The sequence below is a fragment of the Pseudomonas sp. CC11G genome, from assembly GCF_056174845.1.
In genome coordinates this window covers 57,672-114,185 of sequence record NZ_JBWBZC010000014.1, presented here as the reverse complement: position 1 = coordinate 114,185, position 56,514 = coordinate 57,672, and the positions used below count along the sequence as shown (strand labels likewise).

49 protein-coding genes and 7 pseudogenes (2 of these 56 running past the window's edge) are annotated in these 56,514 nt (G+C 60.9%); 24 read left to right on the top strand and 32 right to left on the bottom strand.

The features are described 5' to 3' along the window. A pseudogene (locus AC0V2S_RS17560) lies at positions 1-127 on the bottom strand (winged helix-turn-helix domain-containing protein); its annotated part reaches 83 nt to the left of the window's first position; the annotation flags it as partial. A gap of 200 nt (positions 128-327) precedes the next feature. On the opposite strand from AC0V2S_RS17560, the pseudogene AC0V2S_RS17555 reads away from it, so the two are divergent. Beyond that, positions 328-1,149, top strand: a pseudogene (locus AC0V2S_RS17555) (alpha/beta fold hydrolase). Between the two features lie 48 nt (positions 1,150-1,197). Further along, positions 1,198-1,767: a cysteine hydrolase family protein gene (locus AC0V2S_RS17550; protein ID WP_475510851.1), complete on the top strand. Its 570-nt coding sequence runs from the start codon at positions 1,198-1,200 to the stop codon at positions 1,765-1,767. Positions 1,768-2,083: 316 nt separating this feature from the next. On the opposite strand, the gene AC0V2S_RS17545 is transcribed toward AC0V2S_RS17550, so the two are convergent. Both AC0V2S_RS17545 and AC0V2S_RS17540 read right to left on the bottom strand, forming a co-directional pair. Beyond that, on the bottom strand, positions 2,084-2,785 hold the full coding sequence (locus AC0V2S_RS17545) for a class I SAM-dependent methyltransferase (protein WP_475510850.1): 702 nt from the start codon (positions 2,783-2,785) through the stop codon (positions 2,084-2,086). A 105-nt stretch (positions 2,786-2,890) separates the two neighbouring features. Continuing rightward, entirely contained in the window at positions 2,891-4,015 is a 1,125-nt protein-coding gene (locus tag AC0V2S_RS17540) for a carboxylate-amine ligase (protein ID WP_475510849.1), read from the bottom strand. Positions 4,016-4,197: 182 nt separating this feature from the next. Between AC0V2S_RS17540 and AC0V2S_RS17535 the strand changes: the two genes are divergently transcribed. Both AC0V2S_RS17535 and AC0V2S_RS17530 read left to right on the top strand, forming a co-directional pair. After that, positions 4,198-5,631 carry an iron-containing redox enzyme family protein gene (locus AC0V2S_RS17535; RefSeq protein WP_475510848.1) on the top strand — a complete coding sequence of 478 codons (1,434 nt, stop codon included), beginning with the start codon at positions 4,198-4,200 and terminating at the stop codon, positions 5,629-5,631. A gap of 9 nt (positions 5,632-5,640) precedes the next feature. Then, positions 5,641-6,597, top strand: coding sequence for a methyltransferase (locus AC0V2S_RS17530; protein WP_475510847.1), 957 nt, complete (start codon positions 5,641-5,643; stop codon positions 6,595-6,597). A gap of 61 nt (positions 6,598-6,658) precedes the next feature. Here AC0V2S_RS17530 and AC0V2S_RS17525 read toward each other — a convergent pair whose 3' ends face one another. The 4 genes from AC0V2S_RS17525 to AC0V2S_RS17510 form a co-directional block, all read right to left on the bottom strand. Then, positions 6,659-7,135 carry a hemerythrin domain-containing protein gene (locus AC0V2S_RS17525; RefSeq protein WP_475510846.1) on the bottom strand — a complete coding sequence of 159 codons (477 nt, stop codon included), beginning with the start codon at positions 7,133-7,135 and terminating at the stop codon, positions 6,659-6,661. Between the two features lie 484 nt (positions 7,136-7,619). Beyond that, positions 7,620-8,594: a lipid A deacylase LpxR family protein gene (locus AC0V2S_RS17520; RefSeq protein ID WP_475510845.1), complete on the bottom strand. Its 975-nt coding sequence runs from the start codon at positions 8,592-8,594 to the stop codon at positions 7,620-7,622. Between the two features lie 180 nt (positions 8,595-8,774). Beyond that, positions 8,775-9,233: a DNA methylase gene (locus tag AC0V2S_RS17515; RefSeq protein ID WP_475510844.1), complete on the bottom strand. Its 459-nt coding sequence runs from the start codon at positions 9,231-9,233 to the stop codon at positions 8,775-8,777. A 134-nt stretch (positions 9,234-9,367) separates the two neighbouring features. Further along, entirely contained in the window at positions 9,368-9,649 is a 282-nt protein-coding gene (locus AC0V2S_RS17510; protein WP_475510843.1) for a DUF3077 domain-containing protein, read from the bottom strand. A gap of 455 nt (positions 9,650-10,104) precedes the next feature. On the opposite strand from AC0V2S_RS17510, the gene AC0V2S_RS17505 reads away from it, so the two are divergent. The 3 genes from AC0V2S_RS17505 (at position 10,105) to AC0V2S_RS17495 (ending at position 12,726) form a co-directional block, all read left to right on the top strand. Further along, positions 10,105-11,106, top strand: coding sequence for an aliphatic sulfonate ABC transporter substrate-binding protein (locus AC0V2S_RS17505; protein WP_475510842.1), 1,002 nt, complete (start codon positions 10,105-10,107; stop codon positions 11,104-11,106). A gap of 64 nt (positions 11,107-11,170) precedes the next feature. Then, positions 11,171-12,007 (top strand): ABC transporter permease, encoded by an 837-nt coding sequence (locus AC0V2S_RS17500; RefSeq protein ID WP_475510841.1) that lies wholly within the window; start codon positions 11,171-11,173, stop codon positions 12,005-12,007. Continuing rightward, entirely contained in the window at positions 12,004-12,726 is a 723-nt protein-coding gene (locus AC0V2S_RS17495) for an ABC transporter ATP-binding protein (RefSeq protein ID WP_475510840.1), read from the top strand. Before AC0V2S_RS17500 ends, AC0V2S_RS17495 begins: the two co-directional genes overlap by 4 nt. Positions 12,727-12,825: 99 nt before the next feature. Here the strand turns inward: AC0V2S_RS17495 and AC0V2S_RS17490 are convergent, their stop codons facing one another. The 10 genes and pseudogenes from AC0V2S_RS17490 to AC0V2S_RS17445 form a co-directional block, all read right to left on the bottom strand. Further along, positions 12,826-13,926 (bottom strand): sigma-54 interaction domain-containing protein, encoded by a 1,101-nt coding sequence (locus AC0V2S_RS17490; protein ID WP_475510839.1) that lies wholly within the window; start codon positions 13,924-13,926, stop codon positions 12,826-12,828. Positions 13,927-13,934: 8 nt separating this feature from the next. Next, positions 13,935-15,122 carry an acyl-CoA dehydrogenase family protein gene (locus AC0V2S_RS17485; RefSeq protein ID WP_475510838.1) on the bottom strand — a complete coding sequence of 396 codons (1,188 nt, stop codon included), beginning with the start codon at positions 15,120-15,122 and terminating at the stop codon, positions 13,935-13,937. Between the two features lie 119 nt (positions 15,123-15,241). Continuing rightward, on the bottom strand, positions 15,242-16,396 hold the full coding sequence (gene ssuD / locus AC0V2S_RS17480) for an FMNH2-dependent alkanesulfonate monooxygenase (RefSeq protein ID WP_475510837.1): 1,155 nt from the start codon (positions 16,394-16,396) through the stop codon (positions 15,242-15,244). Positions 16,397-16,406: 10 nt separating this feature from the next. After that, positions 16,407-16,995: pseudogene (gene msuE / locus AC0V2S_RS17475) on the bottom strand (FMN reductase). A 319-nt stretch (positions 16,996-17,314) separates the two neighbouring features. Further along, positions 17,315-17,959 (bottom strand): methionine ABC transporter permease, encoded by a 645-nt coding sequence (locus AC0V2S_RS17470; protein ID WP_475510836.1) that lies wholly within the window; start codon positions 17,957-17,959, stop codon positions 17,315-17,317. After that, entirely contained in the window at positions 17,949-19,061 is a 1,113-nt protein-coding gene (locus AC0V2S_RS17465) for a methionine ABC transporter ATP-binding protein (protein ID WP_475510835.1), read from the bottom strand. Before AC0V2S_RS17465 ends, AC0V2S_RS17470 begins: the two co-directional genes overlap by 11 nt. Beyond that, complete coding sequence (locus AC0V2S_RS17460; RefSeq protein ID WP_475510834.1) at positions 19,061-19,858, bottom strand: MetQ/NlpA family ABC transporter substrate-binding protein; 798 nt, start codon at positions 19,856-19,858, stop codon at positions 19,061-19,063. Before AC0V2S_RS17460 ends, AC0V2S_RS17465 begins: the two co-directional genes overlap by 1 nt. A 16-nt stretch (positions 19,859-19,874) precedes the next feature. Next, the gene (locus AC0V2S_RS17455) at positions 19,875-21,236 is read right to left on the bottom strand and encodes an LLM class flavin-dependent oxidoreductase (protein ID WP_475510833.1); all 1,362 of its coding nucleotides are present in this window, start codon (positions 21,234-21,236) and stop codon (positions 19,875-19,877) included. Further along, a complete protein-coding gene (locus AC0V2S_RS17450) occupies positions 21,236-22,429 on the bottom strand; it encodes an SfnB family sulfur acquisition oxidoreductase (RefSeq protein WP_475510832.1) in 1,194 nt (397 codons plus the stop codon). Before AC0V2S_RS17450 ends, AC0V2S_RS17455 begins: the two co-directional genes overlap by 1 nt. A gap of 11 nt (positions 22,430-22,440) precedes the next feature. Beyond that, positions 22,441-23,680: pseudogene (locus AC0V2S_RS17445) on the bottom strand (SfnB family sulfur acquisition oxidoreductase). Between the two features lie 528 nt (positions 23,681-24,208). Here AC0V2S_RS17445 and AC0V2S_RS17440 point away from each other — a divergent pair. Beyond that, positions 24,209-24,718 (top strand): hypothetical protein, encoded by a 510-nt coding sequence (locus AC0V2S_RS17440; protein ID WP_475510831.1) that lies wholly within the window; start codon positions 24,209-24,211, stop codon positions 24,716-24,718. Between the two features lie 198 nt (positions 24,719-24,916). Here AC0V2S_RS17440 and AC0V2S_RS17435 read toward each other — a convergent pair whose 3' ends face one another. The 3 genes from AC0V2S_RS17435 to AC0V2S_RS17425 all read right to left on the bottom strand — a co-directional run bounded on the left by AC0V2S_RS17435 (position 24,917) and on the right by AC0V2S_RS17425 (position 26,177). Beyond that, a complete protein-coding gene (locus AC0V2S_RS17435; protein WP_475510925.1) occupies positions 24,917-25,513 on the bottom strand; it encodes a helix-turn-helix domain-containing protein in 597 nt (198 codons plus the stop codon). 47 nt (positions 25,514-25,560) lie between these two features. After that, positions 25,561-25,722, bottom strand: a complete 162-nt coding sequence (locus AC0V2S_RS17430; protein ID WP_475510830.1) for a hypothetical protein — start codon at positions 25,720-25,722, stop codon at positions 25,561-25,563. Between the two features lie 137 nt (positions 25,723-25,859). Further along, positions 25,860-26,177 carry a winged helix-turn-helix transcriptional regulator gene (locus tag AC0V2S_RS17425; RefSeq protein WP_475510829.1) on the bottom strand — a complete coding sequence of 106 codons (318 nt, stop codon included), beginning with the start codon at positions 26,175-26,177 and terminating at the stop codon, positions 25,860-25,862. Between the two features lie 114 nt (positions 26,178-26,291). Between AC0V2S_RS17425 and AC0V2S_RS17420 the strand changes: the two are divergent. Beyond that, positions 26,292-26,908: pseudogene (locus AC0V2S_RS17420) on the top strand (SDR family NAD(P)-dependent oxidoreductase); the annotation flags it as partial. A gap of 138 nt (positions 26,909-27,046) precedes the next feature. On the opposite strand, the gene AC0V2S_RS17415 reads toward AC0V2S_RS17420, so the two are convergent. The 7 genes from AC0V2S_RS17415 to AC0V2S_RS17385 form a co-directional block, all read right to left on the bottom strand. Further along, on the bottom strand, positions 27,047-27,778 hold the full coding sequence (locus AC0V2S_RS17415) for a UTRA domain-containing protein (protein ID WP_475510828.1): 732 nt from the start codon (positions 27,776-27,778) through the stop codon (positions 27,047-27,049). 12 nt (positions 27,779-27,790) lie between these two features. Continuing rightward, on the bottom strand, positions 27,791-28,384 hold the full coding sequence (gene pnuC / locus AC0V2S_RS17410) for a nicotinamide riboside transporter PnuC (RefSeq protein ID WP_475510827.1): 594 nt from the start codon (positions 28,382-28,384) through the stop codon (positions 27,791-27,793). An 87-nt stretch (positions 28,385-28,471) separates the two neighbouring features. Further along, the gene (locus AC0V2S_RS17405; protein ID WP_475510924.1) at positions 28,472-29,731 is read right to left on the bottom strand and encodes a TonB-dependent siderophore receptor; all 1,260 of its coding nucleotides are present in this window, start codon (positions 29,729-29,731) and stop codon (positions 28,472-28,474) included. Then, on the bottom strand, positions 29,694-30,650 hold the full coding sequence (locus tag AC0V2S_RS17400; protein ID WP_475510826.1) for a TonB-dependent siderophore receptor: 957 nt from the start codon (positions 30,648-30,650) through the stop codon (positions 29,694-29,696). Before AC0V2S_RS17400 ends, AC0V2S_RS17405 begins: the two co-directional genes overlap by 38 nt. A gap of 135 nt (positions 30,651-30,785) precedes the next feature. Next, a complete protein-coding gene (locus AC0V2S_RS17395) occupies positions 30,786-31,718 on the bottom strand; it encodes a sulfurtransferase (protein WP_475510825.1) in 933 nt (310 codons plus the stop codon). Continuing rightward, complete coding sequence (locus AC0V2S_RS17390; protein WP_475510824.1) at positions 31,715-32,860, bottom strand: phosphotransferase enzyme family protein; 1,146 nt, start codon at positions 32,858-32,860, stop codon at positions 31,715-31,717. Before AC0V2S_RS17390 ends, AC0V2S_RS17395 begins: the two co-directional genes overlap by 4 nt. Next, positions 32,857-33,780, bottom strand: coding sequence for an ABC transporter substrate-binding protein (locus AC0V2S_RS17385; protein ID WP_475510823.1), 924 nt, complete (start codon positions 33,778-33,780; stop codon positions 32,857-32,859). The genes AC0V2S_RS17390 and AC0V2S_RS17385 overlap by 4 nt, the downstream gene beginning before the upstream one ends. 250 nt (positions 33,781-34,030) lie before the next feature. On the opposite strand from AC0V2S_RS17385, the gene AC0V2S_RS17380 reads away from it, so the two are divergent. The 7 genes from AC0V2S_RS17380 to AC0V2S_RS17350 all read left to right on the top strand — a co-directional run bounded on the left by AC0V2S_RS17380 (position 34,031) and on the right by AC0V2S_RS17350 (position 43,148). After that, positions 34,031-35,572, top strand: coding sequence for a sugar ABC transporter ATP-binding protein (locus tag AC0V2S_RS17380; RefSeq protein WP_475510822.1), 1,542 nt, complete (start codon positions 34,031-34,033; stop codon positions 35,570-35,572). Beyond that, positions 35,565-36,575, top strand: coding sequence for an ABC transporter permease (locus AC0V2S_RS17375; protein WP_475510821.1), 1,011 nt, complete (start codon positions 35,565-35,567; stop codon positions 36,573-36,575). The genes AC0V2S_RS17380 and AC0V2S_RS17375 overlap by 8 nt, the downstream gene beginning before the upstream one ends. A gap of 28 nt (positions 36,576-36,603) precedes the next feature. Beyond that, positions 36,604-37,647: a substrate-binding domain-containing protein gene (locus AC0V2S_RS17370; RefSeq protein ID WP_475510820.1), complete on the top strand. Its 1,044-nt coding sequence runs from the start codon at positions 36,604-36,606 to the stop codon at positions 37,645-37,647. Position 37,648: 1 nt separating this feature from the next. Beyond that, complete coding sequence (locus AC0V2S_RS17365; RefSeq protein ID WP_475510819.1) at positions 37,649-38,323, top strand: molybdopterin-dependent oxidoreductase; 675 nt, start codon at positions 37,649-37,651, stop codon at positions 38,321-38,323. 504 nt (positions 38,324-38,827) lie between these two features. Beyond that, complete coding sequence (locus AC0V2S_RS17360) at positions 38,828-41,212, top strand: TonB-dependent receptor plug domain-containing protein (RefSeq protein ID WP_475510818.1); 2,385 nt, start codon at positions 38,828-38,830, stop codon at positions 41,210-41,212. A 125-nt stretch (positions 41,213-41,337) separates the two neighbouring features. Then, the gene (locus tag AC0V2S_RS17355; RefSeq protein WP_475510817.1) at positions 41,338-42,696 is read left to right on the top strand and encodes an APC family permease; all 1,359 of its coding nucleotides are present in this window, start codon (positions 41,338-41,340) and stop codon (positions 42,694-42,696) included. Continuing rightward, a complete protein-coding gene (locus tag AC0V2S_RS17350; RefSeq protein ID WP_475510816.1) occupies positions 42,693-43,148 on the top strand; it encodes a DUF3574 domain-containing protein in 456 nt (151 codons plus the stop codon). The genes AC0V2S_RS17355 and AC0V2S_RS17350 overlap by 4 nt, the downstream gene beginning before the upstream one ends. Before the next feature lie 116 nt (positions 43,149-43,264). Here AC0V2S_RS17350 and speE read toward each other — a convergent pair whose 3' ends face one another. Together speE and AC0V2S_RS17340 are read right to left on the bottom strand one after the other, a co-directional pair. Continuing rightward, on the bottom strand, positions 43,265-44,131 hold the full coding sequence (gene speE, locus AC0V2S_RS17345) for a polyamine aminopropyltransferase (RefSeq protein WP_475510815.1): 867 nt from the start codon (positions 44,129-44,131) through the stop codon (positions 43,265-43,267). After that, on the bottom strand, positions 44,131-44,592 hold the full coding sequence (locus tag AC0V2S_RS17340; protein ID WP_475510814.1) for a DUF3574 domain-containing protein: 462 nt from the start codon (positions 44,590-44,592) through the stop codon (positions 44,131-44,133). The genes speE and AC0V2S_RS17340 overlap by 1 nt, the downstream gene beginning before the upstream one ends. A gap of 425 nt (positions 44,593-45,017) precedes the next feature. On the opposite strand from AC0V2S_RS17340, the gene AC0V2S_RS17335 reads away from it, so the two are divergent. The 8 genes and pseudogenes from AC0V2S_RS17335 to AC0V2S_RS17300 form a co-directional block, all read left to right on the top strand. Continuing rightward, a complete protein-coding gene (locus AC0V2S_RS17335; RefSeq protein WP_475510813.1) occupies positions 45,018-45,371 on the top strand; it encodes a type II secretion system protein N in 354 nt (117 codons plus the stop codon). Next, positions 45,368-47,638 (top strand): annotated as a pseudogene (gspD, locus tag AC0V2S_RS17330) (type II secretion system secretin GspD). Before AC0V2S_RS17335 ends, gspD begins: the two are co-directional and overlap by 4 nt. 44 nt (positions 47,639-47,682) lie before the next feature. Beyond that, on the top strand, positions 47,683-50,421 hold the full coding sequence (locus AC0V2S_RS17325) for a M66 family metalloprotease (protein ID WP_475510812.1): 2,739 nt from the start codon (positions 47,683-47,685) through the stop codon (positions 50,419-50,421). Positions 50,422-50,433: 12 nt separating this feature from the next. Further along, on the top strand, positions 50,434-50,922 hold the full coding sequence (locus AC0V2S_RS17320) for a hypothetical protein (protein WP_475510811.1): 489 nt from the start codon (positions 50,434-50,436) through the stop codon (positions 50,920-50,922). Between the two features lie 537 nt (positions 50,923-51,459). Further along, positions 51,460-51,612, top strand: coding sequence for a hypothetical protein (locus AC0V2S_RS17315; RefSeq protein ID WP_475510810.1), 153 nt, complete (start codon positions 51,460-51,462; stop codon positions 51,610-51,612). Continuing rightward, positions 51,609-52,199 carry a carbonic anhydrase family protein gene (locus AC0V2S_RS17310; RefSeq protein ID WP_475510809.1) on the top strand — a complete coding sequence of 197 codons (591 nt, stop codon included), beginning with the start codon at positions 51,609-51,611 and terminating at the stop codon, positions 52,197-52,199. The genes AC0V2S_RS17315 and AC0V2S_RS17310 overlap by 4 nt, the downstream gene beginning before the upstream one ends. Positions 52,200-52,327: 128 nt before the next feature. After that, positions 52,328-52,966 carry a histidine phosphatase family protein gene (locus AC0V2S_RS17305; protein ID WP_475510808.1) on the top strand — a complete coding sequence of 213 codons (639 nt, stop codon included), beginning with the start codon at positions 52,328-52,330 and terminating at the stop codon, positions 52,964-52,966. Between the two features lie 137 nt (positions 52,967-53,103). After that, positions 53,104-53,462, top strand: a pseudogene (locus tag AC0V2S_RS17300) (metal ABC transporter solute-binding protein, Zn/Mn family); the annotation flags it as partial. A 22-nt stretch (positions 53,463-53,484) separates the two neighbouring features. On the opposite strand, the gene AC0V2S_RS17295 reads toward AC0V2S_RS17300, so the two are convergent. The 3 genes in view from AC0V2S_RS17295 to AC0V2S_RS17285 are tightly spaced (at most 10 nt apart) and all read right to left on the bottom strand, a layout consistent with a single transcriptional unit that may run on beyond the window. Further along, positions 53,485-55,224 carry a tannase/feruloyl esterase family alpha/beta hydrolase gene (locus tag AC0V2S_RS17295; RefSeq protein ID WP_475510807.1) on the bottom strand — a complete coding sequence of 580 codons (1,740 nt, stop codon included), beginning with the start codon at positions 55,222-55,224 and terminating at the stop codon, positions 53,485-53,487. Between the two features lie 10 nt (positions 55,225-55,234). Beyond that, positions 55,235-56,131: a DUF1932 domain-containing protein gene (locus tag AC0V2S_RS17290; protein WP_475510806.1), complete on the bottom strand. Its 897-nt coding sequence runs from the start codon at positions 56,129-56,131 to the stop codon at positions 55,235-55,237. Beyond that, positions 56,128-56,514, bottom strand: the end of a protein-coding gene (locus AC0V2S_RS17285; protein WP_475510805.1) for a 4-oxalomesaconate tautomerase. 711 nt of this gene lie beyond the right edge of the window; only the last 387 of its 1,098 coding nucleotides appear in the window; its start codon lies off the right edge, out of view; the stop codon is at positions 56,128-56,130. Before AC0V2S_RS17285 ends, AC0V2S_RS17290 begins: the two co-directional genes overlap by 4 nt.

Sequence of the window (56,514 nt, the reverse complement as noted above, 5' to 3'; positions counted from 1 at the left end):
CGAAGGCACGGCCATGCAACTCCACGGCGTGGCCATCCACACGCAGCAAGCGTTTACCGGGGATCACTTCACAGGGGCCAAAGCGCAAAGGCGCTGGCGAAGTAGGGCCAGAAGTAGGGTGAGCCATCGCGCATCCTCGCGCAGGTCTGACAGGGAAAAGGTAAAGGCGTAACACACGCACAACACTTAACAGCCAAGCCCAAGGCCCTACAAGCAGCGACTCTTAAGATAATCACAAAATTCAGGATTCTTCAGGTTTTCTACAGGACCCTTTTTCCTGCGCTGGTTAGCCTCAATACCCCGGATAACCGCAAAAGGAGAGCGCCCATGGCCACCATCACAACACGCGACGGCACACAGATTTATTACAAGGACTGGGGCAGCGGCCCGGTTGTGGTGCTCAGCCACGGCTGGCCACTGAACGCCGACAGCTGGGAAGCGCAGATGTTCTTCCTCGCCAACAACGGCTTCCGGGTGATTGCCCATGACCGCGTGGCCACGGACGCTCCAGCCAGCCTTGGGACGGCAACGAAATGAACACCTACGCCGACGATCTCGCCCAACTGCTGGACCACCTCGACGTACGCGGCGCCGCGCTCTTCGGCTTCTCTACCGGCGGTGGCGAAGTGGCGCGCTATATCGGCCGTCACGGTACGGCGCGGGTGGCCAAGGCCGGGCTGATTTCTGCAGTGCCGCCGTTAATGGTGAAAACCGACGCCAACCCCGGCGGCTTACCGATCGCTGTGTTCGACGGTATTCGGGCCGGCTCTGTGGCCGATCGTTCGCAGCTTTACAAAGACATCGCCAGCGGCCCGTTCTTTGGCTACAACCGCCCCGGCGCCACCCCCTCGCAAGGCGTGATAGACGCGTTCTGGATGCAAGGCATGCTCGCCGGGCACAAAAACGCTTACGACTGCATCAAGGCCTTCTCCGAAACCGACTTCACGGAAGACCTGAAAAAATTCGACGTGCCGACCCTGATTCTGCATGGCGACGACGACCAGATCGTGCCCGTCGACGCTGCTGCCCGGGCTTCGGCCGAACTGGTGCGCAACGCCAAGCTGGTGATCTACCCGGCGCACCCCACGGCATCACCGATACCACAAAGACAAACTCAACGCCGATCTGCTGGCCTTTCTGCGCAGCTAACCCCCATCGCCCGGCGCATGGCCGGGCAACCTCACAAGGAGCGTCGCTATGAGCGCTAAAAAAGCATTGATCGTGGTGGATATTCAGAACGACTACTTTCCCGGCGGCCTGTGGACGCTAAGCAAGGTCGAAACCGCAGCTGCCAAGGCGGCCCAGGTAATTGCAGCGTTTCGCGAAAGTGGCGAGCTTGTCGTTCATATCCGCCACGAATTCACCAGCCAGGACGCACCGTTCTTCCGGCCAGATAGTGAGGGCGCCAAGCTGCACCCCAGCGTGATCAACCAGCCGGAAGAGCCGGTGGTGCTCAAGCACTTCATCAACTCTTTCCGCGAAACCGAGCTCAAACCCATCCTCGACAAGCATGGCATCGAAGAGCTGGTTGTGGTCGGCAACATGAGCCATATGTGCGTCCACGGCATCACCCGCGCGGCAGTCGATTTCGGCTACCGCACCACCGTGCTGCACGACGCCTGCGCCACCCTGGATCTGGAGTTCGACGGCGTGAAAGTGCCAGCCGCCCATGTGCACGCCGCGTTTATGGCAGCGCTGAGTTTTGGCTACGCGCCGGTGATTTCCACCGCTGAATACCTGGGCCAGCACGAGCAAGTGGCCGCCTAACCATCAGCCAAATTGTGGCGACTCAGCCGCTTCCACAGGAAAACACATCCTCTGTAGGAGCGGCTTCAGCCGCGATTGGCCTGGCCTGAAAAAGCCCAACACGCGCGCCTTAAACCTCAGGAAAAAATACTCCGCTTTCCAGCCATAGTGGCGAATCCGGGTGATTTCGCGGCGGCCGTAGCGCGTTAAGAACAGGCGTTGTTTCCCCGCAGCGCCACTGTTGCAGCGGAGACGGATATCAACCTCAAACTGTTTTTCAACGAGGAGGCGCCGCAGGGTCTGCTCGATAGGTTCGGTCAGCGCCTGGGCGAATAACTCACCGGCGCTGCGTGACCCACGCGCCCCAGAACAAGCTGCTGAAAAACCGCAGGCCGTCGGCAAAGCCGGCGTCTTTCAGCAACTGTTGCACGGCGGCTTCGCCGTGGGGTGGGTCGGCGCCTTGCAGAATCTTGCCGAGCTTGGCTTGCACTTCATCCGCGCTGGCGCCTTGTTGCCGCCACCGCTCGCCCCAGGCTTTAAGCAACAGCGGCTGGCTGGTGTAGGCATGGTGATTGGCGGCCACAATCAGCGGCGCGCCCGGCTCAAGGTGCGCATGGATGGCTCGCAGCAACTGGCGTTTGGGTTCGTCCTCGGGCACATGGTGCAGCACGCCGATCAGGGTGGCGGCGTCAAAGGTGCTGCCGGGCGGAAGATCATCGACAGTGCCAAGCAGCAGCTCAGTGCGTGCCAACAGATCGTTGGCGTGCAGGTGCTCACGTGCGGTATCCAGCATGGGGGGCGACGGGTCTACCGCCGTAAACAGCCAACTGGGTTCCAGTGCGGCCGTGCAGATAATCTCCTGCGCTGTGCCTCCCACGCCTACCACCAGAATGCGTTTAGGTTTACCGCTGCCCAGGCTTGCAGCCAGTACACAGGCGGCCAGTTCATGGCAGGCCTCGTAGCCGGCGAGGGCGATGCGGCTTTGGCGGCCGTATTCGTTGGCACGGTTGGAATCAAATTTGGCGGCGCTGTCGGTCACGGTGGCGTCCTGGCGGTGAGGAGGGCAGTCGTGCTCACTCTAGGGCAGGTCCAGCGATAACTAAAATTCTGTCTTTTTATGCAACGCATTCCTGGCTGGAATGATTTAAACGGCCAGCGTTTGATTACGCAGTTGATCCACCACGCCACTCAACGCTTCCAGTGGCGAAGCGCCGCGTTGCACACCGGCTTGGTAGCGTTGTAGCTGCTGGGTCGCGCTGTTGCCGGCACTGAGAATATGCCGGGCACGGGCGTAAACCCCCTCGTCTCCGCCGGCACGCGCGTGGTCACCAATCAGCGCCCAGGTTTTATCCAGCCAGCTTTCCAGGCTGATGCTGTGCTGGGTGCCCGGCTCGATGTAGGCGCTGTGGATGCCAAAGCGCTTGGCCCGCCAGCGGTTTTCTTTCAGCAGTTGCCGTTGCTGTGGTGTTTCGCTGGGGCCAGCGGCAGGGTTTTGCACCGCCCAAGTGACCATCGCGCGAAACAGCCCGGCGATGCACAGCGCGTCTTCCAGGTGCGGGCACGCATCGGTGATGCGCAGCTCCAGGGTCGGAAACTGCAACGCCGGGCGAATGTTCCACCACACATCGCTGCGGCTGCGCACGCTGCTACTGGCCACCAGGGCATCCACGTACTGCTCGTAATCGGCCTGGCTGGCGAAATGCTCGGGCATGCCCATGCGCGGCCATTCATCACAGGCGGCCTGGCGATAACTGTGCAACCCGGAAACACGTCCACCCCAGAACGGCGAAGACGCGCTCAAGGCCAGCAACATCGGCAACCACTGCAGCACCCGATTCATCACCACAATCCGGTCGCCCGGCACTCCCACATGAATATGCAAACCGGACAGCACGCTGCGCTGGGCGACCATCTGCATATCGTCAAACAGATCAACGTAGTGGGGCAGGTCAGTGCCTTGCTGCAAGCGCCATTGCGCCAGCGGATGGGTGCCAGCCGCGACGATGCCCAAGCCATGCTCTTCGCCCAGCCATGACAACGTTGTGCGCGCCTTGGCCAGGCAATCGCGGGCTTCGCTTTGGCTGCTCAGAATGGGCGTGACCAGCTCGATTTGAGACACAAACATCTCAGCCGCCACCATGTCTGGCAGGGCTTCACGGCACGCCGGCAAAAATGTCGGCGACGGCTGCCGGGCGAGCTCACGACTGGTGAGGTCCGACAGGAAATACTCTTCTTCGATGCCAAAATTCAGCGGCTTGATGGCGGCCATGGAGAGGTCCTTGCGCGCGTGCAGCAGTAAGCAGAAGACGCTAATGCACGAGCAGCGGTTCCACCTTTCGCCGCAGCGTTCCACGCGCCGGCTTACCGTTCAGCGTATTGGTGGAATCTTTGCGTACCGCGCTGGCTCCCAGCTTCATGCCTCTGCTGTGAGGTAATTGCCAGGAGTGCGCAATGTCCATCTTGAGTCTGGTCGATACGGAACATCTCGACTTCGCCACGCTTACACCCCACCGCGGTCCTGCCCAGGATTTATACGTCAAACTGCTCAGCCAGCCACAGGAGCATCTGGAAGACGCACGCGCGTTTCTTGATGGCCATTTGCGCCAAGCGGTCAGCTTACCGTGCGATTTACCGGACACCCCGCAGCAGCTGATGCAATGGGTGCGCGGCGGCGCCAGTCGTGTCACCTCGCAATACAACGCCTACCTGCAGGGGCGCAAAGAAGGCGAACCACGGCGCTATTTCTCCGGGCGTGCCCACGCCTTGTACTTTCTGCGCGCCGTGGCACCGACCAAACTGGTGGACGGCGCCTGGCTCTACAGCACGCTGCGCCATTGGCGCGAGGTCCGCTTGCATACGCTGGTGCAAACCTACCTAGAAGAGCTAGGCGACGGCGTGCCGCAGATGAACCATGTGCTGATGTACCAGCAGTTGCTGAGCAGCAATGGCTGCGAAGAACTGGCCTCCCTGGCCGATGAGAACTACCTGCAAGGCGCGCTGCAGCTGGCCCTGGGTACATTGGGGGAGCATTACCTGCCGGAAGTGATCGGCTACAACCTGGGCTACGAACAACTGCCGCTGCATCTGCTGATCAGCGCCTATGAACTGGATGAGCTGGGCATCGATCCGTACTACTTCAAGCTGCACGTCACCATCGATAACGCTGTCGCCGGGCATGCCCGTAAAGCCGTGCAAACCGTGCTGGATAATTTGCCGCAGATTGGTGATGCCACCGAGTTTTACCAGCGTGTACGCGACGGCTATCAACTCAATGAACTGGGTCTTAGCTCCACGGCAGCGGTCCAGCGCTTCGACCTTGAGCACGAGTTGTTAGCGATGCTGGAAAGCAAGCGCTCACTGGCCGGGCATGTGCATTCGGACTACTGCCGCATCGAAGGCCGCACCGTCAACGAATGGCTGAGCGGGCCCGAACCGATTCGAGGTTTTCTCGCCGCGCTGCAGAACCGCGGTTGGATCGTGCGGCACCAGGCGCCGGACAACAGCCGCTTCTGGCATTTGGTGCAGGGGGAGGGGGCGGCCATGTTCGGCGTGTTCACGCCCTATGAGTTGCAGGTGCTGCACGACTGGATCGCTGGCGATTGGCTGCTCGACCATAAGCCAACCTACGTCGCCGCTGGCGTGCCGGCTCAAACCGATGCTACGCGGCGCATGCGTGCAGCCCATCGGCGCGTCGACCCGGCAGGCCTGGGCGAGCTCGCCCCGAACAGCGATATCGACTGCGAGCAATACGCCCTGGCAGAAGAGCTGGCGGCACTGACCACCGAGGCTCGGGAGCGTCGGCTTCTGGACCTGGCCGGCCCTGCGACGCATTGCACGCCTGCCGGTTTGATGGCCACGCGCATCCTCTCCACCTTGGTTCGCTAGGAGCGTGGTATGAGGCTAGAGGTGAAAACCAGCTGGGCCGGTGAACGTGCAGCGCTGCTCCAACTGGGGCAAGCGCTGGAGAAACTGGGTTACTCCTTCACCACCGTCACACCGCTGACCCACGCACGGGTCAACGCGCGACCCGGCAATGAATTCGCCGAGCACCTGCGTGATGTATTCGGCTGGAGCAGACCGTTCAGGAACGAGGTGCTGGACGACTCGATGCTGACCTCGTTGAAAGAGGCCAACAGTCTTCAAACACAGGGCGAGGCATGGGCCAGTGCGGTGCGCTGGTCGACGTTGCACGGGCAGCTATTCGTGCATTCACGTTTCCCGACCCAGGAGCAGGACGCGGTATTTTTCGGCCCCGACAGTTACCGTTTTATTCAGGCGCTATTGGCTCATCTGCACGACGAGCCGCGCGAGCACCTGCGCATTGCCGACATCGGCTGCGGCGCGGGTGTCGGTGCGATCGTGGCAGCAGTCGAACGACCGCACAGCGAGGTGTGGGCGCTGGATATCAACCCTCAGGCGCTGCTCTACACCGAGGTGAATGCGCAGCTCGCCGGCACGGCGAACGTGCACGTTTTGCACAGTGATCTGTTAAATGGGGTGGAGGGTGAATTCGACCTGATCATCGCCAACCCGCCCTATATGGCTGACGCCGAACAACGCGCTTATCGCGACGGCGGCGGCGAGCATGGTGCGGGCCTGTCCATTGCCATCGTCGAGGCAGCGCTGAATCGTCTGGCACCGGGCGGCACCCTTTTGCTGTACACAGGCGTGGCGATGTTCGAAGGCGTAGATCCGTTTCTCACGGCTGTAAGTGCGCAGTTGCGGGCCAGCCGTTTTGGATGGCAGTACTGGGAGATGGACCCGGATGTGTTTGGCGAGGAGTTGCTCGAACCCGAGTATCGCCGGGCGGAGCGTATTGCAGCAGTGGTGCTGCGCGTAACCAGACCTTGAAAGGCCGAGGCTGAAACCTCCTCAAACGTGGGGAGGTTTCAGCCTCGCTGTTTACCTGTCGTCAGGCAGCTTTACGCTGTTGCAGCAGTTCATTCTTAAGTGACGCTTTGCGCGCTTCCATCTGGGCACCCAGCTCTTTGAGTTGCGCAGCCGGCAGCAGCTTTTTCGCCTCTTTGAACATCGACTCTTCCTCCTCCTCGATATGGTGCTCAAGCAGCTCTTTGAGCACCTTCGCGCGTCCAGAGAATTCGACGCTATCGGGCTTGGTGGTTTTCAGATGCGGCAGCACCAGGGAGTCAACGGCGCGATGCTCTTCGATGGCTTCGAAGTACATTTTGGCCTGTTCTTTTTCGCCGGCTTTCTTGTAAGCCGGGTAGAAAATCTCTTCCTCGATATGCGTGTGCACGTACAGCTCGAGTTCGAGTTTATTGATCAGCTCCACGCGCTTTTTTACTGCACGTTCAGTGGTGGCGCTAAGTTGTTCCAACAGATCCAGCACGACTTTATGGTCGGCTTTAAGCAGGTCAATCGCATTCATGGGGTGCACCTCAAGACTAATCAGGTCGGGATGGTCGCGATCTTTGCCGCGCCTTAAAAGTTGACTGGCGCGTTGCTGAACTAGTTCGAGGTGTTTGCCCAACGGTAGGCTCGCCATCATTTCTCGGCAGGTGGGTGCTCGTCAGGCTCCTGCCGCTGCGGGTTCGGCGCATTGGGGTCCTTGCGTTCAGCACTTGCTGAATGGGCCACACGGAGCCGGGATCTTCGTTGCCGGGGTCGTTGATGGCGTCGTCAATCGGGTCGTTATCGGTCGGTTTGTTCACGGTGAACCTCAGGGTAAGGGGGCAGGGCAGTACCTACAGAGGACTGCGCTGACTGCGGGTTAGTGCAGTTTCTCGACGGACCGTCTGCGGGTTGTGACTGCCGCGCACCTTTCAGCTGACCACTATCGAAGTGGCGTACGCAAAAAAAAACCGTGCACCCGAAGGCACACGGTCTTTTGCAGCGAACCGCAGTAACGCGAGTTACAACGCGGTAGAGATCGTCAGCGAACCGAACTGGTCATGGCCGCTCTGCTCGTCGAATTCACGGGTACGCCACACGTTGGCGAAACTCACCTGCCAGCGATCCCACGTCAGTGCAAGGCCTACCTGGGCATCGCCTACGAGGTCTTCGCGGTCCACGGAGGGGCTGTCGTGCCAGGTGTTGCCGTCCAGCAGCATGTTTTGCGCCATATAGCGGCCTTCCAGGTTGGCAAACACAAACCAGCCAAAGCCACCGTCCGGCTTGAAGTACTGCACGCCGCCAGAACCCGGCGTTACCGAAGACTGGCTAAGGCTGCGGGATAGGCCCTGGCCGATGCGCACGCCGGCGCCGGTGGACAGGTAGGTGTAAAGATTGCCGACGGCACCGCCAACGCTTGGGCCGTATTCGGTCTCCAGGCCGCCGAGGCTGTCTTGCATCCACCAGCGTTTTTCATAGCCCAGGTTCAGGAACGGTTCGTTGGTCAACTGGTGATCCCAGCCTTCGGCCTTTTTACTGCCGGTGGCTTTGTGCACCCAGCGTTGCGATTTCTCGCCGCCGGCACCTTGGCCCACCAGGCCAACGTCGACGGTAGCGGTATCGGTCACGCGGTAACCTTGTTCCTGGGTCGCTTTAAACAGTGACACGCCGCCGAACAGCATGCCGGCATAAGGGCGATCATCGGTTTGCAGTTCTTCTACGTCGATGTCTTCGGGCGTGTACAGCTGCTGGCCAAAGCGGTAGGCGCTGTAGGTGAGGTCGCTCGACGTCCAGCCGGGAATCAGGTTGGCCAGGTCGCGGGTCCAGTGGTCTTGCTCCGGCTCGAAAGCCCAGTAGCCTTCCAGGCCGCTGGTGTAGTGGCCGTCGCGGCCGCCAGTGAAAATATCGTTATCAACTTTCAAGGTCAGCACTTCGGCATGGGCACTGGCGGTAAACAAAGCGGAAACCAGCAGTGCCTGAATGGCGTTTACTTTCATGCGAACTCCGTGCGCGCGTGGACTTTTTTATGGTCGGCCTTTTCAACCAAGGCTCACGGCATAGATAGCGAACCGGCACGACCGTTCAAGGAATATTTTCAAATTCGTTACAAGCTGCGGTTTAGAGCGGTTAAACCCACAGTGGCACGGGTGGGGGCGCATGAATTTCTGGGTGGAGCGTTACGTCAGCTCCGTACCCGGAAACAACGCGGGCGCTGCATCGCGCATAAAAATCTCCACGGCTTTGGGCCCCATGCCATGGAAGGCGAACAACCGTTTGGCAAAGTCTTCAGCGTCGACGCTACGGTCACGCATGGTCGTAACCTTGCCGTCGTAGTCCTCAAGAAGCGATTTGCCCAGCCTCACCAGGCGGTCGGCAGTGGAGTGGTCGTACCGCACGTAATGCGCTTGGCCGAGCAGGCCAACCAGTGCGGCTATGTTGGCGTTGGCGAGTTTGCGCGGCGTGTCGTAATGGTGCTCTTCCACGATGATCTGGTAAGCGCGCCAGGCAATGGTTTGCTGAATGGGTTTGGCAAATAGCAAACAGGCCACCAACCATTTGAACAGCGCCTTTTCATCGCTCTGGGCCATCTCGTTAGCCAGGCCCAACTGCCGCGCAACAATATGTACTTTTTCCATGATCGGGCTCCCTACACGAGTAGGTTGGTTGCTGGCGATTGAGTTGCTGTAGGGCTGCCATCTCAGCCTTCCTTCCATGCCCTGAACCCCAACGGAAGAGTCCGTCAGGGTTCATACGTTCCAGCAACAGCCGTTTATTGCAACGTACGCTCATACTCCGCCAGCCCTTCCGAGCTGGCGTTTATCAGCGCGCGGGTCATGTCGGTGAGGTATTGCAGGCAGTTGGTCTGGATATCAGCGCCGAGGTTTTCCCGGTTGAGTACTACGCGTTCGGTGCAGTCCAGCAGGATGCAGGCCTGTTCCAATGCGAGCTCCACCGGCACGCCTGGTCGCACCGTGAACAGGTGATGGCCGTCGGTCTTGAGGAAGTTTCGGGAAGTGGTGACGATTGCGGATTTAGCGGGTAGGTCTTGCATGGTGTACTCCAAAAAATATTTTGGTCCCGTCCTGATGAAGGACGCGGCAGGGCTCCAGAAGTGCATGCGGACGTCTAAATCCGTATCTAACGACGGCGCCTATCTTATGGAGGTATGCAGGGGCTTTCTGGCGGCTGGATACGAGGAGTTGTAGGCTGAGTAATCACGGGAGGGTTCCGATGTCATGCACGAGCTGCCCTTTACCAACAGCCGCTCGTGCAACCCGCGCTGTTGTTGCCCGAACAACTGTTGCTGCAGCAACACCTGATCAGCACGCTGTTGCCGCAGTGACAGCAGCCATTCCCTCCATTTCTCACCAAACCCGCGCCACAGCGAGCTTCTGCCGTTTGGCATGACTGCTGCATTATTCCTTGCGAATAGCGATAGAAGGCTTGGTCCTACATTTAAGGAATAAGCAAAGAACCATCGCGCCCGCCCAAGCAAGGAGTTTTGCCATGAGTTCCACCCCGTTCCGTCCTGGCCGTCTGGCTCGTTTCTTCACTGCAGCCAGCCTGGCGCTTGCGGCAACGTTGGCGCCTTCGGCCCAAGCGGCCGATGCCTTGCCTAAAGAGCTGCGCCTGGATTACGCCTACTACTCGCCGACCAGCCTGGTGCTGAAGCATTTCGGCTGGCTGGAGCAAAGCGTGGGCGAGGGCAGCAAGGTGACCTGGACCCTCAGCCAAGGCAGCAACCGCGCGCTGGAGTACCTCAATAGCAACAGCATCGACTTCGGCTCCACCGCAGGCCTGGCCGCCGTGCTGAGCCGCGCCAACGGCAGCCCGATCAAGACTGTGTATATCGCCAGCCGTCCGGAATGGACCGCGTTGGTGGTCGCCAAGGACTCGCCAATCAAGACCGTTGCCGACCTTAAGGGCCACAAGATTGCTGCCACCAAAGGCACCGACCCATACCTGTTTACCCTGCGCAGCCTGGAGCAAGCCGGCCTGAGCAAAGACGACGTGGAACTGGTGCACCTGCAACACGCCGATGGCCGTACAGCGCTGGAGAAAGGTGATGTCGACGCCTGGGCTGGCCTCGACCCGCTGCTGGCTGCCAGCCAACTGCAGGCCGGTTCGCGCATCCTGTATCACAACGTGAATTTCAACAGCTACGGCGTGATCAACGTCACCGAGAAGTTTGCCAAGCAATACCCGCAAGCCATCGACAAGGTGATCACCGCCTACGAAAAAGCGCGCAAGTGGGCGCAGGAAAACCCCGAAGAGTTGGCGCAGATTCTGTCGAAGGAATCGGGCCTGCCGCTCGACGTGGCCAAGCTGCAATTGCAGCGCACCGACTTCAGCAACTCGCAGCCCGGTGCTGAGCACATTGCTGCGCTGAAAGCCGCCGCACCGATTTTGGTGACCGAAGAGCTGGTGCGCAAAGGTGTGGACGTGAACGCCGTGGTGGATCAGTTGATCGATCCGACGTTCAGCAAGCAGGCCATTGCTGCCAAATAAGTACCCCGTTGTGAAGGCGTCCGCGGCTTGCCGCGGATTTGCCGTTTTAAAAAGGGACAACCCTATGACGAGCAAAAGCAAAACCCTGCCGGCGCCGGCCGAGCGCAGCTGGAAACCCGGCGTGGACGCGGCCGCCTGGAAGCGCCGCGGCAAAGGCCTGGTGCTGCCCGTGGTGGCCCTGCTGTTATTGGAAGTGGTGGTGCGCCTGGGCTGGGTGCCGCCGTACCAACTGCCAGCGCCCAGCGATATTTTCGTCACCTTGAGCGACCTGGCTGCCGGCCCGTTGTGGAAGCATATCGGCGCCAGCGTCGCGCGGGTGTTGTTGGGCTTCGCCATCGGTGCCGGGTTGGCTTTGCTGGCCGCTGCCTGGGTGGGCTTGAGCCGCGAAGCCGAAGCCTATCTGGAGCCAACCTTCGCCGGTTTGCGCGCTATTCCTAGCCTGGCCTGGGTGCCGTTGTTGCTGCTCTGGCTGGGTATCGATGAAACCTCCAAGGTGGTGCTGATCGCCATCGGTGCGTTCTTCCCTGTGTACCTCAATGGCGTGGCGGCGATCCGCAATATCGACCGCAAGCTGGTGGAAGTCGGGCAGATGTATGGCTTCAGTTCCACGCAACTGGCCAAGCGCATCCTGTTGCCGGCCGCGTTGCCCGGCTTGTTTACCGGTCTGCGCAGCGGCATGAGCCTGGCGTGGATGTTTCTGGTCGCGGCCGAACTAATCGCCGCCACCAAAGGCCTGGGTTATTTGCTCACAGACGGCCGTGAAACCTCGCGGCCCGATATCGTGCTGGCCGCCATCATCGTTCTGGCCCTGTTGGGCAAGCTGTGCGACGGCGTGCTGGCAAAACTGGAAAACCATTTTCTCGATTGGCGCGATGCCTTTACCGGCGAGGCAAAACCATGAGCGAGGCCCTCTTGAGCGTGCGCGTAGAGCGCAAAAACTTCGCCGCCGTGACGGTGCTGCGCAATATCGACCTGCAGCTGCAGGAGCGTGAAGTGGTGACGTTGCTGGGCCCCAGTGGCTGCGGCAAAAGCACCTTGCTGCGCATTGCCGCCGGGCTTGAGCGCGAGTTCAGCGGCACCGTGAGCCGCGGCGGGCAGGGCGGGGAAGTTGCCTTTGTGTTCCAGGAACCGCGGCTGATGCCTTGGCTGACGGTGGCGGAAAATATCGGTTTTAGCGCGGGCAATCAGTTCGACAAACACTGGGTGCAGCAGCTGATTCGTGAAGTCGGGCTGGACGGGTTCGCCGATGCCTTGCCCAAGCAATTGTCGGGCGGTATGGCGCAGCGAGTGGCGTTGGCGCGCGGGCTGTATTCACGGCCACGGGTGTTGCTGCTGGATGAGCCGTTCAGTGCGGTGGATGCGTTTACCCGCATGAAGCTGCAGGACTTGCTGTTGCAGTTGGCCGAGCACCATGGCATTGCGTTGTTGCTGGTGACACACGATGTGGATGAGGCGTTGTACCTCAGTGATCGGGTGTTGGTGATGGGGGGCTTGCAGCCGAGTAGTGTTCGGTTGGAGTTGCCGGTGGGGCTGGCGCGGCCGAGGGATCGGCGGGATGCGCGTTTGGCCAGCTTGAAGGTGGAGGCGCTCACCGAGCTCCAATTGGCCCATGTGATTTAACCGTAGGAGCGACCTTGGTCGCGAACCCTGGAAAAGGGATTCGCGACTGAGGTTTGCACGGTTCGCTAGCAAGCTAGCTCCTACAAGGCTGGCGGTGAGTCAAATCGACAAATGCAACACCCGATTCCCCGCCACCACCTCATCCCCACGCCGCTTGTTCACCACCAACTCCCCAATGGCAATCAACCGCGCCCGCGTCACGTTGCGGCTGAGCCCCAACAAGCTCGCGGTATGCACCTGGTTGTAATGGCAGAAGCGATACGCCGCGCGCAACAACGCGTCTTCAACCTTTTCATGCAGCCCGCCAGCCTGCTCCTCAAACAACCGATGAAACGCCCGCTGCAACAAGGCCGACGCCGACTCATCTTCCGCCGGCTGCTCCACCTGACGCTCGATGCGCAGGTTGGACAGGCGCAAGTCTTCCTCGCGAATCAGGTCATCCCGGCAAATCAGCAGCGTGTGGTGGATAACGTTTTCCAGCTCGCGAATATTCCCCGGCCAGCCGTAATTCACCAGCTTCTGTTCGGCCTGCGCGCTGATCTGCACGTCGCCGTAACCAAGGCGCCCGCTGTAGCTGCGCACGAAGTGGCGAGTGAGCGGCAAGATATCGCCCGGCCGCTCGCGCAGCGGGTGCAGTTGCAGGCTCACCACGTTCAGGCGGTAGTAGAGGTCTTCACGGAAATGCCCGGCGTTGATGGCTTTTTCCAACAGCACGTTGGTAGCCGCCAGCACCCGCACGTTGATGGGGATGCTTTTGCGCGAACCCAGGCGCACCACTTCGCGTTCTTGCAGCACTCGCAGCAGTTTCACTTGAATGGCCATCGGCAAATCGCCGATTTCATCGAGAAACAGCGTGCCGCCGTTGGCCTCTTCAAACCAGCCGGCCTTGGCCGCCAGGGCGCCAGTGAAGGCGCCTTTTTCGTGGCCGAACAGTTCGGCTTCCACCAGCGATTCGGAAAACGCCCCGCAGTTGACGGCTACAAACGGGCCGCTGCTGCGCCGGCTGAGGTTATGGATATGCCGGGCCACCAGCTCCTTACCGGTACCGGTCTCACCAATGATCAGGACGCTGGCCTCACTCGGGGCAACCTGTTGCAAATGGGCGAGAAGGGCCTGCGATTTGGGGTCTTCGAACACCTGTGCGGTGGCCCGGATCGAGGTTGCCAGTGCGGGAGAAGCGGGGAGCGTAAGCAGTTGCATGGGTATGCCTATGAGTAAAAAGTCGGGGTGGGCAATGTGTGGTTCAGTGCCCAGTCACCGAGTTCGTGGATTTTGTAGTCCACCGGGTCGTGCAGGGTTTGCGTGCGCAGGTTGCGCCAGTAGCGGTCCAGCCGCAGCGAGGCGTGGGTGGCGCGCGCGCCGGTTACTTCGAACAAACGGCTACACACATCGAGGCCCGTACGGGTGGCCGACACCTTCGCCGCCGCAATGGCCAGGGCCAGATGGCCGCGTTCTTCGCTGCTCAGGGCGTGCTCTTTTTGCCAGGCCTCATCCAGCAGATGGGCGGCGCGCTCCACCAGCAAACGCGTGCCTTCCAGCTCGGCCCAGAACTCGCCGTAGTGGCGCAGCACGTAGGGGTCTTCGCTGACGCTGGCGGCTTTGGATTTAAACCACGGGCGGCCTTCTTTCAGCGTGTAGTGGCGAGCTTCTTCCAGCGCGCCTTCGCTGATGCCGAGGAAGATATGGGCAAAATGCAGCTGGGCAATCAGCGGGCGCAGGCAGGCGAATGGCGTGCTGAGCGGGCCCGGATCAAGCAACAGCTCCGACTCTTCCACCCGCACCCGTTCAAAGGTGGCGCTGCCGCTGTCGGTCTGGCGCTGGCCCATGTTGTTCCAGTCGTCGTGCAGGGTGATGCCGGTGCGCGCGGTGGGCACGGCGGCGATCAGCAGCTTGCCGCCGGCGCTTTCATCGATGGCCGAGGCAATCAGCATTTCCGAATCGGTGGCGCCGGAGCAGAAGCTTTTCTTGCCGGAGAACTCGCGGTGGTCGGCGAATTTTTTCACCACGGTGCGGGTGTCCAGCGGATTGAGGGCGTTGCCCCAGAACCAGTTTTTCCGCGCGGTTTGCTCGAACCACGGCTGCCATTGTTCCGGGCGGGAAAACAGCCGCACGGTGGCCAGCATCAGGTGTTGAAAGCCGAAGACATGGGCGATGGAGCTGTCGACCTTGGCGAACTCGCGCACGATATTCAGGGTTTCGCTCCAGCTGGCGCCAATACCACCGAACTGGGTGGGAATGCTCAGGGCCAGCAGGCCGCTGGCACGTAGCGCGTCACGCTCGGCTTTCGGGGTGCCGCCGAGCTGGTCGCGCTCCACGGCGTTTTCGGCAAAGTCGGCGGCCAGCAGGCGAGCGGTTTGCAGAGGGTTGAGTACCGCCGGGTTGGGGTGGGTGCTCACTACGTTTTCCTCATTCAAGAATCTGGATCCCAGCCTTCGCTGGGATGACGGATGTTTTGTCCGGATCACCGTCATCCCAGCGAAGGCTGGGATCCAGAATTTCCGGGTTAACTCAGGGCTCAAGCTGACTGCGGCTTTTTGGTCACAGGCAACACATCATTGGCAATCATCTCGCCAAACGGCCCAGTCAGATTAGTCACGCCACGCCCGGCCAAACTGGCATACGGCTCGGGCAGCAGCGGGAACACCAGTTCGGCAAACCGATAGGCTTCTTCCAGGTGCGGGTAGCCGGAGAAAATAAAGCTCTCGATGCCGAGATCCGCGTATTCCTTGATACGCGCGGCCACTTGCTGCGGATCACCCACCAGCGCCGTTCCCGCACCGCCTCGTACCAGGCCGACACCGGCCCACAGGTTGGGAGCGATTTCCAGGTTGTCGCGGCGGCCGTTGTGCAGCGCGGCCATGCGTTTCTGGCCTTCGGAATCAAAGCGCGAGAAGGATTTCTGTGCGCTCTCGATGGTCTCGTCGCTGATGTGCTCGATCAGTTTGCTGGCGGCCTGCCAGGCTTCATCGGCGGTTTCGCGCACGATCACATGCAGACGAATACCGAACTTCACGGTACGGCCTTGCTTGGCAGCGCGGGCGCGCACGTCGGCAATTTTTTCGGCGACGGCGGCGGGTGGCTCGCCCCAGGTGAGGTACACGTCGACCTGCTCGGCGGCGAGGTCATGGGCGGCATCAGAAGAACCACCAAAGTACAGCGGCGGATAGGGCTGTTGAATCGGTGGATACAGGGCTTTGGCGTTCTGCACGTTGATGTGTTTGCCTTCGAAATCCACCGATTCGCCTTGCAGCACACGGCGCCAGACTGTGAGGAATTCGTCGGTCACTTCGTAGCGTTCGGCGTGGCTCAGGTGAATGCCGTCGCCACGGTTTTCATCCGGGTCGCCGCCGGTGACCACGTTAATCAGCAGGCGGCCGCCGGACAGGCGATCCAGGGTCGCCGCCATACGCGCCGACACGGTGGGCGAAATAATGCCGGGGCGAATTGCCACCAGATACCGCAAACGCTCGGTCAGCGGCGCCAGGGCCGAAGCCACCACCCAGGAGTCTTCGCAGGAGCGGCCGGTGGGAATCAGCACGCCGTAGTAGCCGAGGCTGTCAGCGGCCTGCGCCACTTGCTTGAGGTAGGGCAGGGTGACCGGACGGGCGCCTTGGCTGGTACCGAGAAAATGGCCGTCGCCGTGGGTGGGGAGAAACCAGAACACATTCATCAGCAGGGCCTCAGGCGATTTTCTTCAGGGTGGCGGTGCCGTTGGCGAACAACGGCGCGGCGCGTTCGACGGCAAGCTGGATACGGCTTTGAGCAGCTCGTTGCTGACTTGGTAATTCGTGCCCTCGTTTTTAAATCTGCTTCGCTGGCGTATACGCCGATCGGCAGGGTCAACGCCTGGAAGAAGCTGAACAGCGGGCGCAGTTGGTGGTCGATCACCAGCGCATGGCGCTCGCTACCACCGGTGGCGGCGAGCAGCACCGGAGTGTCGATCAGGGCGTTCATGTCCACCAGGTCGAACAGGTGCTTGAGCAGGCCCGGGTACGAGCCGCGGTATACCGGCGAGGCCACGATCAGCAGGTCGGCTTTTTCGATGGCTTGCACCTGCGCTTCAACCTCTGGCGGCAGTTCGCTGCGCGCCAACGCGCCGCCCACATCACGGGCAATGCTGCCCAGCTCGATGACCGTGCCGTTTACCTTGCGGCCGTCGGCGGCCAGTTGCCGGGTGAGTTGCGCCAACAGTTCCTCGGCCAGCACCAGGGTGCGGGACGGCCGGTACGAGCTACCGGCGATGGCGATTACATTCAGGGCTGTAGTCATGTCTGTTTCCTGTGGTGTTGCGCGAGCAACAGGTGAATTCGCGCAGGTGGACAGGGGATTGCAAGGGCTGGGCCAGCGTTGGAAGGCCCATAATACGGGGCTCTCGGCGGCGTTTCGCGCAGTGGCGGTGTTCGTCGGGCAGGCAATTGCTGATCTGGTGTTGCTAGCGCAACAGTTGCCAGGGCAACACTTGCGGGTAATTCATGACCTGCGCACCTGGATTCCCGCCTTCGCGGGAATGACGGGGGAATATGCAAAAACTCCGTCGTCCTCGCGAAGGCGGGGACCCAGGTGCGAAGGTTTACGCCCCATCTCAGCCTCACCGTTTGTTCAACACCCGCGCCAACCGATCCCCACCCAACTGAATCGCCGCCACCAAAATCACCAACAACGCAATTACGCTCACCATCACCTGGCTGTCGAACCGTTGATACCCGTAGCGGTAGGCGATGTCGCCAAGCCCGCCAGCTCCAATCGCGCCAGCCATGGCGGAGGAATTGATCATGGTTACCAAGGTGATGGTGAAGCCGCCGACGATGCCGGGCAGCGCCTCGGGCAACAGCACGTGCCAGACGATATGCCAGCGCCGGCAGCCCATGGCTTGCGCGGCCTCGATCAACCCATGGTCGACCTCGCGCAGGCTCACTTCGGCAATGCGCGCAAAGAACGGTGTGGCGGCGATGGTCAGCGGCACGACGGCTGCCCATACGCCGTAGGTGGTGCCGACGATCAACCGGGTAAAGGGGATCAGCGCCACCATCAGAATCAGAAACGGAATGGAGCGGAACAGATTGACGAAGGCGCCCAGCGCGCGGTTCAGCAGCGGCGCCTGGTAGATGCCGCCCTTGTCGCTGGTGACCAGAATCACCGCCAGTGGAATGCCGGCGAGCAGGGCGATCAGCGAGGACACGCCGACCATCAGCAAGGTGTCGAGCACCCCATGAAGCAAACGCTCAAACCACATAACCCAGCACCTCCACCTGTTGTGCCCATCGCCCGGCACGTTGGCGCAGACGTTCGGCATCCAGCACTGAGGCGCTGACGGCCAGCAGCAGTTGCCCGAGGGCGTGGCCTTGAATCCGCTCCACGCCGCCTTGCAGCAAACGCACGCGTCCGCCAAGCGCCGCGAACAGCGCCGCCAGGTCGGGTTCTTCTTTATTGCTACCGGTGAAACTTAAACGCAGCACCACGGCGGCCTCGGCCGACACGGGGAAACTGTGCAGGCGGTTGCGGAGCTCTTCGGGCAGGTCGTGCTGCAACGGCGCCAACAAGGTTTTGCTCACCTCGTGCTGCGGGTTGCCGAACACTTCCCAGACCGGGCCTTGCTCGACGATACGGCCGTGTTCGAGCACCACCACGCGGTCGCAAATCTCGCGAATCACCGCCATTTCGTGAGTGATCAGAATGATGGTCAGGCCCAGGCGCTGATTGATGGCTTTGAGCAGCCCGAGAATCGATTGGGTGGTTTCTGGGTCGAGCGCCGAGGTGGCTTCGTCACACAGCAAAATCTGCGGGTCATGCACCAGGGCGCGGGCAATGCCGACGCGCTGTTTCTGGCCACCAGAAAGCTGCGCCGGGTAAGCCTTGTGTTTGTCACTAAGGCCGACCAGTTCCAGCAGCTCGCGCACCTTGCGCTGGCGGTCTTCCTTGGGCACACCGGCCACCTTCAGCGGCAGCTCGACGTTCTGCCACACGGTTTTGGCCGACATCAAATTGAAGTGCTGAAAGATCATGCCGATGCGCCGGCGCAGTTCCACCAGACGGTCTTCGTTGAAGTCGCCAATGTCCACCTGATCGATCAGCACGCGGCCGCTGCTGGGTTGCTCCAGGCGGTTGATGGTGCGAATCAGCGAGGACTTGCCCGCGCCGCTGCGGCCAATGATGCCGAAGACTTCGCCACGGGGAATCGCCAGGTCGATGTTGTGCAGTGCGTGCAAGTCGCCATAGGTTTTGCCCACGCCGATAAAGCGCACATGGGCGCGGTTCAGCTCCGGGTGCAGTTCGGTCTGCTCGGCGCGCTGAGGCGCCGGTACCGGAACGTTGCGGGGCAGATTAGCAACCGTCATTACTGCGCCCAACCTGGCTGGTACAGAGTGCCGTTGGCTTTATCCAACGCTGCGCGCACTACCGGGGAGTGCTGGTAGATGTCGACGAACTTGATTACGCGCGGGTCGGTTTTGCTCTTCGGTTGAATCACGAACTGAATGACGTATTCCGGATGGTCCAGGCCATCGAAGAGAATCGCCGACGTGGCGTCGAAGCTTTTTGCCTGGCGGATATAGGCCGGGTAGCCCTGCACCAGATCGGCATCGTCGTAGGCGCGCACCAGTTGCACGGCCTCCACCTGAATGATCTTGATGTCCTTCGGGTTGCTTTCAATATCGTCTTCGGTGGCTTTGAAGCCCACGCCTGGTTTCAACGTCAGCAGCCCGGCCTTGGCCAGCAGTTGCAGACCCCGGCCAGCGTTGATCGGGTCGTTGGCGATGGCCACGGTGGCGCCTTCGGGCAACTCGGCGAAGCTTTTGTATTTCTTCGAGTACAGGCCGACGTTATTGATGATGCCCGGTGCAAACGGCACCAAGTCAAAACCGGCAGCGGCCTTGGCGTTTTCCAGGAAGGGAATGTGCTGGAAGTAGTTCACGTCGATATCGCCGGCAGCCAGGCTGACGTTGGGGGCGATCCAGTCGGTAAATTCCACCAGCTCTACTTTCAACCCTTGTTTGTCGGCTTCAGCCACGGCGGCTTCCAGCGGAATGGCGAAGGCGGCGGTGGTGCCGATTTTCAGTGGGGCATCGGCAGCAAAGGCGCTACCGGCGAACAGGCTCAAGGCAATGGCGAGGGCTTTCAATGGCGCGTTTTTCATCAAGGGCGTTCCTGGGTTAGCGGCGGTAGCTCGCGCCGGTGTGTTGGGGTGGCAGCTGGGCGCCCGCGCGGAACAATTTTTCGCGCAGGGTGCCGGTGCTGTAGGCGGTTTTGTAGGAGCCGCGGCGTTGCAGTTCGGGGATTACCAGGTCGATAAAGTCGACATAGCTTTCCGGCGTTACGGTGCGGGTGAGGTTGAAACCGTCGAGGCCGGTTTCGGCGATCCAGGCTTCCAATTCATCGGCCACCTGTTCGGCCGAGCCGACCAGGGTGATATAGCGGCCGCCCAGGGCGTGCTGGTCGAGCAACTTGCGGCGGGTCCAGTCGTTGTTTTGCAGAATTTTGGTGGCCGACTGAATGGCGTTGCTCTTTACGTGCTGAATCGGTTCGTCCAGTTCGTATTGCGAGAAGTCGATGGCGGTGGAGGCGGAAAAATGCGCCACGCCGGCTTCGGCGCTGGCGTATTGCTTGTACTCGGCGAGCTTGGCCTGCGCCGCTGCTTCGGTTTCGCCGACGATGACGTTAAGGCCCATAAAGATTTTCACGTCGTCGCCGTTGCGCCCGGCGGCCACGGCGCTGGCGCGCACCTTGTCGACCTGGGCCTTGGTGGAGGCCTTGTTTTGCCCGCTGATAAACACGCACTCGGCGTGCTGCCCGGCAAACAGCAAACCGCGCTCGGAGCTGCCGGCCTGGAAAAGCACCGGCGTACGTTGCGGCGACGGCTCGCAGAGGTGATAGCCCTCCACCTGATAGAACTCGCCGTGGTGCTCGACCTTGTGCACCTTGCCGGGCTGGGCATAGATGCGCCGCTCGCGATCGTTGAGCACGGCGCCGTCCTCCCAGCTGCCTTCCCAGAGTTTGTAGAGCACCTCCAGGTACTCGTCGGCCTGGTCGTAACGGCGGTCGTGCTCGACTTGCTCGTTCAGGCCCATGGCCTTGGCGGCGCTGTCGAGGTAGCCCGTAACGATGTTCCAGCCGACCCGGCCACGGCTCAGGTGGTCGAGGGTGGAAAGACGCCGGGCGAACAGGTACGGCGCTTCGTAGGTGAGGTTGGCGGTCAGGCCGAATCCTAAATTTTTCGTCACGGCAGCCATGGCCGATACCAGCAGCAGTGGGTCGTTCACCGGCAGCTGAATGGCTTCTTTAAGCGGCACGTCTACCGAGTTCTGGTACACGTCGTACACGCCGACGATATCGGCAATAAACAAGCCGTCGAACAGCCCGCGTTCCAGCAGCTGAGCCAGTTCGGTCCAGTATTCGACCGTGTTGAACTCGGTGGAGTTGTCCCGTGGATGGGTCCACAGGCCATGGTTGATATGCCCGATGCAGTTCATGTTGAAGGCATTGAGCAGGATCTGTTTTTTACCGGCGGCGCTCATCAAATGGTGCCCCGCAACGGTGGGTTCTGGTCGTTGAGGTAGTAGTTGCCGATGGCGTGGTATTTCCAGCGCACCGGGTCGTGCAACGTGTGCACGCGGGCATTGCGCCAGTGACGGTCCAGGCCGTGTTCGGCGAGGGTGGCCTGACTACCGGCTAATTCGAAGAGCGTGGTGCCAGCCAGCAACGAGGTTTCGGTGCTGATGGCACGCGCTTCGGCCACGGCGATGGAGGCGGCGGCCACGCTGTCGGCCGTGGTGTGCGCCTGGGCGCTGTCGAGGAATTCCCCGGCGCGTTCCAGCAGGGCGTCGGTGGCGCTCAGGCGCACGCTCAATTGGCCGAGGCTTTTCAGGGTGAGCGGGTCTTGCGTGGCGATGTCGCTGGTGGCGTCGATCCACGGCCGGGTTTTGGTGCGGATAAAGTGCAAGGCATCTTGGTAGGCCGCATGGGCGATACCGGTATCGATGGCCGCATGGAGAATCTGCGCCAGCGGGCCGACGGTGGTCGGGCGTTCGAACGCGCTTTGAAACGGCACCACATCGTCGGCACTGACATACACGTCGTCGAACACCACCGAGCCGCTGCCGGTGGTGCGCTGGCCAAAACCGCTCCAGTCATCGATCACGCTCAGGCCCTGGCTGTCGCGCGGCACAAAGGCGAGTTGCTGCACGCCGTTTTCATCCACCACCGAAGTGGGAATGCGCTGTGCGTACAACGCACCCGTGGAATAGAACTTGCGGCCGCTGATGCGGTAGCCGGCGCCGTCGCGGGTCAGGCGGGTAGTGCGGTCGTGGGCGGTTTTGGTGCCGAGTTCCGCCAGGGCATTGCCAAAGCGCTGCCCGGCCAATACTTCGCCGTACAGGCGCAGTTGCTGGGCTGGCGAGCCGTTTACGCGCAGTACTTCCAGGGCGTAGTAGTGGTTTTGCGGGATCTGCCCGAGCGAGCCGTCGGCCTGGGAAATTAACGCCACGACTTTGGCCAGGGTGATGTTGGAAACGCCGGCGCCGCCAAACTCTTTCGGCACGCTGATGCCCCACAAACCGGAGGAGGAAAAGGTGTCGAGTTCGGCCAGCGGTAGCAGGCGTTCACGGTCTCGCAGGGCGCTGTCGCGCTTGAAGGCTTCGGCCAGGTCGGCGGCTACGATCACCGCTTGTTCATCGCTGCTGATAAGCGCCGCGTGCGGAGTGTTAGTCATGGCGTCCTCGCTTAAATCCAGGAATGCCGGGCCGGCAGTTGGCCGTTCAGGCGATAGGCGCCTATGGCGTGGTATTTCCAGCGCACCGGGTCGTGCAGGGTGTGCACGCGGGCATTGCGCCAGTGACGGTCGAGGTTGAATTCGGCGAGCGTGGCGCGGCTGCCGGCCAGCTCGAACAGTTTCTCGCTGGCCTGCAGTGCGATTTCGGTGGTCAGCGCTTTGGCTTCAGCCACCACGATGGAGGCGTGGGCGGCTGACTCGGCGGTGATGGGCGCGGCGTACACCTGATCAAGCACCTGGCCGGCTTTGCGCAGCAGCGCTTCGGCGGCATGCAGTTCAATTTTCAGCTTGCCGATATCGGCGATCACATACGGGTCGTCGCTGGCGCGCTCGACGTTGGCATCTACCCACGGCCGCGATCGTTCACGCACAAGCTGATGGCGTCATCGATGGCCGCGCGAGCAATACCGGCATCGATGGCGGCCTGCACCAGTTGCGAGACCGCGCCCTGGATATTCGGGGTGTCGTTGACGCGCCAGTTATCCAGCACCAGTTCGCCGTCCACGCGCACGTTATTAAGCAGCACGGTGCCGCTGGCGGTAGTGCGCTGCCCGAAGCCGGACCAGTCGTCGATGATGCGCAGACCAGGCGTGCCGCGACGAACAAACGCCAGCACCTGTTTGCCGTCGTCGTTGAGTGCTTTCACCGCCACCCAGTGCGCGTACAGGGCGCCGGTGGAATAGAACTTCTGGCCGTTGATGACGTAGTCGTCGCCGTCGCGGGTGATACGCGCCTGCAAGGTCAGGGTGTTTTTGCTACCGCGTTCGGGGCCGGCATTACCGATGCGCCAGCCGTCCAATACGCTGCCGAGCAGACGGCGTTTTTGCACCTCGCTGCCGCAACCCAGAATCAGATTGAGCACGCCGACTTGGTTCTGTGGGATTTGCCCGAGCGCCGGGTCGGCGGCGGAAATGATGGCGAACACTTTGGCCAGGGTAACGAACGACAGTTCGGGGCCGCCGTACGCACGGGGAATGCCGATGCTGCCCAGCCCGCTGCGGGTAAACAGCTCGACTTCGCGCCACGGCAGTTTGCGTTGGCTGTCACGGCGGGCCGCTTGTTCACGGGCAACACTGGCCAGTTCGTAAGCGGCTTGCAGGGCCTGGGCATCGTTGAGCAACACCTGCGCCGGCAACAGCGGCGGGCGGTATCGACATCGCTTTCAGGCTTGGCGTGGGAGAGGTTCGACATCAGCGCGCTGCCTGGCGCTGTACGCGGAACAAAGGAGCTTTACGGACCATGATTGCCTCATTGGGTTGAACAGGCCGTGATAGAGCGGCGCTGTCAGTTTCAAGAAGGTCCGGTGGTCCGGTGCATATACCCTAAGTGTTCATTAATCGTTAATAAACATGCTTTTTTGCATATAGATAGAAGAAGGGTGGGCAACTGTTTCGCGGCCAACACTTCTGCTGTTGGCTCGTAAACAGTTGTTGGTGCGCAAACAGTTGGGCGTGGTTAGACCGTTTATTTCTTTCGGTTAGGTACATGGATTGGGATCGCATATCCATAACAGCTGAAGCGCCGTGTTCGTTTCGGCTGAAATCGTCTTTGCAGAGGAATTGATGTCAACACAGATATTTGCGTGCAGTTCGCAGCATTCCCATGGGCGTAACAGGCGTACTCGCTGTTCGGCTGCCACCTTGCCGGACGCCGTTCATTCCCTAGAATTCGCCCCAATCCACTCGGTCCACTCAATCGAATCATTTAGGGAGTTTCACCATGATGAATGCCATGCAGATGCAAATGCCGATGAACACCGCTATGCCGATGATGCCAATGATGGGCATGCCCATGATGATGGCGACCATGTCCTGCGAAATGATGGACGACGGCATGATGTGCAAAATGATGCCGGCTGCTGGCATGGACATGGCCATGTTCAAGAACAGCGCCGAAATGATGCAGATGATGATGAACTGCGGCATGCCGATGATGATGCACTGCGCCAACATGAGCATGATGTGCATGTCTCAGGCCGCCATGGCCATGCCGATGATGGGCACCATGATGCCGATGCCAATGATGGGCATGCCGATGCCATCGATGAAGTGCGTGATGGAATGCACCATGATGGCCGACTGCATGATGTGCAAAATCATGCCGATGGCGGGCATGAACATGGACATGATGAAGAGCTGCTGTGCACTCATGATGAAGATGATGAACGACTGCAGCATGCCGATGATGATGTCCTTCAATGGCATGCCCCTAATGTGCTGCACTGTGTAAGACACCGATCGGCTGCGCGTCGGTATGGCTGCGTTAAAAACATTTTTTGAATGCTCATTGGCTACAGCCAACTCCGCTTAAAAAAATGTTTTTGCCTTGCCATACCTAGCTCGCTCGATCTTGAGCGGCGTGATGGCGGAATTGGAAAGATCCAAAGCAAAGGCCGCTCGATTGAGCGGCCTTTTGCATTCTGCGGAATCAGTCCAAACGCTCGGGGTAGGTCACTACTAGGTACGCCACGGCTTCGCTGTCCGCCGGGTTGCGATAGCGGTGTGGTTGGTCGGCGTAGAAGAGGATCGAGTCGCCGGTCGAGAGCAGGTAGCGTTCGTCGTTCACGCTGATTTCCAGCACGCCCTGGGCGACCACCAGGTTCTCTTGCACACCAGGCCCACGGCCGGGTGATTCTTCTTCGCCCAGCGCACTCACGCGCAGTTCGAAAAACTCGGATTGGCGGGCGATATCGATGGGAAACAGGGCGCGGCTGACGAAGGTGCCGTTGGCGCTGACCAGGCGTTTGCTCTTGCTCGCGGCCAATACCTCTACGCCTTCAAAGGCGCGGTTTTCGAGGAAGGCGGCGACCGATACTTTCAAGCCTTTGGCGATTTTGCACAGCACTTTGATCGACGGCACGCTGCGCCCGGATTCAATCTGCGCAAGCATCGCGCGGCTTACGCCGCACAAGCGGGCGAGGCCGTCGAGGGAGAGGTGGCGTTTGCCGCGCAGACGTTGCAGATTCTGCGCGACGCGTTCGGAAATGGGGTCTTCTTCAGGCGAGTCGAGGGCGCTGAGGTCCAGCGCGGGTTCGTCGCCGGTGGCGAGAAAGCGCACCGAATCCTGGGCACTCACGCGTGACGCGTCTCGGTCGATTGAGTGTGCTGAGTGAGTTGCAGCGCGGCAAAGCCGGCGTTGCGTGCGTACATTTCCCACATTACCCGTGCCAGTTGCTGCGCCTGTTTGCGTTTGCGGAAGAGGGCGAAGTCGATAACGTTGTCGGTCGGTTTCATGCGGCACTTCACTGTCGTGATCAAGGGCGATGGCCAGAGACTACGCAACTCCGTTTATAACCATAAATACCAATTATTCATTTGGTAATTCCTTTCAGGTCTTTATCGGGTTTGCTCGGTCTCAAGCTCGGTTTCACCTAGTTGCCGGCATTAACACGCATCCAGTCAGCCAACGAATCCAGGGTAGGGCGCAACGTTTTGCCCAGTTCGCTGATCTGGTATTCGACCCGAGGCGGCATTTCGGCGTAGGCCGTGCGAGTCAGCAAACCGCGCAATTCGAACAGGCGTAACTGGCGGGTCAGCTCTTTCTGGGTAATGGGCAGTACGGCGCGCTGCAGCTCGCTAAAACGAACGGGCGCGTCGAGCACGATCAGGCGGTAGAGAATCGGAATTGCCCATTTGCCGGATATCAGGGCGACAAAATCCATCATCGGGCAACGCTCTGCGGTGGTCATTACGGGCTACTCCATGGGTATGCAAACGGCAACCTGGTATGCAAAAGGTGCCTACTAGGCAAAAGATACTAAGGCTCTAACAATGGCTTTTTAACCCATTGCAGGAGCGAGCGCATGGCACGTTTACACGGCAAGTACGCATTGATTACCGGCGGCAGCAGCGGCATTGGCCTGGAAACCGCACGCCAATTTCTGGCCGAAGGCGCGCACGTGGCGATTACCGGGCGCGATCAAAAAGCACTGGACGCAGCGGGCCAAGAACTCGGTGGCCAGGTGCTGTTGCTTAACAGTGATGCCGGCAATGTGCTGGGCCAACGCGACGTGGCGCAGCAACTCGAAAAGCAGTGGCCGCAGTTGGATGTGCTGTTTATCAATGCGGGCGATGTCACCCACCGGCCGCTGCAAGAGTGGGACGAAGCCACCTTTGAACAGGTGTTGGCGACCAACCTCAAAGGCCCGTTTTTTCTCGTACAAGCGTTGTTGCCGCTGTTGGCCAATCCGGCCTCGGTGATTCTCTGTGGGTCAGTGAGCGCGCGTATCGGGCTGCCGCAAAGCAGCGTATATGCGGCGAGCAAAGCGGGCTGCTATCGCTGGCGCGGACGTTTTCGGGGGAGTTGGTGCAACGCGGTATTCGGGTGAATGGCTTGAGCCCTGGCCCGACCGAAACGGCGGCGCTGGGCAAGCTAGGCTTGCCGGCTGAGGCGCAGGAACTGTTGCGCGAGGAGATTCGCAATCTGGTGCCGTTGGGGCGTCTGGGTACGCCGTGGGAATTGGCCAAGGCGGCGGTGTTTTGGCCTCTGACGAGTCGAGCTTTGTGGTGGGGACGGAGTTGTTGGTGGATGGTGGGGTGGGGAATTTGTAACGCAGATTTATGGGCCGGGATACCGCGTATCCACCACCACCGCCAACGAATCCGGCCGCCAGAATTCCTGGTCAAACTCCACCGGCTGATCGGCTTCACCAAAGTTCAGCCGCTCCAGGTAAAAGCTGCTGGAGCCCGCCGTCAGTTGCAGTAGCTCGGCCTGTTCTTCATTCACCGTGCCGGGGTGCATGGTCAGTTCGCAGCGTGATTGCACGCGGCCGAAGCGCTCGCGCAATAACGTGGTGAGCGAAGTGTTGAGGTCGGCTTGCAGCAGTTCCGGGCACCAGCTGGCGACCAGCGCGTTCAGCTCTAGCAACACTGGGCGGCCATCTACCCAACGTCGCCGTTGCAGAAAAAACATCGGCTCATCGGCACTGGCCAAACCCATCCGCGTGGCCAACCAGCTACCGGCCGGGCGTTGCTCGGCGTGCAGGCATTCGGTGACCGGGGTGCGGCCCTGGGCGCTTACGTAGTCCATAAAACCGGTGATGCGCGTGGGGTCGTAGCGGATGCGCGGCGGGCACACGTACCAGCCGCGACGGTTTTCCCGGTAGATCAAGCCTTCCACTTCCAACTGCTGCAACGCCTGGCGCAAGGTCACGCGGGTGCAGCCGAAACGCTCGGCCAGGTCGCGCTCAACCGGCAGTTTGCCCTGGCTGTCGAGCACGCCCTGGGCGAGGTCGGCAGCCAGTTGGTCGCGGATGCGCAAAAACTGCGCTTGAGTCGGGGCAAACGGCATACGGGTATGTCCTTATTCAGTCGCCAGGGCGCTGTGACCGCCAGCGGCCTGTTCCTGGGCGCGCAGGTCTCTCTGCCAGGCCAGCAGGCCGTAGATGGCCAGCACCACAAAGCCTGCGTACAGGCCGGCGGTGAGTTGCAGGTCTTTGTAGAGGTACATGCCCACATACAGCACGTCCAGCACGATCCACAGCCACCAGCTGACCACATATTTGCGCGCGGCCCACACACTGGCCACCAGGCTGAACGAGGTGAGCGTGGCATCGGCCCATGGCACCGCGGCGTCCGTCAGGCTGTGCATGATGCCACCCAGCAACACGGCGCCAATAACACCCGCCAACAAGCCGAGGACGGCTTCGCGGCGCGGCAAACGCTCCACATGTACCTTGCCGGCATCAATGCGCCCGGTGCTCCAGCGCCACCAGCCATAGCCTTGCAGGCCGGCGAAGATCACTTGCAGCAGCATGTCGGAATACACGTCGTAGAAAATCCACGCATACAGCAGCACGGCGACCACGCTCACCGGCCAGCACCAACGCACCCGTTGGGCAGTGAGCCAAACGCCGACGATGTTGAACAGCACGGCAATGATTTCCAGCGTTGACATGGGGAACCTCATAAACCAGAAGGGGCAGCAGACGCTGGCGCGCGATTATCACGCCAGCGCGTTGGGTTTCCTAGCAAGCGGCGCGGCTTAGAAATTCACCGTGGCCGACAGGCGTGCCGTGCGCGGAGCGCCCTGGAACAAATAGGCATCGCCCATGTATTCACCGACATCGCGCCAGTAGCGTTTGTCGAACAGGTTGTCCACGGTCAGGCGCAGCACGGTGTCGTAGTCACCGACCTTGGTGCTGTAGCGCCCACCCAAGTCAAACACCGCATAGTCGCCAGCCTTCACCGTGCCTTCGCGGTTGGCGTATTTGCTACCGCTGTACTGCACGCCGCCCAGTACCGCCAAACCGGGTACGCCGGGAATGCTGTAGTCGCCATGCAGGGTGGCACGCAGTTTCGGCACGTTGATGGCCTGGTGGCCTTCGAAGGCATCGGTGCCGCTGTCTTCTACCCGCGCGCGAATGGCCGCGAGGCTAGCCGACACTTGCAGGTTGGAGGTCACGTGGCCGTTGGCAGACAACTCAAGCCCGGTGTTCTTCTGCTTGCCGGCCTGCACGTAGGTGAAGGTGCCGTCGTCGTTGGGTTGGGTGTACTGGTAGTCCTGGCTGATCTGGAACAGCGCGGCCGTTACGCTCAGGCGCGTCCAGTCCCGCTTGATGCCCAGCTCGATTTGCCGCGAGGTGGTCGGAGGCAGAATTTCATAGGCGTTGGTGCTGAACCACGACGCCTGGGTGCCTAGCGACAGGCCTTTGCTGTAGCTGACATACAGCGAGGTATCCAGCCGTGGCTTGTAGATCAACGCCGCCTGCGGGAGAAACTTCGATTGCTTGGTATGGCGCGTGGTGTCGCCGGCGCTATCGAAGGTTTTCTCGTCCAGACGCACTTCACGGCCGCCGAGCACGGTTTGCCACTGATCGTTGAAGGTGATGCGGTCGGTGGCAAACAGGCCGTATTGGCGGCTGTCCAGACGACGATAACTGTCGTTCAACTCGCCCGACCACGGCGTGAATTGCGCCGGCTCACTGTTGATATTGCCGGTGCCAATCCATTCGTTGATGGCGTCACGCTGGTCCACTACACGGCGGAAGGCGCTGGTGCCAATCGTCAGGTCATGGCCGAGGCTGCCGGTATTGAACAAGCCGTTGAGGGTGGCTTGCGCTTCGTCGTTGCGGCGGGTGTCGTCGGGGCTGCGGTAGTCGTAGATATCGTAGTCACCCTCGGGGCTGAAGTAGTTCGGCACCGCTGCTGTGGCGCAGCTGGCCGAGCCGTAGCAGCCCAGGCGAAGTTGCTGTAGTCGTCGATGACTACCTTGCTGCGCGAGGCGCTGAAGTCGGCTTTCCAGCTGTCGTTGAAGCTGTATTCGAACAGACCGTCGAGATTGAGCGACTCGATGCCCACCGGTTCGAGCCGTTCTGGTAGGCGAGCATGTCGTGCGGATTGACGTCGTGCGGCAGCTCGCTATTGCCGAGCAACTGATAGCCCGGCACCGAGTGTTGTTCGCGGTTCTGGTATTCGGCGTTGAGCTGCAAGAGGCTGTTGGCGCTGATATTCCAGTCCAGGGCCAAGGAGGCGAAATCGCGCTTGCCGTCGGCGTGGTCGACGTAGGAGCGAATATCTTCATGGGCGAGGTTGGTGCGCAGACCAAACTGCTGCTCGCTGCCAAACCAGCCGCCCAGGTCGGTGGCCATATAGCGCTCGCCGTCCTGGTTGGTGCTGACGGTTACCGAGCGCACGTTCTCTGGGCGCTTGGTCACGTAGTTCACCACGCCGCCAGGCTCGGAAACGCCGCTTTCCAGGCCCGACAGGCCCTTGAGAACTTCCACTTGCTGCTTGTTTTCCAGCGCGACGTTTTGCTCGCCGGTAATGGTGCGCCCGTTGATTTTGTAGCTGCTGGCCGAGTTCAGCGAAAAGCCGCGTACCACGAAGTTTTCGTAGTAACCCACGGGGGCGTAGCTGTCGCCAACCGAGGCGTCGTTTTTCAGGACCTCGCTCAGCAGGCGCGCTTGCTGATCTTTCAGCCGCGCTTCGGTGATCACCGCCACCGAGGCCGGGGTGTCGAGCAACGGTGCGTTATCGAAACCGGCGACCCCGGCGCGTTTGGCCTGGTAGTCGCTGGTGGTGTCCTGGCCATAGACGGTCACGGCGTCGAGGGCAGTGTCGGGTACGTCGCCATCGGCCCATACCGGGGAGATGGCGCTGGCAATGGCCAGGCTTAGCAGGCTGACGGGCCAACTAATACGCTGCTGTTGGGGTGTAGCCATGTGGAACGCTCCTTGGTCCTGCTTTTTATCGCGGCGCCTTTTTAGACGCTTAAGTGGCGGGCGTAAAGCGGCCCGTCACTGCGCAACGCAGGGTTGCCAGTTCTGAATGAAAAAAGCCGAGTTAGCCGAAAGGCTTCAGGCCGGAGCTGCTCCGGTGGTCATTGGTAAGCGTGCGTCGCTGGCCCATTCCTGCAGGGAGCCGTCGTAGATCGCGATGTGCTGGCGGCCCAACAGGGTTAGCGCTAGCGCATTGGCAGCAGCAGAAATGCCGCCGCCGCAGTAGAGAATCAGCGGGGTGTCGTCGTGTAGATACACGTCGAGCACCTGGGCAAGGGCGTCCTTGGGTAGGTAGTGGCCTTGCTCATCGAACAGAGTGCGGGCTGGCAGGTTCTGGCTGCCGGGTATGTGGCCACGGCGGGCATAGCGGCTGGGGGCGCTGCCGTCGTAGAGGGCGGTGCCGAGGGCGCAGATAAGGGTGCCGGGGGCACGGCCTTCAACCACGGCCTCCACGTGTTCGCGATCAACCCAGAACGTTGGGCTTACACCGTCGTCCTCGCGAAGGCGGGGACCCAGAATCTTCCGGCGAGCACCGTTACGTTCAACAGCCTGGATCCCAGCCTTCGCTGGGATGACGGTGTTTTGGGTTGGCGCCGGGGTCCGTTGCCACGCTTTGAATCCACCATCAAGCACTGCGGAATCAATTCCCACGCTGCGCAACATCCACCACAAACGCGCAGCCCAAAAACCATCGGCGCGGTCGTAGATCACCACGGTTTTTTGGTCGCTGACGCCGAGGGCTGTCAGCGCAGTAAGCAGTTGTTCCGGCTTGGGCAACGCAAAGCTGAAACTGGCGTTGGTATCGGCCAGATCATTCAACAGATCGGCATGTCGCGCGCCGGGAATATGAGCCTGCTGCCAACCTTCGTACCCGCTAACGGCGCGGTAATCGCCGTCAAACCGTGGCGCCGGCAGTTCCACCGTGGCGTCCAGAATCAGCAGATCAGAATCGGCAAGGTTGGCCTGCAACCAGGCGCAGTCCACCAGAATTCCCGGCAACGTCAGGCTCATAGCTGCACCTGTGCCAGATGGTTGAGCAAGCGTTGACCTTCAGCCCCGTTAAACCAGTGCAAATGGCCGATCAGGTAAGCGTGGTAAGCGATATCAGCGCTGCTGACCGACTCCACCACACCGGCGAAATAGGCGATTTCGGAGACGGCAAAATCGATATGCACGAGCGGCAGTAGCGCCACCAGCGTGCGCAGATCGTTGGCACTCAGCGGCGTTACCGCGTGGTAGCCGGCCAGTAGCGCGTCGACGGCATCCAGATCGGCCGGAGCCGTGCCGCCGCTATCAAGGTCCAGCCACGGTACGGCGTTGCGTTCGATGGCGTTCGCCAAGTCGAACAGCGCGAAGGTGCGGTCGGCCAGGCCGAAGTCCAGCACGCTGCTGACCACCGCCGTGCTGCTGTCGTCGCTCCACAGCAGGTTGGAGGCGTGCCAGTCGTTGTGGGTCCATAGCGGCGGCTGATCTTGAAGCAGCGGCAACAGTTCGGCGTGATAGGGCAGCAGCAGGTCAGTGAGTTGGGCGTGCCAGTCTTTGTCCTGCAGATAGGCACCCAAGGCGTTGTCTGCTTGAGCTGCAGCCGCGATAGCGGCCAGTGGATCGGTCTGTTCGATCAGCTTGGCATTGATCACTAACACCGGTGCCTGCCGCGCGGGGGCCTCGTAGCCAGCCGCCGCCCGATGCAACTCAGCCAACGCACGGCCAGCCGCTTGCGCATGTTGCAGGCTCTGGAACGGCGTCCACGACAGCGCATCGCGGTACAGGTCCACGCCGGCGGCGACCCGGTGAATTTCGTAAGTCCACTCATCCTGCACCGTGGCGGTGTGGCCATGGCGATTGCGCTCCACGGCAGCGACAGGCGCGCCGTGGGCATGCAGATGGGCGATCAAGCGATGTTCTTCTTCCAGCCACGCGGCTTCGCGCACCCGCTGGTGATGGCGCTTAACAAACAACGTGCCGCTGCTGGTGGTGATCAAGCCGGCAGCGGAAAACGGCCGCGGGCTGTGCCAATGCAGGCTGTGCAGTACGCCGAGTTGCGGGTACTGCTCCAGCAGACGCTGAATATCCGTTTCACGCAGCGCCGGCCAGTCGGCGGCCACCGGGTCTTTGGTCAGGCCGTGGGCGGTTCGTAGGGGGGTATTGCTCATTGCTGCACCGATTCTGGGAGGTAGGCGTTGCTCGTAGCGCCGCGCCAGATCTCGGGATTATCCAATACACCGTACTGATGCAGCCATTGCGCATAACCGGCCAGCAACGGTTCGCGCTGTTCGCCCCAGCGGCCGTCGTGCAGCCAGCTCGGGGCAATGGCGTGCAGCGAGGCGCTCAAGAGTTCGGCAGGGAAGTAGGGCGTAACGCTTTCGTAGGCGGCGAGGGCGCTGTTCGGCTCCTGCGCCACGGCGAGAAAACCACGGGCGGTGGCGGCAACAAAATCACGCACGACCTCGGGTTTTGCCGCCAGCGTCTGTTCGTGGGCACCGAGCAAATAGCTGTGATAGGCCGGCGCGCCGATGCTGTCGACCGGCAATACCACGCGGCGCTCGTTTGCAATCGGGCTGGGCATCAAGGCTTCCCAGGCCCAGTAGCCGCCAAAGCTGGCATCGGCGATGCCGTCGGCCAACTGATCGGGGCGCAGTTCGCGTACGCCGCTGTCGACCAGAATCACGGCATCCGGATCGCCGCCATCGTTACTCACCAAGTGGCGCACCATCGCCAGGCCGCGCGGCGTCGGGTTGAGTGCCAGGCGCTTGCCTTGCAGGTCGCGGGGGCGGCGGATGCCGGTGTCGGTGAGGGTTTGAATCGATTCCAGGCCGCCGTGGTTAATGGCAGCGATGCCTTGCAGCGGTTGGCCCAGGCCACGGCGAACCAGCAGACGGTTGCTGGGGAATACGCCGAAATCGGCGGCGCCGTTGAGCAAGTGTTCCAGGGTGTCGCCACGGTAGGGGTCGTGCACCACCAGCTCCACATCCAGACCCAATTCCTGGTACCAGCCGCGTTCGCGGGCCAGGTAAAAGCCCGCCGAATTTGGCCAGGGGTGGAAGTATTCAAGCATTACCCGAACAGCATTCATTGCGACGTACTCCAGCCAGACCGGCGTTTTAGGCCTGGCGTCTCGTTTTTGATGGGGGAATTTAAAGCGTTTCAATCTGGTATATACCAATATCGTTTGTGGCTATGGATATGCTTTTTGGTTCTTTGTGAACAATCCGCCTATAACTTCTATCCATATTCGAATCCGTTATTTATTTTTATTCCATCAGACTCATACGCTATATCGCACCCGCCGCCATCGGCGCTCCGATTGACTGTTTGAGAACCCCATGAATTCGCCTTCCACCGCTCTGGTCAGCACCCGCTCGCTGGGCAAGTCTTTTGGCGCCAGCCAGGTGTTGCAGGGCATTGATCTGGACCTGTACCCCGGCGGAGTAGTGGCCTTGCTGGGTGCCAATGGCGCGGGCAAATCCACCCTGGTGAAAGTGCTGGCCGGCAGCCATGGCCATGACGCCGGCGAGCTGTGGGTGCAGGGCAGGGCGGTGCGCTTTGCCTCGCCCCATGACGCGCGCCAGGCCGGCATTGTGGCGGTGCATCAACACGCCGAAGAGGCCTTGGTGCCGGGCTTTAGCGTGGCGGAAAACCTGGTGCTGGACGAACTCTGTCAACCCGGCGGTGCGCTGTGGAGCAACCCCAAACGGGTGCACGAACGCGCCGCGCAAATTGCCGCCGGCCTGGATTTACAGCTGCCATTGCAAGCCTCCATTGACAGCCTGGGCAGTGCCGAGCGCCAGTTGGTGGTGTTGGCCCGCACTCTGGCGTTGCAGCCCAAGGTCTTGGTGCTGGACGAACCCACGGCGTCGTTATCCGCCAGCGAAGCCGAGCGTCTGTTCGGCCTGATCGACAGCCTGCGCGAGCGCGGCGTGGCCATCGTGTATATCTCCCATCGCTTGTCCGACCTCAAACGCATTGCCGACCGCGCCATCGTGTTGCGCGACGGACGCCTGGCCGGTGAATTCGCCGCGCCGTTGGATGTGCCGGCCGCGTTAGTCGCCATGCTTGGCAGCAACCTGGCGCCGCTGGTGGAGGGCGCGGCAGAGCAGGGCACTGAGGTGTTGCGTGGCCGTGGTGTGCAACTGACGGCGCGCAGTCAGCCATTCGATTTCAGCCTGCATCAAGGTGAAGTCGTCGCGCTGACGGGCCTGTTAGGCGCGGGCAAAACCGAGTTGGCCGAGCTGCTATTCGGGCTTCGCCGCGCCCACGCCGGCACCCTTGAATTGGATGGCCAGCCTTGGCAGCCGACCTCGCCGCGCGGCGCCATCGCCGGCGGCGTATTTATGGCCGCCGAAGACCGCTCGCGCGATTCCCTGGTACCGGGTTTTTCCCTGGCACGCACCCTGACCTTGCCGTTTCTACAGCGCTTTAGCCGCGGCGGTTTTATCCGCCGTGACGCCGAACGCGAAGCCGTGGCCGAACAAGTGCAAGGCTTGGGAATCAAGTGCGAGGGGCTGGATGTGGCGATGGACACCTTGTCCGGCGGCAACCAGCAAAAGGTGGTGCTCGGCCGCTGGCTGCTGGGCAATGGCCGCCTGCTGATTCTCGACGAACCCTTTCAAGGCGTAGACATCCGCGCCCGCCGCGAAATCGGCGCGCGTATCCGGGCCAGCGCCGCACAACGCGCCACCCTGGTGATCTGCTCCGACCCCGACGAAGCCCTGGAAATCGCCGACCGCATTCTGGTGGTGCGCGACTTCAGCGTGGTAGCTGAACACCCGCGCGCCGGGCTGCAACGCGAGGACCTAGTGGCGCAAATCGCCGGCATTACCGCACCTTCCTTAACCACACAGCGCCAAGGAGTTGCGTGTGCCTGATTCGATTTCTTCCAACCATCCAGCCACCGCCCTTCGCTTGGCGATCCACTATGGCTTGCTGCTGGTGTTGGCGTTGGTAGTGGTTCTGTTTGCTGTGCTGGAACCGGCGTTTTTGCGCGTTGGTAACCTGTTTATCATTTTGCAATCGGTGTCCATCGTCGCGCTGCTGGCCTTGGGCGTGACGCTGACCATGGCGGTCGGCGGCCTTGATCTGTCCATCGGCGCCGTCGCCGCCATGAGCCTAATGTGCGCCAGCTACGTGATGGTGGTGCTCGGCTGGGGCCCGCTGCCGGCGGTGCTGATCAGCCTCGGTTGCGGCGCGCTGGTGGGCTTGCTCAACGGTTTTCTGATCGTGCGCATGGGCGTGCCGGACATTCTCGCCACCTTGGGCAGCATGTTTCTGGTGATCGGCTTGCAGCTGATTCCCACCGGCGGCCGTTCCATCGCCGTCGGCATGACCTTGCCCAATGGCGACGAAGCCATCGGCAGTTTCAGCAGCGCCTTTCTGGCCCTGGGCCGCGCGCGGCTGTGGGACACAGTGCCGGTTCCAGTGTTGGTGATGGCAGTGATTGCGCTGTTGGTATGGGCCTTTCTGGAACGCACCCGGTTTGGCCGCGTGCTGTACGCCATCGGCGGCAACGAGCGCGCCGCACGCCTGGCCGGTGCGCCGGTACAGCGCTACAAATTTCTCGCTTACGTGCTCTCGGCCGTGCTCGCGTCGCTGGGCGGTTTGCTGCTGGCCGCACGGTTGGGGCGCGGCGATGTGAGCTCTGGCAATGGCCTGGTGCTCGATGCCCTTGGCGCGGCGCTGATTGGTTTTGCCGTGCTCGGTGCGCGCAAACCGAATGCCTTCGGCACGCTGGTGGGGGCCTTGTTGGTCGCCACCTTGCTGAACGGCCTGACCATGCTCAACGCGCCGTACTACGCGCAAGATTTCGTTAAAGGCGCCGTGCTGGTGTTGGCCTTGATGTTCACCTTTGGTCTGGCGCCGAAAGCGCGTTAACCCACTCTGCAAAATAAGGATTTAAGTGATGCGAGCAGTACTCCGCACATTGTTGAGCGCCACCCTGGCGCTGTCGTTGGCCGGTGCCGTGCAGGCCGCCGGTATCGCCGGCGCACCCGCGCCATTCGATAAAGGTGGCGTGAAAATCGCCTTGGTCGGCTATCTGTTCTCCGGCGATTTCCCCGAGGCGTATCTGCGCGGCGTAGAGAAACAAGCCAAGGCGCTGGACGTGGACCTGCGCCTGTTCGATGCCCGCCAGCAAGCGGCCACGCAACGGGAAATGCTCGAGCAAGCCATCGACCTCGGCGTAGACGGCATCATCGTGCAGCTGGGCCTGGCCGAAACCCTTAAAGACACCATCGATAAAGCTGTCGCCAAGGGCATCAAAGTGGTTGCGTTCGACATCGACGTCGGCAACCCGCAGGTCACCCAGATCGAGCAGGACCACCACGAACTGGCGCGCCTGGCACTCGGCCAAGCGCTCAAAGACAACGGCACCAGCTTCCAGGCCGGCTATGTGTTTATCGGTGGCTTTACGCCGATGGAACGCCGCGACGAAATCTGGCGTGAAGTAAAAGCCGCCAACCCCGGCATTATCGAAAAAGCCCGCTTCGGCACGCTTAACCCGCCGATTGCCAACTCGGTGGCCGATCAGGCCAGCGCCGTGCTGCGCGCCAACCCCGACCTGAAGGTGATTTTTGCCCCGTTCGACGAGTTCGCCAAAGGCGCCAAAATTGCCGTCGACGAAGCGGGCTTGAACAAGCAGGTGAAGATCTACAGCGCGGATATTTCCACCGCCGATATCCAGATCATGAAAGAGCCCGACAGCGCCTGGGTCGCTACGGCCGCAATCAACCCGGAAGTAGCCGGCGCCATCAGCGTGCGCAGCTTGGCGTTGCGCATTGCCGGGGAGAATCCCGGCGAACACGTACTGGTGCCGCCGACGCTGATTACCCGTCAGCAGTTGCTGGATCTGGACGTGAAAAACGTGCGCGATCTGGCGCAGAAAGTGCCGGCGTTTGGCGATGCGGCAGGGGTAGCGCAGGCGCCGTGGATTCCGTTGGCCAAGTGACATGAGCCAAATCCACAACAAGGCAACGCGCCTGCAAAAGGCGCGTGCCATCGTCAGCGATCCCGCCCATGGCCAGCGCTTGCCACCGGGCCAAATCCTCACTGAACGCTTTCCGATTCTGCATGAAGGGGAAGTGCCGCAGTACGACCTGGCTAACTGGGCGCTGACGCTGGATGGTCTGGGCGCCGCGCCGCTATCCCTCAGCTACGACGACTTGCTGCACCTGCCGCAAACCCAAGTGCAGTGCGATATTCATTGCGTAACGCGCTGGTCCAAATTCGACACCCGCTGGTACGGCGTGCACCTGCGCGATGTGCTGGCGGCATTGGATATCGAACCCCAGGGCCGCTTTGTAATGGCCCATGCCGATAGCGACTACCAGGCCAATTTAAGCCTGGAAGATTTGCTGCTGCCGGACAGCTTGCTGGCCTTGGGTTACGACGATAAACCGCTGACGCCGCAACACGGTTGGCCGCTGCGTTTGTTGGTGGCCGGTCGGTATTTCTGGAAGAGCGCCAAGTGGCTGCGGCGCCTTGAATTTAGCGATGTGGAAACGCCGGGGTTCTGGGAGCGCAATGGCTTTCACCTGCATGCCGACCCGTTTAGCGAAGAGCGATTTTCCGGAGAGGCGTTGGATATTCCGAAAGATGAATGGGAGCGCAAGGCGTTCGATTAAACCAATAAAACATCCGTCGTCCCCGCGCAGACGGGGACCCAGAATATTCCAGATATACGCAATCCTTTAGATACTGGATCCCTGCCTTCGCAGGGATGACGGAGTCATTTTGTTCGTCAATTAACGCGGCCTAACTGTTGCTCCAGCAACACTTCCTGCTGCCCCAGAAACAACTTCTACTTATATTTATTCAATTTCTTATCGCGGAATAACCTAAGCAGAAATGGGTATTTTGCCCGTTCGTCGCCCTCGTCTAGGATCGCTTTCAGGAACCCTATCGGGGCACGGATGCCCATCAAACACCTAAGAGTTCGAGCCGCAGCGTTACCCACGCCGGACTCGAAACACGCTGCCAGGGTTACGCGATATTCACCGTTTTATTTGCTCAGGCCCGTTTCACGGGTCGCGGTTTTGTTCGCGCTGAATAATCCACTTAACACCATTGCCAGAACAACTTACCGCCACTTTGCGGGTTGTTTATAAGTGCGCCACGGAGTAGTTCGCATGTTTCGCCGTTCATTGATTAGCGTCGCCGTAGTCGCGGCTTTTGCCCATACACCTGTGTATGCCCAAGACACCACGCCAAGCGCCGAAGACGACACGCGTCTGGGCACCGTTCTGGTCACCGGCACCCGCGGTAAATCGCGCACCGTGCTGGACTCTCCCGTGCCGGTGGACGTGCTCACCGCCGAAGACATCAAGAACACCGGCGCCAGCAACGGCGAGTTGGGCCAGGCCCTGGCCACCTTGCTGCCGTCGTTCAACTTTCCGCGTCAATCCAACTCCGGCGGTGCTGACCACGTGCGTGCTGCCCAGTTGCGCGGCATGAGCCCGGACCAGGTATTGGTGCTGGTAAACGGCAAGCGTCGGCACACCTCGGCAGTGGTCAATGACTCCTCGAAAATCGGCCGCGGCACCGCGCCGGTCGACTTCAACTCCATCCCCATCAGCGCCATCAAACGCATCGAAGTGTTGCGTGACGGCGCCGGTGCGCAATACGGTTCCGACGCCATTGCCGGGGTGATCAACATCATCCTCGACGACGCCCCGGAAGGCGGCGAAGTGTCCACCACCTATGGCGGCTACTACACCCACCAGGACGCCATTGGCGAGCGCACCTACGACGGCCAAAACACCTTCACCAGCGCCAAAGCTGGCACCAAGCTGGGTGAGGAGGGTGGTTTTGTGCGCGGTGGTGCGGAATACAAAGACCGCAACGCCACCAACCGTGCTGGCTTCGACAGCTGGGATGCCAAGCCCGAGCAGCGCAACTACGCGATGGGCGACGGCGCCCTGCAAGACATCAACACCTGGTTCAACAGCGAGCTGCCGATTGGAGATGCCAAAGCGTATGCGTTTGGTACGTACAACAAGCGCCATTCGACGGGTGCGGAGTTCTACCGGTATGCAAATGAAGAGCCTGAATTCTTTGCCAACAGCTTCCTGCCGCAATCGGTAGGCGACAACCAGGACATCTCCCTGAACGGTGGCTTCAAAGGGATGATTGGCGAACAGTGGGACTATGACGCGAGCCTGACCCACGGCCGCAATATTTTCGAATCCGGGGTGCGCCGTACTCTTAACCAGTCGCTCGGCGATGCGTCGCCCAGCAGCTTCGACACCGGTGACTATGAACTGCGCCAATCGGTTGCCAACCTGGATTTCACCCGTGAGCTGAGCCTGGCTGATCGCTCGTTTGTGTTCGCGGTCGGCGGCGAGTACCGCTACGAAAACTACATTACCAACGCGGGTGAAGTCGGTTCCTATGTGGGCTCTGGTGCCGTGGCCGGTTCCGGCTTGCGCCCAAGCGACGAGACCAATATCGACCGCAACGTATTCGGCACTTACGCCGAGCTTTCCGGCGATGTCACCGACCGCCTGTTTCTGGACTTGGCCACGCGCTGGGAACACTACGACGATGCCGGCAGCAAGCTCACCGGCAAACTCAGCGGTCGCTACAAGCTGACCGAAGTATTTGCCGTACGCGGCGCCGTCTCAAACAACTTCCGCGCGCCTTCGCTGACCCAATCGGGCTTCCAGAACACCACCAGCAACTTTGGTGACGGCGGCACGCTGACCGATATCCGCGTGCTGTCGGTGGACGACCCCATTGCTAAAGCGCTGGGTGCGGAGAAGCTGGACCCGGAAACTTCGAAGAACTTCAGCATCGGCCTGACCGCCAAGTTCACCGACAACTTCGACGCCTCGCTCGACGTATTCCGTATCGACGTAAAAGACCGCATCACCCTGTCGCAACGCATCGGCAGCGACGAACTGGAGCAATACATCCTCGACAACTTCGGCCAGGCCGGCGTGCACGACGTGAACTTCTTCACCAATGCCGCCGACACCAAAACCGATGGCGCCGAGCTGGTACTGAACTACCACCAGCCATTCGCCTCGGGCGAACTGGGCCTGACCACCGCGTACACCTATAACCACACCAAAGTCACCAGCACCAAGGCCACGCCTTCGCAGCTGACCGACCTGGGCATTGGCGACGACGCATTGGTAGGCGTGGAAGAGCGCAACACCCTGACCGACGCCGCACCGAAAGACCGCTTTGTGTTCTCCACCACCTGGAGCAACGACACTTGGAACCTGCTGGCCCGCTTGACCCGCCAAGGCTCGACCACTCGCGTGTTCGACTTCGGCGACGGCGACCACCCTGAGCAGACCTACAATGCGGTATGGCAAGTGGATACCGAGGTGGCCTACAAAATCACCCCGCAGTTCACCGTGGCCCTGGGCGGCAACAACATCTTCGACCAGTACCCGGAGAAATCCAGCGACGAGATCAACTACGGCGGCAACCTGCCGTATGACGTGCTGTCGCCAGTGGGTAGCAACGGCGCTTACTACTACGGCCGCGCGACCTACGCGTTCTAACGCGACACGGCCTGTAGGAGCGAGCTTGCTCGCGAACCCTGGAAACGGTGTTCTTCAGGTGAATCGCACAACGCTCTTCGCGAGCAAGCTCGCTCCTACGAAGTTCGTGTAGCCATGAGGCTTATATGACAGAGCAATCCAACGGCCCAAAACGCCATATCGGCGTTTTCCAGGCCCTGCTGGTTACGCTGGGCATGGTGATCACCACCGACATTCTGAAAACCGCGCCCACGGTCGCCTTGAACGTGGGCGCCGAGCATTTCTATTGGGTGTGGGTGCTTGGCGGGGTGTTGTCGATGGTCGGCGCGCTGTGTTTTGCGGAAATGGCTACGGCCTTTCCCCATCCGGGTGGCGACTACCACTTTCTGCGCCGCACCTACGGCGAGCGGGTGGGTTTCTTATTCGCCTGGTCGCGCTTTGCGGTGTTGCACACCGGCTGGATCGCTTTGTCGGCGTTTCTGTTCGGTGACTATTTCAATGCCGTGCTGCCCTTGGGTGTGCACGGTTCAGCGTTTTACGCCGGTGGTTTGATCGCGGTGTTGGTGCTGGTCAATTTGCTCGGGGTGCGCGTGGGTTTTGCCACCCAGACGGTGCTGGTCAGTTTGCTCACCCTGGGCTTTTTCTCCATCGTCGCCGCCGGTGTCTGGCTGGCCTGGCAAGGCGTTGAAGCGCCGCCGCCGGTGTATGCCGCCGTCGCCGAGCAGACCGGCCTGGCCGGTTTTTCTGCCGCGATGATCTTTGTGTTTCTGGCCTTTGGTGGCTGGAGCGACGCGGCAACGTTGTCGGCCGAAGTACGCGACGGCCAGCGCGGCATGTTTATCGCCATGCTTGGCGCGCTCACGTTGTTGCTGGGCATTTACCTGGCCTTGAACTGGGCCTTTGTACGCGGTCTGGGGTTCGACGGTTTGGCCGCCAGCGCTGCGCCGGCGGTTGAATTGCTGCAGCGCGCGTTCGGCTCGTTTGGCGTGCTTATTATTCTGCCGGTGGTAGCGGTGGCGGCGATTGCCAGCATCAACTCGACGCTAATGGTCGGCGCTCGCACCACCTACGCGGCGGCCCGCGATGTGCCGTCGCTGCATCGCCTCGGCACCTGGGACGACAGCCGTGGCGTACCGCGCCGTGCGCTGTTGGTAGAAGGTGCCTTTGCATTGCTGCTGGTGGTATTCGGCAGCTTCGCCAATAGCGGTTTTAACGCGATGGTCGAATACATGACGCCGGTGTATTGGTTGTTCCTCGCCTTGAGCAGCCTGGCGCTGATTCTGTTGCGCCGCCGTTACCCGGACGTACCGCGACCAATCCGCGTGCCGTTGTATCCGGTACTGCCGCTGCTGTTCTTCGCGCTGTGCTTGTACATGCTGTGGTCGAGCCTGGCGTATGTCGGTTATGGCGCGTTTCTCGGCGTGGCGGTGTTGGCAGTCGGCGGGGTATTGCAGGTGTTTTTGAGTGCGCGCCCTGACGGCGTGGTCGTGGAGGTGACGCCGTGAGTGTGTGGAGCAAAGCGGCGATCGCCGCTGCTGTAGTCGTGCTGGCCGGTGCGGCGGGGTTGGTGCAAAGCTTCGCCAGCAGCGGCGCAGCCAAAGCCTCCCGTGAACACGCAATGCAGCGCACCGAGCTGTATTTTGGCGCCGTGGAAGTAGGGCAGTGGGAGCAGTTTCTGGAACAGGAAGTGACCCCACGGTTTCCCGATGGGTTGAGCTGGTATGACGTGAATGGCCAATGGCGTGGGCCGAGTGGCAAGCCGGAAAAATTACCGTCGCGGATTGTGCTGCTGATTCATGCCGATAACCCCGGCAATCGCCAGGCGCTGGCGGATATTGGCCAGCTGTTTCGGCAACGGTTCGGGATGGCGGTGTTGCAGGTTTCCAGCGTGGTGAGCGCGAGTGATCCGGATTGGACGGATGGGCGGGTGGAGGGCAATCAGCAGTTGGCGCCGTAATGAATGTGCGAGCAGCGGCCCTCACCCCCAGCCCCTCTCCCGGAGGGAGAGGGGAGTCTTATCGGGGATAGCCGCTCCAACTCGTTCCAGTCCCCTCGCCCCCTTGGGGGAGAGGGTTAGGGTGAGGGGGTAACAACCGCCTCGATTAATTCCAGAAAATACTGCGGCAACGCAAACGCCGCCTGATGAATCCCCGCGTTGTAATACCGCGTTTTTAACCCGCTCTCATCAAACCGCTGCTGCAACGTAGCCAACTCCGTCTGCCGCGCTTTACCGCTGTTACTCCCCCAACCAAAGCTCATGCTGCCACCGATATACGTCGGCACGGCCGCATGAAAAAAGCCCCAGTCGCTAAACGTGGTGGCTAACCGCTGCGCGGTATCCGTCAGCTCAGCGGGTTGCAGAAACGGCACGCCGTTCTGCGTCGCAAGTACGCCATCGGCGTTCAGGCGGCGTTGGCAATTCTGATAAAACTCACGGCTGAACAGACTGGCTGCCGGCCCGATTGGATCCGTGGAGTCGCTGATAATCAGGTCAAAGCGTTCCTCGGTATTGGCCACAAAATCCAACCCATCGGCAATCACCAGACGCACCCGAGGGTCATCCAGCGCCCCGGCCGAATGCAGTGGCAAATGGGTGCGGCACAGGTCGATTACGGAGGCATCGATCTCCACCGCCACAATCTCTTCAATACCGGCATGGCGCACGATCTCGCGCAAAATGCCGCCGTCACCGACGCCAATCACCAACACCTTGCGCACCGCGCCATGGGCCAGAATCGGCACATGGGCGAGCATCTCGTGGTAGATAAATTCGTCGGCTTCGGTGGTCTGCACCACGCCGTCCAGGGCCATGACGCGGCCGAGCAGCGCGTTGCGAAAGATCACCAGGTGTTGCTGGTCGGTTCGGCCTTCATACAGCAGTTCATCAATCTGCAGGCGCTGACCGTAGCCGGGGTACAGCGTTTCTAGATAGTCAGCCATCAGAACGACACGTCCGCCGGCTGCGACAGGCGCAGTACCGACAAATCGCCCGTGATGCGTTTATAGGCCAGGCGAATGGCTTCGATATTGGCGTTGTTGGTGGCGTTGTCTTCATGCAGCACCACGATCACTTTGGTGGCCAGGCGTTCTGGCTGCGCCGCACCGTGGTCACGCCACTGGCCATACGCATCGAAAGCGGTAAAGCCGTCGGGGAAACGCGCCGTCACTTCCTGGTCGAGAAACTCGCGCCAGCGCGCCGGGCTCACGCTGCCGGGGCCGCCATCAATCAAACCCACCGAAAAGTACAACTCGGTACGCACCCACTTGGCCTGCGCCGGGCGGCTGACGTCGCCTTGCAGGGTGGAGCTGGCGGGATTGGTGGTGTGCACCGGGGCAGGGGGCTGCGCCGCGCATCCAACCAGGGTCAGAACCAGCGCGGGCAACAGCAGGCGAGGCAACATGAACGTGTCCTAATAAAACTGAATGGGACGGGCACTATAGAAGGGGTTTTTAATTTCCTTAAAGACCTAAAAGTCAGCTTGTTAGCGCTGATATGTATAAGTGCCGTCGGCCAGGGAAAACTGCTGTTTCGGCGTTTTCCAGTGTCTGTCGCTGATCCGCAGCGAACGCGTGGCAAATCACCGGCCGCTTGGCTAATGCACATTCAATATGTGGGGGCATTCACAGTACGAGCGTACAAAACTGACCTACTGCACAGCTTTCATTATTCTCGCGGCCCGCTAATGCGGCTCGCCATTGTGGTGATCCCGCATCAACGGTCACGAGTTTTGCGCATGAACGCTGCTGCTAAAAAAACGCTGCTGGGCCCCCGTTTACTGTTCTGGCTGTTGCTGCCACTGATGGGCGTCAGTTTCGTGAGCCAGGCTTGCAGCTGCACAGCGTACTGAACGTCGGCACCGACCCGGTAGCGACTGCCGAGGCGCCCGCCGCCTCAGTGGTACTGGTCAACAGCGCACACCTTTTTGCCCCACCATTACGTGCTGCCGCGCCCACCGTAGCGCCGCCCAACCTGGCGTTGCTGGCGTGCTTTGTACAGTCCGCCCCCGGTCGCTCCGTCGCCCTGATTGCAGTGGACCGCCAGCGCCCACGACGGGTGAGCGTCGGTGAAGAAGTCACCCGTGGCGTGCGCTTGCACGCCGTCGAAGCCACCCGCGTGGTACTCGCGCAAGACGGCCAGACGCTGACCCTCGGCCTGCACCGTGGCAGGGCCGCCCAATGAGCCGTCTGAGCCTGTGCCTGCTTATGGCAGGCAGTTTGCTGAGTGCCAGTTGGGCGCACGGCGAGTCTGCCGAGCAGAACGATGAGGGCCGCTGGACCATCAATATGCGCGACGCCGATATCCGTGACTTCACCGAGCAGGTGGCAAGCATCAGCGGCCAGACACTGGTGGTGGACCCACGGGTAAAAGGCCAGGTAACAGTGATCTCCCAGCAGCCGCTGGACCTGCGCGAGGTGTATCAGCTGTTTCTGTCGGTGATGAGCACCCATGGCTATGCAGTGGTCACCCAAGGCGACCAGGCCCGCGTGGTGCCGGATGCGGAAGCGCGCAGCGTGGCCAGTAGCGACGGCGAAGGTCCGGATGCCATGGAAACCCGCCTGCTGCAGGTGCAACAGACGCCCGTGGCCGAGTTGCTGCCCCTGATTCGCCCCTGGTGCCGGCCAATGGGCACCTGGCTGCGCTGCCATCGAGCAATGCGCTGATCGTCAGTGACCGCCGGGCCAATATCGAGCGGCTGATCGCGCTGATTGCCGAGGCAGACCGGGCCAGCACCGACGACAGCAGTTTTTATGACCTGCGCCATGCCTGGGCCAACGATGTGGCGCCGGCGCTGCTGGCAAGCTTGCGGCGCGGGCAGGGCACCTCCAATACCCAGGTAATTGCCGACACCCGCACTAACCGATTGTTGGTACTGGGCACGCCAGAGGCGCGTCGGCGGTTGCTGGCATTGGCGCAGCGGCTGGATGTGCCGTCCGTGCGCTCGGCCAATACCCGGGTGATTCGCTTGCGCCATGGCGATGCCAAGGCGTTGGCGCAAACCCTCGGCGAGCTCTCCGAACAACTGCGCCCGCCAGCCAAAGACGGCGGCGAGCGGCCGCCGGTATTGATCCGTGCAGATGAAGGGCTAAACGCCTTGGTGTTGCTGGCCGAGCCGGACATCGTCAACCAGCTGGAAGATATCGTTCGCCAACTGGATGTGCCGCGCGCGCAGGTGCTGGTGGAAGCGGCCATTGTCGAGATGTCTGGCGATGTCAGTGAGGCGCTCGGCGTGCAATGGGCCATTGATGGACGCGACAGCAAAACCCCGGTGGGTGGCGTTAATTTCAGCAACTCGGGGCTGTCGGTAGGCACCTTGATCGGCGCAATAACCACCGGCACGCCCGTCAGCGTTCCGATGGTGCGGTGGTGGGCATTGGCAACGAAAATTTCGGCGCATTGGTCACTGCGCTGTCGGCCAACAGCAGCACCAATTTGCTGTCCACCCCCAGCCTGCTGACGCTGGACAACCAGAAAGCCGAAATTCTGGTGGGGCAGAACGTGCCTTTCCAGACCGGCTCGTACACCACCGATGCGGCCGGGGCGAATAACCCGTTTACCACCATCGAGCGTGAAGACATTGGCGTCACGCTGAAAGTGACCCGCATATCAACGAGGGCGGCGCCCTGCGGTTGGATATCGAGCAGGAAATCTCCTCCATTGCCCCCAGCACCGGCGTGGCCTCGCGGGCGGTGGATTTGATCACCAACAAACGCTCGATCAAGAACACAGTACTGGCCGACAACGGTCAGGTGATTGTGCTCGGCGGCCTGATTCAAGACGACGTCACCCGCAGCGAAAGCAAGGTGCCGGTGTTGGGCGATATTCCATTGCTGGGCCGGCTGTTTCGCTCCACCAATGATGTAAACGTCAAACGCAACCTGATGGTGTTTCTGCGCCCAACCGTTGTGCGCGACGGCTCGGGCCTGGCCGATTTAAGCCAGCAGAAGTACCAGGATATTCGCGTATTCGGCGGCAACAACGGCGCCACCCAAGGGCTGCCGGAAGACGTGCAACAGCTCTTTCAACGCTCGTCATCCGGCGGCGCGGCAGTCGATTTACGTGAGCCGGCGGCACCGCCTGCGCAAACCTACGCCCAACCACCCGCGGCCCCGGTACACACCCTGATGGAGCGCCCGCGCCCGGTAGACCCAGCCACTCTGGGCAATGGCCGGGGCGGCGAAGACCGGGCCAGCGCCGAGCCGGAACCGGACACCTCGCCGCAGCACTTCAGCATCGTGGTGATCGAGGGCAGCAGCGAAACCTATATGCGCGCCTTGATGGCCCAACACCCTAAAGAACCGCTGCGCCTGCAGCACGAACAGCGCGACGGCCAGGATTGGTACCGCGTGTTCTATGGCAATTACCCGCGCGCCGAACTGGCCGAGCGCGCCTTGCAGAACATGCCGGCAAGCCTGCCGCGCCATCGCGCGAAGGTGCTGGTGTTGTAAGGCTGACAGCGGATTAGTCGAATTTTTATAACAAGGAAGACGTTATGTTGCGGGCAAGTCTGATCTCTCTGGTGCTGCTGAGCCTGGCCGGTTGCCTGGAAGTGGGCGGCGGAGGCGACGGTGGGGGCGGCGATAAAAAGCCGGACAATAGCGGCGGCTCGACCGAAGTGGCGCCGCCGACTTCACCGTCCACGCCACCACCGCTGATCACACCACCGAGCACCACCTTCGAGGAGCCCACTGCCGCCGTGCTCGACGAGGTCAACGCCCTGGGGTTTTACGATGTGACAGCCGAGGGTAAACCCCGCCCGGTGCGCAACGACCTGACCGGCGATTTCGCCGCCATGCTGCAGTTTGTGCAAGACCACTCCGTAGACCCGCAAGGCAACGAAGCCAAGAACATGCCGCGCCTGACCAGCGAGCGGGAAGCCTTGCTGCTGGTAACGCCCTTGCCGAGCCAAACCGCGCCCAAGCAACTGCGGGTTCAGGTGTCGGTCGACGGCGCGTTGAAAGGTGAAGTGGTGCTCGCCACCCCGGACCAACTGCCCTGGGCCGACCGCACCGGCGCCGATAGCCGCCCCGACGTGGTGTATTCGCGCCGAGCCTGGTCGGGTGTGCTGCCGTGGGATTGGGTAAAACCCGGTATGAGCCTGCAAGTGCTGGACGACCAAGGCCGCCGGGGCGAGCGCAGCGCCGAGGCCATCGACTTTGCCGCTCCGTCAGAGTTAGTGGTGCAGTCGCTGCGCCTGGGCATGCTGACCAATCCCCCGACCAGCAGCAATTACTGGTTTCTGACCCGCCCCGCGCAAGCTGCCACCGAGTACTTCCAAACGGCGCCACTGGCCAAATTGGTGGCCACTTATTACGAAGACGTAAAGCTCGACCGGGTGATGGTCAGCAGCGGGGTGATTTATGACACCGCCAGCGCCGTGGAAGGTGACATCTATAGCGGCGACATGCGTGAGAACACCGCCAAGTCCACCTATAGCACCGGCATCAACCTGGCAAACTGGGGCATTACCAGCGCCGGTATGGCCAGTCAGCAACAGCCGCAACTAACCCAGAGCGCCGTCGTGCATCACGCCGCCGGCAATTACTCCAATGGCTTGCAAGGCCACGGCTACAGCGGTGGTAACGGGATTCTCACGCTGGCGAACTCGGTTGGTAACGAGTTCAGCCACGAGATCGGCCATCACTACGGCATGGGCCATTACCCAGGCGAAAAAGACGGCAACTACTTCTTGAGCGTGCACCACTACGACAGTGGCTGGGGCTATATCGCTTACCGCAAACGCATGCGCGCCAACCTGCTCTGGGCCCGGCCGAAAACCAACGCCATGAATGGCACGCCGGTCTTTGCCGATGCCTATGCATTTGCGCCCGATGCCATGGCCGGTGGCGACTTCACCAGCGCGCTTTCCAACTACACGCATTACACCGGCTACAGCACCAAAAATTGGGTGCAACCGAGCCTGAGCGGTCGCGCCGTATGGGCCGCCGACTCGCCCACCGGCTACCGCAAGTGGGACGCCACCACACGCAAAATGGAAGTGCATCAGCCCAAGGTGCCGAGTTCTACCCAGGTTTGGTACAACAGCGCCGACGGCAACTACCTCATGCCGCGTTTGTTTGCGGTGCCGGTATTTACCGTGCTCGGTGGGTATGACCCGGTGGCCAATACGGCAGTGTTGTACCCGGCCGCGCGGGGCAACTGGGGCCAGGTGTTCAACTTGCCAGCGCCGAATGATGGCGCCGCTACCAAGCAATGCTGGCTGAAGGTCGACTTTGCTGGCGGCGCCAGCCAGCGCATCGCCGTAGCACCGCAACGCATGGGCAGCAACGCCAACAAACTGCACGTCAACCTGGCCCAGGCCGAGCAGCCGGTAGCAGCGACGTTGCAATGCCGTGAAACCGCCGGCGATACGCCAGCCGACCTGGCCAGCATCGCCATTCCTCAAGGCCTGCCGGCCATGACAGCGCCCGTAGTGGTGGGGCGCGAGAAGCGCTTTAACGCGCTGTACGAGGAGGAGGCGCCCAAGCTGCAAGCCGCCTTGGAAGCCATTGCAAGCCAGCCATTGCTGGTACTGAATGGCGACGCGCGGGTGCTCTATGAAGGCTATGCCGACCAGCCACAAGGCTTGTCGGCCACGGCCCAGCAAGTGATGCAACGCCTGCACGAGCAGGAAGCGCGAGCACTGCGTCTGAACCGCTGGCTGGATGCCTACGGTGCACAACTGGCCACCAACGCGGCCGCCAGCAGCGCGCTCGATAGCCTGTTAAACACCCTGCAATTCAACGCCAGCCCGCTGCTCCCCGCGCGGCAAACCTTCACCATGAGTAACGGCAACTGCGTGCGGGTGGAGACAGTCGGCGGTGTGGCCAGCGCCTATGTAGCCGCCAAAGCCCAATGCACCGGCAGCGCGGAGGAGCAATGGTTGGTGGATGCCAGCGGGCGCATACGCAGTACGGTGCTACCTTCCAAATGCCTGACGGCCACCAGCGAGGTGAGCCTGAGCGACTGCGATTTGCGCCGCGACACCCAGGCTTGGGATTTCAGTGCGCTGCCAGCCCTGAAATACGCCAACCGCTGCCTGGACCTGAGCGGCGGCTACCTCACCAACGGCCGTGGCAAGTTGATTCTGTACGGCTGCTCGGCCGGCTCCAATCAGAAGTGGTATGGCCTGGCGCTCACCGACCATGCCGTACTGGCGCTGCTGCAACCTCGCAACCAGGTTAGTTTTTTCAACTACGCCCAAGGCCGTGATGCGGCAGCGGCACCCTAGGACCATCAGCAGGTGAGGGCGCCCATTCGGCCAGACTGGCTCTACGCCCTTGCGTTGCTGCAGCCCTGTGCTGATGCCGTGCAAGTGCCACGGGCCTGGCTACCCCATGACGCGCCGTGGTCGCTCCCGGCGGCACAACGCCTGGCGGGCATCGATACCTGGCGTTTACACGGCGTATTTCGCCAGCGAGATGGCAGCGGCTGGGTGCTGGTGAGCACCGGCTCGCGCGAGGTTGTGCAGGTAGAGCTTGGCGCGGTGGTGGCTGAGGGTATTTCGCTGGACATACTTGAGACCCAAGGCGTGTGGTTAGGCCGTGGCGGCGCGATGGGTTTTCTGCCATTGAGCGGCGCACCGCAAGCCACCAACAGCACTGTTACGACGGCTGCGCCAACCGCTGTAAAGGCCGAATCTTCGACAGCGTGTCAGTCGTTTGCCGCTGGCGGTGTGCCAGGGGATGAATTGGCGGCCCTGGGTATTTGCCCAGGCTCTCGCTCACGTTGAAGGGCTGCCAAAACAGACCAAAACGGTAGCTGATCGAGCTAAGATCGTTGCTTAATAAAGTACGCCAAGTGGCTGTTATTGTTAGCTAATTTAGGTTAGCGATTCGAGAAAATCTCGGCATTGATCGCTATTTGAGCGCACCCATCTCAGGCGCCGGGAACCGCTAGCTGTAGCCGCCTATGCACAGACTTATGCACAGATAGTGTGGATATCTGAGGCGATTTTTCGGGGCTGTTTGCGGGCGTTTTTTCCTTGCAGACGGATGCCGTAGCGAAGAAATCGGCAGGTGAGGGCAGGGTGCCTAACGCGCGAGAAACCGGTCTGCCTGACGACCCATTGCGTTAGATAGGCTTAAGTCTGGAAGTTAACGAATATAAAGACACTTTCATGTTATAGGAGCTTTCTTCGCAGGTAGTAAGTTCTGGATGTAAGTTCTCCGTAGGCGAATCAGGTTCGGTCGTTTTGGATAATGTGGTCGGAGTTTTGAGTGCGACTTCCCGAACTCATTCTCAACCGAACTACCCGAACGAGGCTTTTATGAACGACCAACATCCACAAGATGCATCCAGACGCTCCATATTGAAACGAGCACTAACTCTTTCAGCTGTATCAATGACCGGTATCGCCGGTTTAACCGTCCCCACCATTTCTTTTGCTGCCTCGTTAAGTAAGAAGAACGAGACACCATGACCCCCGACAGCGTTATCGAACACTTCAAAAAAGGTAATTTGCGCTTCCGTGAAAACAAGCCCGCCAAACACGATTACCTGGCGCAAAAACGCAAGAGTACCGAAGGACAGTACCCGGCAGCCGTTATTCTGGGCTGTATCGACTCACGCGCGGCCTCAGAAATTGTGCTGGATGCCGGTATCGGCGAAACTTTTAACTCACGCGTAGCGGGCAATGTCAGCAATGGCGATGTTCTTGGCAGTATGGAATTCGCGTGTGCAGTCGCCGGCGCCAAGTTGGTACTGGTAATGGGGCACACCGAATGTGGTGCAGTTAAAGGCGCGATTGCCAATGCTCAACTAGGTAACCTGACCGGGCTACTGGAAAAAATTAAGCCGGCTATTGAAAAGACCCACTATTCAGGCGAGCGCAAAGCCAGCAACTATGACTTTGTTGATGCAGTAGCGCGCAAGAACGTTGAACTTACTGTGGAGAACATCCGGCTTAACAGCCCAATCCTCAAGGAATTAGAAGACAAAAATCAGATCAAGATTGTCGGCAGCATGTACCACCTCGAGGGCGGCAAGGTGGACTTTTTCGAGGTGTAAAGGCTGACCGCAATTAGGCCGAGCATCAGCAGAACGTGGTGCTCGGTTTTTTCGTCTGCAAATTACAACGCAGGTGACACCTGCCCAAAGGAATATCTCGGACGAGTTATAGTTTCAAGTCCTGAACCATGGAGATGGCATTCGTGAATCTATGTGTAGTGCGGCATGGGGAAACCGATCTTAACGCCGAAAAGCGCTACGTCGGTGCCCTTGATCCCGAGCTGAATCAACGGGGTAGGGAGCAGGCTATCGCGCTCGCACAACACTTGCCCCAAAACCTGGACGTAATGGTTGTATCGCCTCTGCGCAGAGCCCAGGAAACTGCGGCTATCTTGAACCGCGCACTTAACCTCCCAAGCTCGACCCTGGATGCATTTCGCGAACGCAACGTGGGTGTGTTTGAAGGACTGACTCAGGCTGAAGCGCGCGAGCGATTCCCCGAGCTTTGGTCGCAAAACATCACGCGCTGCTGGACGGTTGGTCCAACCGAAGGAGAGTCGGTTCGCGAGGTGGTTCAGCGTATTCGACAGGGGCTGCTTGAACTGCAAAAGCAGTATCCCTCCAAACACGTTCTGCTAGTCGCACACGGCTTCGTTGCAAAGACGATCCGAGCCTTGGCTAACGAAGACTTTTCAGACTTCTATGATTGGCAGCTCGGGAACGGACAGATGCTTTTGCTGGAGAACGTTGATGTCGAGTGGCGCGATGCTTTTGGACAGAAGCGGCCTGAAGGGTGGGATCCATCGGATTTGGTGTTGGATAGGTAAAGGCATTGGTGGATGAGCAATACCACATACTTGATTTAACATAATATACATTATGCGAACATTCTTACATGAAATGTCGTAACGCCCTGCAGACAATTCCCATCTCACGAACCCCGAAAACTCGCACCCATTACCGTCGCTTAGGTAGCTTGCCGCCCAGCAACCGCAATATCGTGACCTCACACGACGCCTTCGGGTATCTCGGACAGGCCTACGGAATCCACTTTATTGCACCGCAACGCCTTTCCACGGAGAACGAACCTTCCGCCGCGGACGTGACCAAGTTGATTCAACAAACCCGCAAGGAACACATCAAGGCGGTGTTTATCGAAACATCAAAGACTCACGTCTGCTGCAACAGATCGCCAACGAAAGCCGCGCTCAAATCGGCGGCACGCCGTACTCGGACGCCCTCGCTGCATCGGGCCCGGCAAGCACCTTCTTCGGTTTGGTTGACTACAACATGCGCGCGCTGCAAGCGGCGCTGGCTCCCTGAATACGCTGATGAACCGGCACAACTAGCGCTGCAACGGAGCAAACGGCGTGAAGAAATCTTCCCCCATCCACTGTTCGGTGCCCTCTTCCACTGGTGAACGTTCGAACCTGTAACTGCTGGCCTGTTTGGAGTCTCCGTGGCCGTCATAAACTGCCACCAGTGGATACGGATACACCGGACGGGTCCGGCCCTCATTGGCTTTGTCGAAAACCGGCGGCGGCCCCATTGGCGGTTTGCCTTGACCTGGCGGTGGTCCCTTCGGGCCGCCCGGCGGGCCTTTAAGGCCAACCGGTGCGCCGAAGCCACGGCCGTGTTGCGGGCCGGCGCTGGCCTGGGTGGTGGTAATGGCCAGCGGCGCCTGGCCAGCTTCTACCCACGCTAGCATGGGGGTCAGCAAATCCAGCTGGCTCGGGCCATCGCCACCCGAACAATGGTGCACGCCTGGCAGCAGATACAGGCGTTCAAACCCTTCGCTGCGCGCCTTGCCCATCTGCTTCTGCAACGCCTGGTGGTAAGCGATGGTGTTCAGCGGCGAGATATGTGGATCGGCCCAGCCATGCCAGAGAATCAGCTTGCCGCCGGCAGCCTCGAAGGCGGACAGGTCCGGATTGGTGGCGTCGTACAACGGGTGCAAGGTGCGCAAACGCTCGAAGGTGCTGGCATCGAAAGTCAGATCGGCCAGGCTGAAATTGCTCGCCGGGTTGTGTTCGAACAGCACACTGCGCAGCGCTTGCAGCGCAATCATCTGGCTCATCACCGGCTGCTCGGCATTCAAAGGCACGAACACACCAGCCCAGGCCAGTTCGGAGCCTGGCTGCGGACCGCCAACGGTCAGACGCACGCCGGTTTTGCTGTCCCGTGGGCCGTCATAGAGGCGTTGCGCAGCGGCTACCTCGGCGGCACTGAAGCAGCCCGCAGCCGCTTGCCCATCGGCGCATTTCAGCACCTTGGGGTCGAAGTGACAGGCGCGCGGGTCCGTGAGGAGTTGGTCGGTCTGCCCATCGAGAGCGTCGCACTGTTTCAACACCGCCTGGTGCAACAGGGGCAAGCGTGAAGCGAGCAGAATCGCTTTGCCGTCCGGCCCTTGGTTGGCCCGTACTTGCCACGCGTGGTAGAGGCCGTTTTGCACCTGAAAGTTGAGTGCGGCGGCGCCGGCAATGATGCCGTTGAAGTCTTGTGGGTAGCGTTGCGCTTCCATCAGCGCTTCACGGCCGCCGTCGGAGCAGCCGGTGAAATAGGCGTGTTGCTCAGGCTGGCCGTAAAACTCATGAATCAGTTTTTTCGCGGTCAGGGCGGTGAGGTGCACGGCGCGGTGGGCGAAGTCCGCGCGCTTTTGCGGGTCATCGCCAAAGCTGTCATCGCCGTCCTGGTGGCCCATGTCGGTGGCCGCCATGGCGAACTCGCCGTGGGTCAGCGGCGTACAACCCTCAGCGGCGCCTACTTCCAGAGAAATGCGCCCGCACAATCCGCCACAACCCACTTGCAGGTAGCGTTGCGTCCAGGTGCGCGTTGGCAACAGCACAGTGAAGCCAATGCTCGGTGCCAGAGTGCCTTGTACGGCGCACACGGCAATGCCGTTGCTGTCGGTTTCTGCGGCGCCGGTAATGCGGCTGCCCGCGCCGCCGATGTCTGTCAAATCGCTGCCCGCCAGGCTGGCACACGCGGCCACCGGGGTGACCACGCTGTTGCCAGGTGCCGCCCAGGCACTGATCGGCCCCAACAGCGCCACGACCAATGCCAACCCAACCAAACCACCACGCATAACCATGTCCTTAACCAGAGACCCGAGACGGGAATAATTCATCCACCAATGCCTGCCAGACAAAAGGGTCGCGGTAGGCAATACCGCCAGCAGCCATTGCGTCGACCAACGCCCGCTGAGTATGGGCGATGGCCGTGCTCATGGTGGGTTGCACCCCTGCATCACCGACGGTCTTGGCTACCTCGAGCATTTCTTCGCTGCGCCTCACGCCATGTTCGGCCACCCGGCTTATCAGGTAGTGAGGCTGCTGGGCGTCCCAACCCATGCCCGGAAAACTGCGGTGCAGCGAATCCAGCACCAGCGCTTCGGCCCCATACTGGCGCGCCGTGCTTAAGCACTCGGTCGTCAGCGCTTCCAGCCCCTTGATCATGATGCTGCGACACATTTTGATGGCCGATGCCACGCCGACCTCGGCGCTCACCACGTTGATGTCAAAGCCCAGGCTGGCCAGCATCGGCTGCCATTCCAGTGCGCGGCTACCGCCCAACAGAATAGGTGTAGCCAGGCGCCGCGGTGGCACGGGCGCCATGACTGCCGCATCCAGGTAGGCCACGCCGAAAGCATCCAATGCTGCGGCGGCAGCCTGCTTCGTGGCCGGGGCCACGGAGTTGATGTCCATGAACACCTGGCCGCCGTGCAAATACGGGGCAATATCGCGAGCCACTTGCAAAGCACTGCCAGCGGTGACCGCGCTGATCACCAACTGTGCGTCGGCTACAGCAGCTGGCGCCGAATCAAACAGGCGCACATCGGCCTGCCCTGCCCTGGCTAGCAATAGCTCACAGCGTGCAGGGTCATGAATGGCATTGTCATAGGCGTGTACCTGCACACCGCGCGGGACCAGGTCGTGGCCAAGAATGCCACCGGCCTCGCCGAAGCCGATCAGGGTGATGCGCTGCACTTTCATTCCGTGGTACCTCGCCCGGGGTTATCGAACACCTGCGCAGGCACACAGACCACACCGTCGAACAGTAGCCGCGCCGTGCGCATCAGGGCGCTGCTGACGATCTCGCCATCGCGTCGAGTGATTTCAACGGTGAACTCGCCCGTGGGATGTTCCACCGACAGCTGCTGAGAGTCGCCTGTATTCAATCGCGCCACGTGATGGGCCACGGTGCCTGGCAACAGGCACGCGGTGGCCGCGCTCACTGCGCCAAAAACGCCAATGGCCGAATGACAGCGGTGCGGAATAAACGAGCGGGTATTGAGGCTGCCGCCCGCGCGAGGCGCAGACACCAGGCACATCTTCGGCACGTTGCGCTGGCTGACGTCGCCCAGGTTCATGCGCGG

What these genes read in the sequence shown, in the direction of transcription:
- AC0V2S_RS17550 (WP_475510851.1), top strand. Translation starts at nt 1,198, where the DNA reads ATGAGCGCTAAAAAAGCATTGATCGTGGTGGATATTCAGAACGACTAC.
- AC0V2S_RS17390 (WP_475510824.1), bottom strand. Translation starts at nt 32,860, where the DNA reads ATGAGCAATACCCCCCTACGAACCGCCCACGGCCTGACCAAAGACCCG.
- AC0V2S_RS17385 (WP_475510823.1), bottom strand. Translation starts at nt 33,780, where the DNA reads ATGAATGCTGTTCGGGTAATGCTTGAATACTTCCACCCCTGGCCAAAT.
- AC0V2S_RS17450 (WP_475510832.1), bottom strand. Translation starts at nt 22,429, where the DNA reads ATGACTAACACTCCGCACGCGGCGCTTATCAGCAGCGATGAACAAGCG.
- AC0V2S_RS17460 (WP_475510834.1), bottom strand. Translation starts at nt 19,858, where the DNA reads ATGAAAAACGCGCCATTGAAAGCCCTCGCCATTGCCTTGAGCCTGTTC.
- AC0V2S_RS17540 (WP_475510849.1), bottom strand. Translation starts at nt 4,015, where the DNA reads ATGGCCGCCATCAAGCCGCTGAATTTTGGCATCGAAGAAGAGTATTTC.
- AC0V2S_RS17495 (WP_475510840.1), top strand. Translation starts at nt 12,004, where the DNA reads ATGAGCGAGGCCCTCTTGAGCGTGCGCGTAGAGCGCAAAAACTTCGCC.
- AC0V2S_RS17530 (WP_475510847.1), top strand. Translation starts at nt 5,641, where the DNA reads ATGAGGCTAGAGGTGAAAACCAGCTGGGCCGGTGAACGTGCAGCGCTG.
- AC0V2S_RS17290 (WP_475510806.1), bottom strand. Translation starts at nt 56,131, where the DNA reads ATGAAAGTGCAGCGCATCACCCTGATCGGCTTCGGCGAGGCCGGTGGC.
- AC0V2S_RS17315 (WP_475510810.1), top strand. Translation starts at nt 51,460, where the DNA reads ATGAACGACCAACATCCACAAGATGCATCCAGACGCTCCATATTGAAA.
- AC0V2S_RS17440 (WP_475510831.1), top strand. Translation starts at nt 24,209, where the DNA reads ATGATGAATGCCATGCAGATGCAAATGCCGATGAACACCGCTATGCCG.
- speE (WP_475510815.1), bottom strand. Translation starts at nt 44,131, where the DNA reads ATGGCTGACTATCTAGAAACGCTGTACCCCGGCTACGGTCAGCGCCTG.
- AC0V2S_RS17415 (WP_475510828.1), bottom strand. Translation starts at nt 27,778, where the DNA reads ATGCCGTTTGCCCCGACTCAAGCGCAGTTTTTGCGCATCCGCGACCAA.
- AC0V2S_RS17455 (WP_475510833.1), bottom strand. Translation starts at nt 21,236, where the DNA reads ATGAGCGCCGCCGGTAAAAAACAGATCCTGCTCAATGCCTTCAACATG.
- AC0V2S_RS17325 (WP_475510812.1), top strand. Translation starts at nt 47,683, where the DNA reads ATGTTGCGGGCAAGTCTGATCTCTCTGGTGCTGCTGAGCCTGGCCGGT.
- AC0V2S_RS17520 (WP_475510845.1), bottom strand. Translation starts at nt 8,594, where the DNA reads ATGAAAGTAAACGCCATTCAGGCACTGCTGGTTTCCGCTTTGTTTACC.
- AC0V2S_RS17340 (WP_475510814.1), bottom strand. Translation starts at nt 44,592, where the DNA reads ATGTTGCCTCGCCTGCTGTTGCCCGCGCTGGTTCTGACCCTGGTTGGA.
- AC0V2S_RS17365 (WP_475510819.1), top strand. Translation starts at nt 37,649, where the DNA reads ATGAGCCAAATCCACAACAAGGCAACGCGCCTGCAAAAGGCGCGTGCC.
- AC0V2S_RS17400 (WP_475510826.1), bottom strand. Translation starts at nt 30,650, where the DNA reads ATGGCTACACCCCAACAGCAGCGTATTAGTTGGCCCGTCAGCCTGCTA.
- AC0V2S_RS17395 (WP_475510825.1), bottom strand. Translation starts at nt 31,718, where the DNA reads ATGAGCCTGACGTTGCCGGGAATTCTGGTGGACTGCGCCTGGTTGCAG.
- AC0V2S_RS17305 (WP_475510808.1), top strand. Translation starts at nt 52,328, where the DNA reads ATGGAGATGGCATTCGTGAATCTATGTGTAGTGCGGCATGGGGAAACC.
- AC0V2S_RS17380 (WP_475510822.1), top strand. Translation starts at nt 34,031, where the DNA reads ATGAATTCGCCTTCCACCGCTCTGGTCAGCACCCGCTCGCTGGGCAAG.
- AC0V2S_RS17515 (WP_475510844.1), bottom strand. Translation starts at nt 9,233, where the DNA reads ATGGAAAAAGTACATATTGTTGCGCGGCAGTTGGGCCTGGCTAACGAG.
- AC0V2S_RS17465 (WP_475510835.1), bottom strand. Translation starts at nt 19,061, where the DNA reads ATGACGGTTGCTAATCTGCCCCGCAACGTTCCGGTACCGGCGCCTCAG.
- AC0V2S_RS17310 (WP_475510809.1), top strand. Translation starts at nt 51,609, where the DNA reads ATGACCCCCGACAGCGTTATCGAACACTTCAAAAAAGGTAATTTGCGC.
- AC0V2S_RS17505 (WP_475510842.1), top strand. Translation starts at nt 10,105, where the DNA reads ATGAGTTCCACCCCGTTCCGTCCTGGCCGTCTGGCTCGTTTCTTCACT.
- pnuC (WP_475510827.1), bottom strand. Translation starts at nt 28,384, where the DNA reads ATGTCAACGCTGGAAATCATTGCCGTGCTGTTCAACATCGTCGGCGTT.
- AC0V2S_RS17430 (WP_475510830.1), bottom strand. Translation starts at nt 25,722, where the DNA reads ATGAAACCGACCGACAACGTTATCGACTTCGCCCTCTTCCGCAAACGC.
- AC0V2S_RS17470 (WP_475510836.1), bottom strand. Translation starts at nt 17,959, where the DNA reads ATGTGGTTTGAGCGTTTGCTTCATGGGGTGCTCGACACCTTGCTGATG.
- AC0V2S_RS17535 (WP_475510848.1), top strand. Translation starts at nt 4,198, where the DNA reads ATGTCCATCTTGAGTCTGGTCGATACGGAACATCTCGACTTCGCCACG.
- AC0V2S_RS17370 (WP_475510820.1), top strand. Translation starts at nt 36,604, where the DNA reads ATGCGAGCAGTACTCCGCACATTGTTGAGCGCCACCCTGGCGCTGTCG.
- AC0V2S_RS17490 (WP_475510839.1), bottom strand. Translation starts at nt 13,926, where the DNA reads ATGCAACTGCTTACGCTCCCCGCTTCTCCCGCACTGGCAACCTCGATC.
- AC0V2S_RS17425 (WP_475510829.1), bottom strand. Translation starts at nt 26,177, where the DNA reads ATGACCACCGCAGAGCGTTGCCCGATGATGGATTTTGTCGCCCTGATA.
- AC0V2S_RS17510 (WP_475510843.1), bottom strand. Translation starts at nt 9,649, where the DNA reads ATGCAAGACCTACCCGCTAAATCCGCAATCGTCACCACTTCCCGAAAC.
- AC0V2S_RS17500 (WP_475510841.1), top strand. Translation starts at nt 11,171, where the DNA reads ATGACGAGCAAAAGCAAAACCCTGCCGGCGCCGGCCGAGCGCAGCTGG.
- ssuD (WP_475510837.1), bottom strand. Translation starts at nt 16,396, where the DNA reads ATGAATGTGTTCTGGTTTCTCCCCACCCACGGCGACGGCCATTTTCTC.
- AC0V2S_RS17525 (WP_475510846.1), bottom strand. Translation starts at nt 7,135, where the DNA reads ATGAATGCGATTGACCTGCTTAAAGCCGACCATAAAGTCGTGCTGGAT.
- AC0V2S_RS17360 (WP_475510818.1), top strand. Translation starts at nt 38,828, where the DNA reads ATGTTTCGCCGTTCATTGATTAGCGTCGCCGTAGTCGCGGCTTTTGCC.
- AC0V2S_RS17355 (WP_475510817.1), top strand. Translation starts at nt 41,338, where the DNA reads ATGACAGAGCAATCCAACGGCCCAAAACGCCATATCGGCGTTTTCCAG.
- AC0V2S_RS17295 (WP_475510807.1), bottom strand. Translation starts at nt 55,224, where the DNA reads ATGCGTGGTGGTTTGGTTGGGTTGGCATTGGTCGTGGCGCTGTTGGGG.